General features: G+C 69.9%; 52 protein-coding genes and 13 pseudogenes (2 of these 65 cut by a window edge). 34 read left to right on the top strand and 31 right to left on the bottom strand.

The features are described from left to right. The 4 genes and pseudogenes from F7Q99_RS28875 to F7Q99_RS28865 all read left to right on the top strand — a co-directional run. A protein-coding gene (locus tag F7Q99_RS28875; protein WP_153466877.1) for an SDR family oxidoreductase crosses the window boundary here: on the top strand, window positions 1-421 show its 3' portion. Its footprint begins 449 nt before the window's first position; 421 of the gene's 870 nt are visible here — the last part of the coding sequence; the start codon falls outside the window, past its left edge; its stop codon occupies window positions 419-421. A gap of 43 nt (window positions 422-464) precedes the next feature. Continuing rightward, window positions 465-842: pseudogene (locus F7Q99_RS43360) on the top strand (alpha/beta fold hydrolase); the annotation flags it as partial. Between the two features lie 214 nt (window positions 843-1,056). Next, a complete protein-coding gene (locus tag F7Q99_RS41715) occupies window positions 1,057-1,434 on the top strand; it encodes an alpha/beta fold hydrolase (RefSeq protein WP_230211097.1) in 378 nt (125 codons plus the stop codon). Between the two features lie 180 nt (window positions 1,435-1,614). Further along, complete coding sequence (locus tag F7Q99_RS28865) at window positions 1,615-1,881, top strand: helix-turn-helix domain-containing protein (RefSeq protein ID WP_153466876.1); 267 nt, start codon at window positions 1,615-1,617, stop codon at window positions 1,879-1,881. 1 nt (window position 1,882) lies between these two features. On the opposite strand, the gene F7Q99_RS28860 is transcribed toward F7Q99_RS28865, so the two are convergent. From F7Q99_RS28860 to F7Q99_RS28850, 3 genes are all read right to left on the bottom strand, one after another. Further along, a complete protein-coding gene (locus F7Q99_RS28860; protein ID WP_153466875.1) occupies window positions 1,883-2,866 on the bottom strand; it encodes an alpha/beta hydrolase in 984 nt (327 codons plus the stop codon). Between the two features lie 181 nt (window positions 2,867-3,047). Further along, entirely contained in the window at window positions 3,048-3,644 is a 597-nt protein-coding gene (locus F7Q99_RS28855) for an NADPH-dependent F420 reductase (RefSeq protein ID WP_153466874.1), read from the bottom strand. 40 nt (window positions 3,645-3,684) lie between these two features. Then, window positions 3,685-4,503, bottom strand: coding sequence for an inositol monophosphatase family protein (locus F7Q99_RS28850; protein WP_326847300.1), 819 nt, complete (start codon window positions 4,501-4,503; stop codon window positions 3,685-3,687). 137 nt (window positions 4,504-4,640) lie between these two features. Between F7Q99_RS28850 and F7Q99_RS28845 the strand changes: the two are divergent. After that, a pseudogene (locus F7Q99_RS28845) lies at window positions 4,641-5,187 on the top strand (LysR family transcriptional regulator); the annotation flags it as partial. Between the two features lie 171 nt (window positions 5,188-5,358). Here the strand turns inward: F7Q99_RS28845 and F7Q99_RS28840 are convergent. After that, window positions 5,359-6,567: pseudogene (locus F7Q99_RS28840) on the bottom strand (IS110 family RNA-guided transposase). 273 nt (window positions 6,568-6,840) lie between these two features. Continuing rightward, window positions 6,841-7,431, bottom strand: a pseudogene (locus F7Q99_RS28835) (transposase); the annotation flags it as partial. 2 nt (window positions 7,432-7,433) lie between these two features. Here F7Q99_RS28835 and F7Q99_RS28830 point away from each other — a divergent pair. Further along, window positions 7,434-7,931: pseudogene (locus F7Q99_RS28830) on the top strand (short-chain dehydrogenase); the annotation flags it as partial. A gap of 10 nt (window positions 7,932-7,941) precedes the next feature. On the opposite strand, the pseudogene F7Q99_RS43765 reads toward F7Q99_RS28830, so the two are convergent. The 3 genes and pseudogenes from F7Q99_RS43765 to F7Q99_RS28820 all read right to left on the bottom strand — a co-directional run. Then, a pseudogene (locus F7Q99_RS43765) lies at window positions 7,942-8,145 on the bottom strand (hypothetical protein); the annotation flags it as partial. 386 nt (window positions 8,146-8,531) lie between these two features. Then, window positions 8,532-9,143 (bottom strand): hypothetical protein, encoded by a 612-nt coding sequence (locus F7Q99_RS28825; RefSeq protein ID WP_153466872.1) that lies wholly within the window; start codon window positions 9,141-9,143, stop codon window positions 8,532-8,534. A 128-nt stretch (window positions 9,144-9,271) separates the two neighbouring features. Beyond that, on the bottom strand, window positions 9,272-10,015 hold the full coding sequence (locus F7Q99_RS28820; RefSeq protein ID WP_153466871.1) for a hypothetical protein: 744 nt from the start codon (window positions 10,013-10,015) through the stop codon (window positions 9,272-9,274). A 262-nt stretch (window positions 10,016-10,277) separates the two neighbouring features. Between F7Q99_RS28820 and F7Q99_RS28815 the strand changes: the two genes are divergently transcribed. Continuing rightward, the gene (locus F7Q99_RS28815) at window positions 10,278-10,910 is read left to right on the top strand and encodes a hypothetical protein (protein WP_153466870.1); all 633 of its coding nucleotides are present in this window, start codon (window positions 10,278-10,280) and stop codon (window positions 10,908-10,910) included. 243 nt (window positions 10,911-11,153) lie between these two features. Here F7Q99_RS28815 and F7Q99_RS28810 read toward each other — a convergent pair whose 3' ends face one another. Both F7Q99_RS28810 and F7Q99_RS41710 read right to left on the bottom strand, forming a co-directional pair. Beyond that, window positions 11,154-12,251 carry a MerR family transcriptional regulator gene (locus F7Q99_RS28810; RefSeq protein ID WP_326847365.1) on the bottom strand — a complete coding sequence of 366 codons (1,098 nt, stop codon included), beginning with the start codon at window positions 12,249-12,251 and terminating at the stop codon, window positions 11,154-11,156. Between the two features lie 146 nt (window positions 12,252-12,397). Continuing rightward, window positions 12,398-12,753, bottom strand: a pseudogene (locus F7Q99_RS41710) (IS21 family transposase); the annotation flags it as partial. A 163-nt stretch (window positions 12,754-12,916) separates the two neighbouring features. On the opposite strand from F7Q99_RS41710, the gene F7Q99_RS41705 reads away from it, so the two are divergent. The 4 genes and pseudogenes from F7Q99_RS41705 to F7Q99_RS43880 all read left to right on the top strand — a co-directional run bounded on the left by F7Q99_RS41705 (window position 12,917) and on the right by F7Q99_RS43880 (window position 17,482). Next, window positions 12,917-13,792 carry an ISL3 family transposase gene (locus F7Q99_RS41705; RefSeq protein WP_230210979.1) on the top strand — a complete coding sequence of 292 codons (876 nt, stop codon included), beginning with the start codon at window positions 12,917-12,919 and terminating at the stop codon, window positions 13,790-13,792. Then, window positions 13,789-14,472, top strand: coding sequence for a transposase (locus F7Q99_RS41700; RefSeq protein ID WP_230210978.1), 684 nt, complete (start codon window positions 13,789-13,791; stop codon window positions 14,470-14,472). Before F7Q99_RS41705 ends, F7Q99_RS41700 begins: the two co-directional genes overlap by 4 nt. A gap of 37 nt (window positions 14,473-14,509) precedes the next feature. Then, window positions 14,510-15,196 carry a hypothetical protein gene (locus F7Q99_RS28800; RefSeq protein WP_153466868.1) on the top strand — a complete coding sequence of 229 codons (687 nt, stop codon included), beginning with the start codon at window positions 14,510-14,512 and terminating at the stop codon, window positions 15,194-15,196. A gap of 722 nt (window positions 15,197-15,918) precedes the next feature. Continuing rightward, window positions 15,919-17,482 (top strand): annotated as a pseudogene (locus tag F7Q99_RS43880) (ISL3 family transposase). Window positions 17,483-18,064: 582 nt separating this feature from the next. Here F7Q99_RS43880 and F7Q99_RS28785 read toward each other — a convergent pair. From F7Q99_RS28785 to F7Q99_RS28775, 3 genes are all read right to left on the bottom strand, one after another. Further along, window positions 18,065-18,439, bottom strand: a complete 375-nt coding sequence (locus tag F7Q99_RS28785) for a hypothetical protein (protein ID WP_153466865.1) — start codon at window positions 18,437-18,439, stop codon at window positions 18,065-18,067. Between the two features lie 679 nt (window positions 18,440-19,118). Further along, window positions 19,119-19,790, bottom strand: coding sequence for a response regulator transcription factor (locus tag F7Q99_RS28780; RefSeq protein WP_326847299.1), 672 nt, complete (start codon window positions 19,788-19,790; stop codon window positions 19,119-19,121). Between the two features lie 17 nt (window positions 19,791-19,807). Next, entirely contained in the window at window positions 19,808-20,974 is a 1,167-nt protein-coding gene (locus F7Q99_RS28775; RefSeq protein WP_153466864.1) for a sensor histidine kinase, read from the bottom strand. Between the two features lie 173 nt (window positions 20,975-21,147). On the opposite strand from F7Q99_RS28775, the gene F7Q99_RS28770 reads away from it, so the two are divergent. The 3 genes from F7Q99_RS28770 to F7Q99_RS28760 all read left to right on the top strand — a co-directional run bounded on the left by F7Q99_RS28770 (window position 21,148) and on the right by F7Q99_RS28760 (window position 23,107). After that, a complete protein-coding gene (locus F7Q99_RS28770) occupies window positions 21,148-21,519 on the top strand; it encodes an MmpS family transport accessory protein (protein WP_153466863.1) in 372 nt (123 codons plus the stop codon). 75 nt (window positions 21,520-21,594) lie between these two features. Continuing rightward, complete coding sequence (locus F7Q99_RS28765) at window positions 21,595-21,978, top strand: ATP-binding cassette domain-containing protein (RefSeq protein ID WP_153466862.1); 384 nt, start codon at window positions 21,595-21,597, stop codon at window positions 21,976-21,978. A 274-nt stretch (window positions 21,979-22,252) separates the two neighbouring features. After that, a complete protein-coding gene (locus F7Q99_RS28760; RefSeq protein ID WP_230210977.1) occupies window positions 22,253-23,107 on the top strand; it encodes a hypothetical protein in 855 nt (284 codons plus the stop codon). Window positions 23,108-23,404: 297 nt separating this feature from the next. Here F7Q99_RS28760 and F7Q99_RS28755 read toward each other — a convergent pair whose 3' ends face one another. Continuing rightward, entirely contained in the window at window positions 23,405-23,812 is a 408-nt protein-coding gene (locus tag F7Q99_RS28755) for a hypothetical protein (protein WP_153466861.1), read from the bottom strand. 197 nt (window positions 23,813-24,009) lie between these two features. Then, window positions 24,010-24,576: pseudogene (locus F7Q99_RS28750) on the bottom strand (IS5/IS1182 family transposase); the annotation flags it as partial. A gap of 381 nt (window positions 24,577-24,957) precedes the next feature. On the opposite strand from F7Q99_RS28750, the gene F7Q99_RS28745 reads away from it, so the two are divergent. After that, window positions 24,958-25,308, top strand: a complete 351-nt coding sequence (locus F7Q99_RS28745; protein ID WP_153466860.1) for a hypothetical protein — start codon at window positions 24,958-24,960, stop codon at window positions 25,306-25,308. A 1,036-nt stretch (window positions 25,309-26,344) separates the two neighbouring features. Here F7Q99_RS28745 and F7Q99_RS28740 read toward each other — a convergent pair. The 3 genes from F7Q99_RS28740 to F7Q99_RS28730 form a co-directional block, all read right to left on the bottom strand. Further along, window positions 26,345-26,599, bottom strand: coding sequence for a hypothetical protein (locus F7Q99_RS28740; RefSeq protein ID WP_195911292.1), 255 nt, complete (start codon window positions 26,597-26,599; stop codon window positions 26,345-26,347). A 717-nt stretch (window positions 26,600-27,316) separates the two neighbouring features. Next, complete coding sequence (locus tag F7Q99_RS28735) at window positions 27,317-27,943, bottom strand: DUF6000 family protein (RefSeq protein ID WP_153466859.1); 627 nt, start codon at window positions 27,941-27,943, stop codon at window positions 27,317-27,319. 57 nt (window positions 27,944-28,000) lie between these two features. Then, window positions 28,001-28,384: a hypothetical protein gene (locus F7Q99_RS28730; protein ID WP_153466858.1), complete on the bottom strand. Its 384-nt coding sequence runs from the start codon at window positions 28,382-28,384 to the stop codon at window positions 28,001-28,003. A 265-nt stretch (window positions 28,385-28,649) separates the two neighbouring features. Here F7Q99_RS28730 and F7Q99_RS28725 point away from each other — a divergent pair, with 265 nt between their 5' ends. Beyond that, window positions 28,650-29,153 carry a hypothetical protein gene (locus F7Q99_RS28725; protein WP_153463723.1) on the top strand — a complete coding sequence of 168 codons (504 nt, stop codon included), beginning with the start codon at window positions 28,650-28,652 and terminating at the stop codon, window positions 29,151-29,153. A 71-nt stretch (window positions 29,154-29,224) separates the two neighbouring features. Next, entirely contained in the window at window positions 29,225-30,061 is an 837-nt protein-coding gene (locus F7Q99_RS28720; RefSeq protein ID WP_326846942.1) for a transposase family protein, read from the top strand. Between the two features lie 102 nt (window positions 30,062-30,163). On the opposite strand, the gene F7Q99_RS43355 is transcribed toward F7Q99_RS28720, so the two are convergent. Beyond that, the gene (locus F7Q99_RS43355) at window positions 30,164-30,523 is read right to left on the bottom strand and encodes a competence protein CoiA family protein (RefSeq protein ID WP_326847298.1); all 360 of its coding nucleotides are present in this window, start codon (window positions 30,521-30,523) and stop codon (window positions 30,164-30,166) included. A gap of 419 nt (window positions 30,524-30,942) precedes the next feature. Continuing rightward, a complete protein-coding gene (locus tag F7Q99_RS43350; RefSeq protein WP_195911291.1) occupies window positions 30,943-32,283 on the bottom strand; it encodes a tetratricopeptide repeat protein in 1,341 nt (446 codons plus the stop codon). Window positions 32,284-33,097: 814 nt separating this feature from the next. Between F7Q99_RS43350 and F7Q99_RS28705 the strand changes: the two genes are divergently transcribed. The 5 genes from F7Q99_RS28705 (at window position 33,098) to F7Q99_RS28685 (ending at window position 35,967) form a co-directional block, all read left to right on the top strand. Further along, window positions 33,098-33,325 carry a hypothetical protein gene (locus tag F7Q99_RS28705; protein WP_230210975.1) on the top strand — a complete coding sequence of 76 codons (228 nt, stop codon included), beginning with the start codon at window positions 33,098-33,100 and terminating at the stop codon, window positions 33,323-33,325. Continuing rightward, window positions 33,315-33,575 carry a type II toxin-antitoxin system RelE/ParE family toxin gene (locus tag F7Q99_RS28700; RefSeq protein ID WP_326847297.1) on the top strand — a complete coding sequence of 87 codons (261 nt, stop codon included), beginning with the start codon at window positions 33,315-33,317 and terminating at the stop codon, window positions 33,573-33,575. The genes F7Q99_RS28705 and F7Q99_RS28700 overlap by 11 nt, the downstream gene beginning before the upstream one ends. Before the next feature lie 170 nt (window positions 33,576-33,745). Further along, the gene (locus F7Q99_RS28695) at window positions 33,746-34,306 is read left to right on the top strand and encodes a hypothetical protein (RefSeq protein WP_326847296.1); all 561 of its coding nucleotides are present in this window, start codon (window positions 33,746-33,748) and stop codon (window positions 34,304-34,306) included. Window positions 34,307-34,487: 181 nt separating this feature from the next. After that, window positions 34,488-34,763, top strand: coding sequence for a hypothetical protein (locus F7Q99_RS28690; protein ID WP_153466855.1), 276 nt, complete (start codon window positions 34,488-34,490; stop codon window positions 34,761-34,763). Window positions 34,764-35,595: 832 nt separating this feature from the next. Further along, a complete protein-coding gene (locus F7Q99_RS28685) occupies window positions 35,596-35,967 on the top strand; it encodes a hypothetical protein (protein ID WP_153466854.1) in 372 nt (123 codons plus the stop codon). A gap of 131 nt (window positions 35,968-36,098) precedes the next feature. On the opposite strand, the gene F7Q99_RS28680 is transcribed toward F7Q99_RS28685, so the two are convergent. The 3 genes from F7Q99_RS28680 to F7Q99_RS28670 all read right to left on the bottom strand — a co-directional run bounded on the left by F7Q99_RS28680 (window position 36,099) and on the right by F7Q99_RS28670 (window position 37,591). Next, on the bottom strand, window positions 36,099-36,497 hold the full coding sequence (locus F7Q99_RS28680) for a hypothetical protein (protein WP_326847295.1): 399 nt from the start codon (window positions 36,495-36,497) through the stop codon (window positions 36,099-36,101). Further along, window positions 36,494-37,348, bottom strand: coding sequence for an IS5 family transposase (locus F7Q99_RS28675; protein WP_153466769.1), 855 nt, complete (start codon window positions 37,346-37,348; stop codon window positions 36,494-36,496). Before F7Q99_RS28675 ends, F7Q99_RS28680 begins: the two co-directional genes overlap by 4 nt. A gap of 102 nt (window positions 37,349-37,450) precedes the next feature. After that, window positions 37,451-37,591 (bottom strand): hypothetical protein, encoded by a 141-nt coding sequence (locus F7Q99_RS28670; RefSeq protein WP_153466853.1) that lies wholly within the window; start codon window positions 37,589-37,591, stop codon window positions 37,451-37,453. A 5-nt stretch (window positions 37,592-37,596) separates the two neighbouring features. Between F7Q99_RS28670 and F7Q99_RS28665 the strand changes: the two genes are divergently transcribed. Next, the gene (locus F7Q99_RS28665) at window positions 37,597-37,815 is read left to right on the top strand and encodes a hypothetical protein (protein WP_195911290.1); all 219 of its coding nucleotides are present in this window, start codon (window positions 37,597-37,599) and stop codon (window positions 37,813-37,815) included. 120 nt (window positions 37,816-37,935) lie between these two features. On the opposite strand, the gene F7Q99_RS28660 is transcribed toward F7Q99_RS28665, so the two are convergent. Next, window positions 37,936-38,358 carry a peptidoglycan-binding domain-containing protein gene (locus tag F7Q99_RS28660; RefSeq protein WP_230210974.1) on the bottom strand — a complete coding sequence of 141 codons (423 nt, stop codon included), beginning with the start codon at window positions 38,356-38,358 and terminating at the stop codon, window positions 37,936-37,938. Window positions 38,359-38,598: 240 nt separating this feature from the next. Between F7Q99_RS28660 and F7Q99_RS28655 the strand changes: the two genes are divergently transcribed. After that, entirely contained in the window at window positions 38,599-41,424 is a 2,826-nt protein-coding gene (locus F7Q99_RS28655) for an AfsR/SARP family transcriptional regulator (protein WP_153466851.1), read from the top strand. 447 nt (window positions 41,425-41,871) lie between these two features. Here F7Q99_RS28655 and F7Q99_RS28650 read toward each other — a convergent pair. Beyond that, window positions 41,872-42,338: pseudogene (locus F7Q99_RS28650) on the bottom strand (pyridoxal-phosphate dependent enzyme); the annotation flags it as partial. A 106-nt stretch (window positions 42,339-42,444) separates the two neighbouring features. Continuing rightward, the gene (locus tag F7Q99_RS28645) at window positions 42,445-43,170 is read right to left on the bottom strand and encodes a VC0807 family protein (RefSeq protein ID WP_230210973.1); all 726 of its coding nucleotides are present in this window, start codon (window positions 43,168-43,170) and stop codon (window positions 42,445-42,447) included. 162 nt (window positions 43,171-43,332) lie between these two features. Between F7Q99_RS28645 and F7Q99_RS28640 the strand changes: the two genes are divergently transcribed. Continuing rightward, window positions 43,333-43,578 carry a hypothetical protein gene (locus F7Q99_RS28640; protein ID WP_153466850.1) on the top strand — a complete coding sequence of 82 codons (246 nt, stop codon included), beginning with the start codon at window positions 43,333-43,335 and terminating at the stop codon, window positions 43,576-43,578. A 358-nt stretch (window positions 43,579-43,936) separates the two neighbouring features. Here the strand turns inward: F7Q99_RS28640 and F7Q99_RS28635 are convergent, their stop codons facing one another. Further along, complete coding sequence (locus tag F7Q99_RS28635) at window positions 43,937-44,500, bottom strand: TetR/AcrR family transcriptional regulator (RefSeq protein ID WP_153466849.1); 564 nt, start codon at window positions 44,498-44,500, stop codon at window positions 43,937-43,939. A 150-nt stretch (window positions 44,501-44,650) separates the two neighbouring features. Here F7Q99_RS28635 and F7Q99_RS28630 point away from each other — a divergent pair, with 150 nt between their 5' ends. The 8 genes and pseudogenes from F7Q99_RS28630 (at window position 44,651) to F7Q99_RS28595 (ending at window position 50,750) form a co-directional block, all read left to right on the top strand. Next, the gene (locus tag F7Q99_RS28630; protein ID WP_153466848.1) at window positions 44,651-46,123 is read left to right on the top strand and encodes an MFS transporter; all 1,473 of its coding nucleotides are present in this window, start codon (window positions 44,651-44,653) and stop codon (window positions 46,121-46,123) included. Window positions 46,124-46,195: 72 nt separating this feature from the next. After that, window positions 46,196-46,888, top strand: a complete 693-nt coding sequence (locus F7Q99_RS28625) for a CatB-related O-acetyltransferase (protein ID WP_153466847.1) — start codon at window positions 46,196-46,198, stop codon at window positions 46,886-46,888. An 86-nt stretch (window positions 46,889-46,974) separates the two neighbouring features. Beyond that, entirely contained in the window at window positions 46,975-48,276 is a 1,302-nt protein-coding gene (locus F7Q99_RS28620; protein WP_153466846.1) for an erythromycin esterase family protein, read from the top strand. A 156-nt stretch (window positions 48,277-48,432) separates the two neighbouring features. Further along, window positions 48,433-48,726: pseudogene (locus F7Q99_RS43760) on the top strand (transposase); the annotation flags it as partial. 50 nt (window positions 48,727-48,776) lie between these two features. Continuing rightward, window positions 48,777-49,118, top strand: a pseudogene (locus F7Q99_RS41690) (helix-turn-helix domain-containing protein); the annotation flags it as partial. A gap of 51 nt (window positions 49,119-49,169) precedes the next feature. Next, entirely contained in the window at window positions 49,170-49,487 is a 318-nt protein-coding gene (locus F7Q99_RS41685; protein WP_230210971.1) for a transposase, read from the top strand. After that, complete coding sequence (locus F7Q99_RS28600; RefSeq protein WP_326847294.1) at window positions 49,484-50,398, top strand: IS3 family transposase; 915 nt, start codon at window positions 49,484-49,486, stop codon at window positions 50,396-50,398. Before F7Q99_RS41685 ends, F7Q99_RS28600 begins: the two co-directional genes overlap by 4 nt. Before the next feature lie 25 nt (window positions 50,399-50,423). Further along, window positions 50,424-50,750, top strand: a complete 327-nt coding sequence (locus F7Q99_RS28595; RefSeq protein ID WP_268267658.1) for an IS3 family transposase — start codon at window positions 50,424-50,426, stop codon at window positions 50,748-50,750. Window positions 50,751-50,811: 61 nt separating this feature from the next. Here the strand turns inward: F7Q99_RS28595 and F7Q99_RS28590 are convergent, their stop codons facing one another. Further along, a complete protein-coding gene (locus F7Q99_RS28590) occupies window positions 50,812-51,573 on the bottom strand; it encodes a helix-turn-helix domain-containing protein (RefSeq protein WP_230210970.1) in 762 nt (253 codons plus the stop codon). A gap of 212 nt (window positions 51,574-51,785) precedes the next feature. Between F7Q99_RS28590 and F7Q99_RS28585 the strand changes: the two genes are divergently transcribed. Further along, window positions 51,786-52,787, top strand: coding sequence for an alpha/beta fold hydrolase (locus F7Q99_RS28585; RefSeq protein WP_153466841.1), 1,002 nt, complete (start codon window positions 51,786-51,788; stop codon window positions 52,785-52,787). 443 nt (window positions 52,788-53,230) lie between these two features. On the opposite strand, the pseudogene F7Q99_RS43345 reads toward F7Q99_RS28585, so the two are convergent. From F7Q99_RS43345 to F7Q99_RS28570, 3 genes and pseudogenes are all read right to left on the bottom strand, one after another. Next, window positions 53,231-53,346 (bottom strand): annotated as a pseudogene (locus F7Q99_RS43345) (IS5/IS1182 family transposase); the annotation flags it as partial. A gap of 232 nt (window positions 53,347-53,578) precedes the next feature. Continuing rightward, complete coding sequence (locus tag F7Q99_RS28575; RefSeq protein ID WP_326847293.1) at window positions 53,579-53,935, bottom strand: DoxX family protein; 357 nt, start codon at window positions 53,933-53,935, stop codon at window positions 53,579-53,581. 325 nt (window positions 53,936-54,260) lie between these two features. Further along, window positions 54,261-54,986, bottom strand: partial view of a helix-turn-helix domain-containing protein gene (locus F7Q99_RS28570; RefSeq protein ID WP_326847292.1) — the 3' portion only. It continues 33 nt past the right edge of the window; only the last 726 of its 759 coding nucleotides appear in the window; the start codon falls outside the window, past its right edge; the stop codon is at window positions 54,261-54,263.

The raw sequence follows: 54,986 nt of genomic DNA, 5'->3' as shown, positions 1-54,986 counted from the left end.
CCCGACCGTCCACGACGCGAGTACCTGCGGCATGGTGCAGCAACTGATCGGTATCGCCCGTGAGAAGGCCGTCTCCGGCTACCTCGGCGACGGGGCCAACCGCTGGCCCTCGGCGCACCGGCTCGACGCCGCGCGCCTGTTCCGCCTTGCCCTGGAGCAGGCACCGGCGGGATCGGTCCTGCACGGCGTCGCCGAGGAGGGCGTACCGCTGCGAGCGATCGCCGAGGCCATCGGCCGCCACCTGGACGTCCCGGTGAAGGCCGTCGCGGCCGAGGACGCCGCTGCCCACTTCGGCTTCCTGGCCCGCATCCTCGGCAACGACATGACGGCTTCGTGCGCTCTGACCCGCGAGCTGCTGGGCTGGCAGCCCGTCCACCCGGGGCTTCTGGACGACCTGGACCAGGGCCGCTGGTTCGGCTGAGAACCGACCCGACTCCGGCAGGACCACCAGAAGGGAAAGACCGATGCCGCATCACGGACCCGACAACCCTGACGCCACGTACGTTCCCCACGCCTACCCCGAGGCGACCTTCGACACCGGCGAGGTCGCGCTGAACCACGCCACGACCGGCTCCGCCGCCAACCCGGCCCTCGTGCTCATCCCGCCGCAGGCAACGTCCTGGTGGAGCTACGAGCGGGCGATGGAGCTGCTGGCCGACGACTTCGAGGTCTTCGCCGTGGACCCGCGCGGCCAGGGGCGCTCGACCTGGACCCCGGGCCGCTACACGGTCGACAACATGGGCAACGACCTGGTCCGGTTCATCTCCGGACGCGTCCGGCGCCCGGTCGTCGTCGCCGGCAACTCCTCCGGTGGCCTGATCGCGGCGTGGCTCGCCGCCTACGCGCCGCCCGGGATGATCCGCGGGGCCTACCTGGAGGACGCGCCGCTGTTCTCGGCGGAGATCCGTCCGGCCTTCGGCCAGGGCACCAGCCAGGTCGTCGGGCCGATGCACCGGCTCATCAGCACGTACCTGGGCGACCAGTGGTCGGTCGGCGACTGGCAGGGCTTCGTGCAGGGCACTGCCCCGCGAACTGCCGGTCGCGCTGCTTCGCGGCATGGCGGCGATGTCCGGCCGCTCCGGCGGCTACTTCGGCGGCGACGAGCCGCCACAGAGCATGAAGGAGTACGACCCCGAGTGGGCGCGCGCCTTCTGGACAGGCTCGGCCACCGCGTCCAACGACCACGCCCGCATGCTCGCCGCGGTGAAGGCTCCCGTGCTGTTCGCCCACCACTACCGCGCCGTCGACGAGGAGACCGGAACCTTGTTGGGAGCCGTCTCCGACCTCCAGGCCCGCCAGGCGCGCAGGCTCATCACCCAGGCCGGGCAGCGCTGCGACTACCGGTCGTTCCCGGACGCGGCCCACGCCATGCACGCCGGCGATCCGCAGCGGTATGTCGAGACACTGCGCGGCTGGACGTCGTCCCTCGACTGACCGTGCGTCACAGCAAGGTGCTCGCTGACGAACGGCAGGTCGGGGAGAGGTGAGTGGCGCCGGCGTCGGTCGAGCCGAACGCCAGGCCTCGCCGCTCAGGATCTCGTTGATCTTGGTGGGGCGCTCCTTGTCGACCACTTCATCGGCGTCGTCCACCAGGTCGCCGCCGGCGGCACGGTGATGGCCCCGGACGTGGTGAGCGCGCTGCTCGACCAGCGTTCCGCCGACCCGCCGCTCCAGGCGCTGAGCCCGCGCGAGCGCGAGGTGCTCGCCCTGATGCCGGAGGGACGTACCAACGCCGCGATCGCCGCCCGGATGTTCATCTCAGAGAAGGCCGTCAGCAAGCACAGCTACAACATCTTCACCAGGCTCGGCCGGGAGCAGTCCGAGGAGGACAACCGGGGGGTCGCCGTCCTGGCCTCGCCCCGCAAAGGGACGTCGTCGTAGCTCACTCAGCCGCTGCCTGATGATCGTCATAACGGTGGGCGGGTCGGTCGTTGAGCGTCGTGGCCACGGCATCTCCGAGCTGATTCAGGACGTCCCGTGAGAGTTGCACCGACCCGGTGAACGAGAAGAAGGCGTGGGTGGCACCCTTGATCGGGAGGTGCGTGACCGGTACGTCGGCGTTGGCGAGCTTCTGCGCGTAGCGGTCACCCTGGTCCCGCAGCGGATCGTGTTCGGCGGTGACGATGACGGCGGGAGGCAGCCCGGCCAGCTCGTCGGAGCGCGCCGGCGAGACGCGGGGGTCGGCACCTTCGTCGGGCGTGTTGAGGTAGAGGCCCCAGAACCATTCGAGCCAGCTGCGGCTCAGCAGCGGTCCGGCCATGTTCTCGTACATGGAGGGGCTGTCGTCGAACCTGTCGACCGCCGGGTATGCCAGTACCTGCAGGGTGATGGGAGGTCCGCCGCGCCGCTGCGCTTCCTGCGCGAGGGCCGCGGCGAGGTTGCCGCCGGCGCTCTCGCCGAACACTGCGATGCTCTGCCCGTCGCCGCCGAAACTTCCGGCGTTGGCCGCGACCCATGTCAGAGCGGCGTAGGCGTCTTCGATCCCTGCCGGGAAGCGGTGTTCGGGCGCGAGCCGGTAGTCGACGGAGACCACGATCGTGCCGGAGCGGTTGGTCATGATGCGGGCGATGTGGTCCTGGCTGTCCAGGTCTCCGAGGACCCATCCGCCGCCGTGGAAGAAGACCGTCACGGGCCGCGGCCCGGAGCGCGGGAGGGTGGCGGGGGTGTAGATACGGATGGGGACCTCGAGGCCTTCGGCGGCGGCCACTGCATCGTGCACGCTGCCGACGGGCTCGATGTCGCCCGCGAGGGTGGAGAAGCTGCTCACGAGGTCGCGGTTCTCCGCGACCGTTCGACTCTCCGGTGCCGGGTTGCCTCCTTCGGCCAACTCCTTGAGCAGGGCATCGATCTGGGGGTCGAGGGGCATGTTGAGGACCTTCCTGGAGCTGGCGAAACGACACCGATTGGAATGAATGTTCCAATCCCTGCAAGGCGCAGGAGTGGAGCAGCGGCAACGTGATGCCGTCCGGCGCTGAGTCGCCGGCCCGGGCTGCGCTGTCGTATCCGTTCTGGATGTGGGCCTGCCGGGGGCGGTGCGCTGCGTACGGTCAGCGGGCGATCGAGATCGCGAAGGGTGTGAATCCGGTGGATCGGATGACGTGCGGGACGAAGAGGATCGCGGCCTCTGTGGCGCGGGCGGTCTGGATTCCGCCGAGGTCGGTGATCCACTCCTTGTGCCAGCCGAGGTCGGTGAGCAGCTCGTGGACGGTCTGCTTGGCCTGCGGGTCCTCGCCGGATAGGAACGCGGTCGGTGTCTGGGTGAGCGTGGCCGGGGCGGTCATCACCGGGAAGAGCATGGTGTTGAGGGTCTTGACGACGTGGGTTTCGGGGAGCGCTTCCTGGAGCTGCTCGGCGAGGCTCGAGCCGGGGTAGATCAGATCGGCGGGCAGTCCGTCCGGTCCGTCGGTGGTGGCGTTGGAGACGTCGACGAGGATCTTGCCGCGCAGTTCCTCGCGCAGGGCGACGAGCCGGTCCAGCGAGCCGTTGCCCGGGGTGGCGTTGATGACGATCCGGGCGCGTCGGGCGGCGTCGGCGGCGGCGCCCGGCGTGCGGTCCGCCACGGTCACCTCATGCCCTGCCCGGGTGAGGGCTGTGGCCAGGTTGCCGCCGACGCGGCCGTTTCCGAGAACGGCGATCGTGGTCATGGTGATGGTGTTCCTTCCATGGGTGCGGGTTGTGGTGCGGTCAGCGGGAGAGGGTGGCGACGGCTTCGGCGTGGATACCGGGCGCGGCGGCCAGGAAGCTTCCGCTCTGGGGGGTCCAGGGGCGGCCCTGGGCGTCGGAGATCCGTCCGCCGGCTTCGCTGACGAGCAGTGCTCCGGGGAGCAGGTCCGCGCGGGCGCCGGCGAACTGCCAGAAGGCGTCGATCCGGCCGGCGGCCACGTTCACCAGGTGCAGGGTCGCGGGCACGGCGGTGCGGACGACGAGCGCGTCGAAGAGCATCGCGGTGATCGAGGAGCCGACGCGTCGCACGACCTTCTCGTCCTCGTCCGGCCGGGCCTGGCTGGTGGCCACGATGCTCAGGCCGAGGTCCGCAGTGGGGGAGACGTTGAGCGGCCGGCCGTCGACGTGGGCGCCCGCGCCGGTGAGCGCGGTGTAGGTCTCGCCGGTCAACGGCAGGTGGACCACGGTGAGCACCGGCTGGTTGTCGCGCACGAGGGTGGCGGTCACCGCCCACTCCGGCAGAGCGTGCAGATGGTTGACGTTGCCTTCGGCCGGATCCACCACCCACCACTCGCCGGGCGGCAGCGCCCCGCCGTCCAGCTCGTCCTCCACCCACCCGGCGTCCGGGCGCAGGCCCGTGAGGCGGGGGCGCAGGATGCCGAGGGCCGTGTCGTCGTTGACGGCGAGCGCGCGCATCAGCTCTTCGCGGCTCTGGTAGCGGACCGCCTCGCCGAAGCGCTCGCGCAGCGCGGACCCGGCTGCGCGCACGGCGGCCGCGGTCTGGTGGAGCAGGTCGGCGTCGGAGGCGGCGACGTCAGTGGTCTGAAGCATGTCGGACACGGTGAATTCCCTCGTGAATAGGGGGTGATGGGGCCGTTTCGGCCGACGTGTGCGCTCTGTTCAGCGCTCTGGTCTCGAAGGTATCCAGCCCCTTGATTAACTTCAAATGCATGTAAAGCACGGCTAGGATTACTCACATGCAATTGGATCTGAACCTGCTGGCCGCGCTCGACGCGCTGCTGGAGGAGGGGAGCGTGGCCGGGGCGGCCGCGCGCCTGCATGTCACCGCCCCCGCGATGAGCCGGAGCCTGGGCCGGATCCGGCGTACGACCGGGGATCAGATCCTGGTGCGCACCGGCCGCACGATGACCCCGACGCCGTACGCGATGGCCGTCTGGGAACGGGTGCACGAGCTGCTGCACGAGGTCCAAGGGGGGGCTTGCGCCGAGCCGTGAACTCGATCTGGCCACGCTGGAGCGCACGTTCACACTTCGCTGGCATGATTCCCTGGTCGCGTTGAGCGGCCCCGCACTGCTCTCGGCTGTGAGGGAAGAGGCGCCGGGCGTGAGGTTGCGCTTCGTCGCGGAATCGAGCACCGCCACCCCGGAGTTGAGGCGCGGCGGGGTGGACCTGGAGGCGAACGCCAACCGCCCGAGCGCACCGGACATCCGCGCCGAGAACATGGGCGAGACCCGCCTCGTCATCGTCGTGAGGCAGGGACACCCCTCACCCGTGTCAGGACGATCAGAAGCGATTCCCAAACCGAAGGTAGGGTCACGTTTTCCCAGGTGAGGCGTGTGGCCGGCGCTCGGCAGGCATGCTCGGGCCGTCGTGGCAGTGCGGGGCGTGCTTGGAGGTGGCGGATGCCGTCGGTGCTGGGGGGTGCCTCTATGCCCTTCGTCAAGGCTGCGCGGGTCATGCGGGCACGGTTTCGGGGGTGCGGGTCTCGTAGAGGGTGCCGTCTCGGAGCATGGCGAACAGGACGCTGATGCGTTGGCGGGCGAGGCGCAGGAGGGCCTGGGTGTGGGTCTTGCCGCGGTCGCGCTGCCGGTCGTAGTAGGCCCGGGAGTCGGGGTCGTGGAGGGCGGCGAACGCGGAGAGGAACATGGCTCGTTTCAGGAGCCGGTTGCCGGTTCTGGGGGCGTGTTCGCCGTGGATGGAGGATCCGGAGGACTTGGTCGCCGGGGCGAGGCCGGCGTAGGAGGCCAGGTGCGCGGCCGTGGGGAAGCTGGTGCCGTCGCCGACGGTGACGAGCAGGGTGGCGGCGGTCCTGACGCCGACTCCGGGCATCGAGGTCAGGACCGCGGAAAGAGGGTGGGCCTCCAGCAGTTCGCTGATCTGGGCTTCGACGGCTCACCGCTGTTCGTGGACGGCGGCGAGCGACCGGGCCAGGGAGGGCACCACCACGTCCAGGGTGGTGGTGCCGGGGACGACGACGGTCTGCTCGTCGAGTGCGTCGAAGATCTCGTCGATGAGGCGTTCGGCCATACGCGGGGCCTTGGGCCGTATGAGGGTCACGAGTCTTCGTCGGCCGGCCTTGCGCAGGGCGGCCGGGGATCCGTGCTGTTCGAGCAGGTGGGTGACGGCGGGGTGGGCCAGACGTGGGCCGAGGACACGTTCGAGGGAGGGGTGGAACTGGGTGAGCAGACCGCGCAGGCGGTTGCTGGTGCGGGTGGCCTCGGCGGCGAGGTCCTGGTCGAAGCCGGTCAGGACGGTGAGCTGGGCGGCGGTTTCGTCGGCGAGTTCGAGGGCGCGCAGGGTGTGGGGCATTGTGCGGGCGGCGTCCGCGATCACGCGGGCGTCGCGGGCGTCGGTCTTGGCCTCGCCTGGGTAGAGGTCGGCGATGCGGCGCATGGCCAGGCCGGGCAGGTAGGCGACCTCGCAGCCGGCGTCACGGGCCACTGCCAGGGGCAGGGCGCCGATCGAGGCCGGCTGGTCGACGATGACCAGGACGCGGCCGAACTTGGCGGTGAGCTTGTCGAAGACGGCCCGCAGTTTCGGTTCGCTGTTGGGCAGCCGCTTGTCGAACACGGTCTTGCCGGCTGTGGTCAGGCCGTGGCCGTGGTGGTCGCCCTTGCCGACGTCCAGGCCGAGGAAGACCGCGATGTCACTCGTGTCGAACACCGAACCCCCCGAGGGTCGTTCATCGTCCCGGCCTCGCCCGTCGGCACCGTTCGCGCGCATCCACGTTACGCAGACCCGGCACCCGTCAGCGGCCGGGCGTTGCGCTCGGCCGGATGCCGGTCAGGCCTCTCATCAGCGGTCACACGGTGCTCCGGGCCCGGTGACACCACCCCCCAGGTCATGCGATCGACAGGGGGCAACAGTCATGCCGGACCCGGAGGCCAGGAGCCCCGTTTCAGGGCCACGAAGAAGACATCCGATGGGGTTAGGAGGTCAAGCCGCGATGGCCAGTTCGAGCTTGGGCGGGACCGGGAAGGCAGTGGTCTCGCTGTAGAGCGTGCCGGTAGCGAGGCAGTGGTGGAGGCAGCCGAGGAGCCGGTTGTAGAGGTTGCGCTGGGCGGAGCTGTGGCGGTCACCGGCCTTGCGCCGGCGATCGTAGTGGGCCCTGGCGCCGGTCGACGCGGTGAGCGAGGCGAAGGCCCAGACGTAGCCGACCGCGGCCAGGCGCTGGTTCTTGACCCGGCGGACCATCACCGCGTGGCTCTTGCCGGAGGCGCGGGTGACCGGCGCTGATCCGGCGTAGGCCTTGAGCGCCCTGGCGTCGGCAAAGCGGGTGCGGTCGTCGCCGATCTCGGCGAGTACCCGGGCGCCGCTGAGCGCGCCGAGGCCGGGGAAGCTGGTGATGATCGCGGCGTCGGGGTGCTGCTCGAACAGCTCGACCGAGGCCTCGGCGAGATCGTCTGCGGCGGTGCAGGCGGCCTCGAACTTGCCCAGCAGGGCCAGGGCCTGGCGGCCCATCGCCTGCTCGACGAGCGGGAGTTGGCGCATCTGCGCAAGGCGGAGGGCGGCGTGCAGGCGCTCGATGCATCCGGGCCGCGATCCACTTCGACGACCTGCAATGGGAGCGGTCGTACAGCCGGGCCGGCGCCTACGGTCAGTCCAAGCTGGCCAACCTGATGTTCACCTACGAGCTGCAGCGCCGGCTCGCCTCGCACGGCACCACCGTCGCGGTGGCCGCACATCCCGGCCTGTCCAGCACCGAGCTGGTCCGTAACAGCCCTGCGGCCATCCGGCTTCCGCTCACTTGGCTCGCGCCGCTGGTCACCCAAACCCCGGCGATGGGCGCGCTGCCGACCCTACGCGCCGCCGCCGACCCCGCCGTGCTGGGCGGCCAGTACTACGGTCCCGGCGGACGCCTTGAGATCAAGGGTCACCCTCAGCTGGCCACCTCCAGCGCGCAGTCGTACGAGACAGCCGTCCAGCAACGGCTGTGGGCCGTCTCCGAAGACCTCACCGGCGTGATGTTCCCCGTCGCCCAATCCCAGCAGAACCAGATCCAGTCCGGACCGGCCATCACCAGTTAGCCCGCGCGCCCTACTCCTCGTCGTCCTCATCCAGCCCGAGCCCGGCCGCGTCTGGGTCACGCAGCGGGCGCAGGGCGCCAGCGGCCGGGGTGGAGGCAGTGAAGCTGTAGCGGCCGAGCACGTTGAGGTTGCGGTGCTTGAGCGGGGAGAGGCGGGCGCTGTCCTCGTCCCGGATCTCGTGGCCCTTGGCGCGGAGCTGGGCGACGGTGGCGTCGCGGTCTCCTCGGTGCCGGTCCCGGGGCGGTGGCGTTCGACGAACGCCCGCAGCCGGTGCCGGTTGTCGCCGGTGCCAGCGGTGTAAGCGAGCTCGGCGGCGGGCCGGTACACACCGCCGCCTTCGACCGGCAGCTCGGGGGCGGGGAAGAGGTCTGACAGGGTGATCATGGAAGTCTTCGAGGCGCTCGACGCCACCGGATCCGGGCCTGGCTGGGCGCGGCGTGCTCCGCCCCCGCACCCGTGGCCAGCGCCAAGGGCTGCGCTGGACCAGCCCCTGCCGCCTGCCCTGCGCCGCCGCATCCGCCGTCAGGGCCGTGGCCGGCCCCGCCGTCGGCCCGTCACCGCACCGGCCCGGGCACTGGGCAGTTGCCAGGCGAGCCACCGTTACTTGGTGAGCCACATCCTGATAACCGCGGCCGGCGGGGGCACCCGCTCGTAGTAGGGGGCGATGGCCTCGGCGATGGCGGCGGCGAGCTCATCGACCGTTCGCAGGACGTACCGGGGTGGGGTGATCCAGATCCGGGGTTCGGCCTCGCGGTCGTCGCTGTTGTGGATGATCTGGGCGTACAGGTGTCCCAGACCCGCTTCCCAGCCCCAGGTGCTGTACTTGTCCCAGCCCGGCATGGAGAAGACCTCCAGCGAGGCTGCGGGTGCGCCGGGTTCGGCGACGCGCCGGACCGGACGCGGCGGCGCCGGATTCGTGTAGGACGGGCCGTAGACGATCTCCCACACCCCTTCGGCCTGGTGCTCCAGGACGTCCATCGGGATGGTCGCCCTGAGGAGGCGCAGCTGTCGGCGGAACTCCGCCGGGGTGATGTCGAGCCGGGCCGCGTGGGTGGGGATGTCGCGGTCGCGGAGCTCCAGTCCCAGCACGAGCGGCGGGTCCTCGTCCCACGAGGTCTGCTTCGTGTGCTCGGCGAGCAGCAGGAACACCTGCCGGGTGGTCTCGTCGCCGATGTGAAGCCCCTGGACATAGGCGAGGGCCTGCCCGCTCATCCGAACTCCCCTTCCTGTAAACCCGTGGTGGCCACGGTCGCTGCCTGCTCGGTCACGCTACCGCCCGCAGGCGCAGCCGTTCGTGGAACAACGGAAAGCCCGTGCGGGCTGGCTGGCCGCCGGCCGGGTCACCTGTCGTCGTGCCGTCCGCACTGGCCGCCGGCGGGAGCCAGTTGCGTTGAGCAGCGGGCGCAGATGACGCCGCGTTCGGGGTCGGGGTGCATGGAGCAGGGGTCGGTGGCTTCCATGCTGTGGGCGGTGGCGAGCAGGCCGGGACAGGCCTCGTGGTGGCACTCGGCGACGCCGTCGTGGTGGACGACCAGCGGGCCGGGGCAGGAGGTGCGCCGGTACAGGTCGGCGATGGTGTTGATGACGTTGACAGTGCGGATCTCGGCGTCGCTGACACCCGTGGGGACGGAGACGCCCTGGGCGGCGAGCACGGCGCGCTGCAGGCCGTCGAAGGGGCTGTCGCAGCCGCACGGTGCTTCGCGGGGCGTGATGGCGGAGCCGTCCTCGCGCAGGTCGAAGCCGCAGCCGTGCAGGATCGTGCGGGCCGCCTCGAGGAGATCGTCGGCGCCGGGCCGGGGCGCGGGCAACGCGGTCGGGTCGATGAACTCGGGTCGGCAGCCGCCGCACTCCAGGCGCAGTTCGCCGTCCGGGCCGGGAACCTCGAAGGGAAAGGTGGCCGGGTCGTCTTCCTTGCGGTCGCGGCGGAAGTCGACCTTCCCGCACGCGCCACAGGCCAGGCCGGCCTGCCGGGCGCGGCCGCGGCTCCAGTGCGCGGCCTCGGCCGGCAGCTCCCGGGAGCACAGCGCCATGTTCTCGAACGGCCAGGCGCCAACGGGAACGGGACGGAAGTAGGCGAGCTTCATCGAGGCATCCCTGGTTGGGTGTTCGTTCCGCTGATGCGTGCGGGCTATTGCGCGGCTTGTTCTGCTTGATCCTGCCCATGCCGCGAAGAACGAGCGGCGGGCCGGATCGGCGCTCGGCCGTCCGGGCGACAGGGCTGTAGACACGTGTGTCATGGACTGTGTTCCGGCCCTTGCGGTGGAGGCTCTGTGGGTGGTGCTCTTCGCAGAGGCGCTCTGAGGGCGGCCGGATGCGGGCGGTCGCGGGCGGGGTTAGCCTGCGGGCGTGACGGACTGGGCGACCATCTCCTCGCTGGCCACCGCCGGCGGCACGCTCGTCCTGGCGGTGGCGACCTTCGCCTCCGTCCGCTCCGCCAACCGCTCCGCCCGCACGGCCGAGCGCACGCTGCTGGCCGGGCAGCAGCCGCTGCTGGTGACCTCGCGGGAGCAGGACCCGGAGCTGAACGCCCGCTTCGTGGAGGGCCGGATCGTCACCGTCCCCGGTGGCGGGGCCGTGGTCGAGGTCCACCAGGACATCGTGCTGCTGGCCATCTCGCTGCGGAATGTCGGCACCGGTCTGGCCGTGCTGCAGAGCTGGCACGTGACCCCCGAGGTGCGGACCGAGCGGGCCCACCCGCCGCTGGCGGAGTTCAGCGCCCACGTCCGGGACATCTTCCTGGCGCCCGGCGACCACGGCTGCTGGCAGGGCGCGTTCCGCGACCCGTCGGCTGCGGAGTTCCGGGGGCTGACCGCCGCGATCGACGCCGGGGAACTGCTCACGGTCGACGTGCTGTACAGCGACTACGAGGGCGGCCAGCGGATGATCAGCCAGTTCGCGCTGCGGCACGACCCGGCCGAGCGGGGCTGGAAGCCGTCGGTGATCCGCCATTTCGCGCTGGACCGCCCGGAGCCCCGTTAGTGTCCTGCGCCGGGAATTCGATCAAGATATGCGGCGCCGGAGGGCTCAAGGTCAGCTTGGCTGCGGCGAACGCGAAACTCGCCCAGCTCGACAACCTCATCGCCCGCCGCACCTCCGCGGTGCACCTCGGTATGCCTGCCTTCCCCGACGTTGCAGGACGCCATGTCACTACCGACCCCAAGCTCCGGCTGTCGGAACCGAATGGCAGAGTGCGGCCGTGAAAGCCACCGACTTCTGGGCGGTTCAAGCTATGAGCAGGCGGAGGCCGAGATCTTTCGCGTCGAGGCCGGCGAGGTCGCTGTTGCGCTCGGCCCACCGGCCGGAGTCGAGGTCGTCGCTGAGGCTTCGCACCGCCCGCTGCTCGGCCTCCGGCCCGACCCTCGTCCAGACCGACATCGCACGGCGCACGTGATCCTCCAGATACGCCCCCGGTCGGCGCCAGTACGCCTCGAACAGGCCATCAGCGCAGTCCCACGGGATGGGCACCGGCTCAGCGCGGGCGCCGATCGCGTCGGCCATCCCAGCAAGCGAGGGAAAATCTGCGAGGACGGCGGCGAATTCGGGCAGGTAGTCGCGGGTGAGCCAGAACCGGTCCTGCCATCCGGGCTCGTCGGTGTCGAACGTGAGCACTACCACGCGGCGGGCCACGCGCCGCATCTCGCGCAGCCCCGCTATCGGGTCCCCCCAGTGGTGAACGGTGGAGACGGCCATCGCGACGTCGAAGGACTGGTCCTCGAACGGCAGGCTCTCCGCGGCGGCGGCCACGCACGGCGCCGAGCCGGCAGGCCGCTGCCCCCGCATGACCGCCGATGGCTCCACCGCGGTCACGTTGCGATCAGCAGGCTCGTAGGAGCCGGTGCCGGCTCCTACGTTCAGTACCGTCTGCGCGTCCCCGAGCGCGTCCCAGATCTGCGTGGCGATCCGCGGCTCGGTACGCCGTGTCGCGGTGTAAGCGCTGCCGATCGCGTCATACAGCCGTGCGCCGAGCATCTCCAGTTGCTCCTCCGGTGTCACTTTCAGTCCCTTCGCCCGTGCCTCAAGTTCCCTGTCGATGGCCGCCACCATGGCGTCAGCGTGATCGCGCTGTTCCAGCAGCAGGCCGCGCAATCGGTGCAGGTGCGCGACCGCGTCGGTGGAAGGGTCGCCGACCAGGTCCGCGACCTCCTGCAGCCCGAAGCCCAACCGCCGGTAGGCCAGCACCTCCCGCAGTCGCTCCACGTCGCCCGCCGAATAGGCCCGGTACCCGGCTGCAGTTCGCGTCAACGGCCGTACGAGCCCGATCTCGTCATAGTGATGCAGCGTGCGGACGCTCACGCCAGCCAGCTCGGCCACGCGTCCCACGGTCCAGTGATCCTCCACGGCGCCGACTATGCAGCCTGACGCCACGTGAGGGTCAAGAGCCTCACTCACGGGAGCAAGGGTCGAACGCCAAGCAGCGGTCCAAGGCGACTCCTGCAAGCCAGAGAGATGGTCTGGTTCAGAGAAGGGATCCAGGGTCTGAACACCCTGCGGTTCCCGGCCCGGTAGGACTCCTTCGCCGCCGCGACGGCCCGGCGGGTCGTGCGGTCGGTGCCGGTGAAGCCCATCGCGACGATCTTCTTGTGAACAGCGTCGGCTCCGACCTTGCCGCGGGACCGTTCGACCAGTTCCTCGACTTCGGCAGGAAGTCGTCGATCAGCTTCGACCGCACCGCCCGTTCGGTCGGGTCGACGCCCTGGCCTCGGAGCTAGACATAGCGCCGGACCGTGTGGTGGTCGTAGCCGGCCAGCTCGGCCGCCTTCCGGTAACTCCCCGTGAGGTCGTACGCCTCAAGAATCTCCATGATCTCCTCATCGCTCTTCACCATGCCCACTGTGCGTTACGGGCGTGGTGGGTCGGCGGGGAGATCAGCTGTCCGCTACTGGGGAGGTTCCGTGGCTCTGATCAACATTTCGGGATCGCCCAGCGTGACTGCACGTCAGATCGATCTTTGAACGGGTGTGCTCTGTGATCAGACGTTGAAGCTGTTGCTGCCGCACCTGGCCGCCCTGGTGGTCGAGGATGTCCGCGAGGTGGGATCGGGGGTGAAGATCACCGCCCTGGTATCCTCTGACCAGGCATGTTGCCCAGACTGCGGTGCCGGTTCAGTGCGGGTCCACGATCGCTATCGGCGGCGGATCGCCGACCTGGCCATAGGTGGCCGCGCCGTGACGATCGTCCTGTCGGTGCGCCGGTTCCGCTGCGAGACCGCCGGCTGTCCACGCCGAACCTTCGCCGAACAGGTCGAGGGCCTGACCTTCCGATACGGCCGCCGCAGCCTGCTGCAGCGCGGGCTGCTGGAGGCGGTCGCTCTCGCACTCGCTGGTCGTGCTGGGAGTCGGCTCGCCGCGCACCTGCGCTGCCGCGCCAGCGCGAACACCCTGCTCAACCTCATACGCACGCTGCCCGACCCGCCGCTCAGGCAGGCCCCACGGGTGCTCGGCGTCGACGACTTCGCGCTGAAGCGGGGCCACGTCTACGCCACGGTCCTGATCGACATCGAGGCCGGCCGCCCGATCGACGTGCTGCCAGACCGGACCGCCACGACCCTGGAAGACTGGCTGCGTGAGCACCCCGGAGCGGAGATCGTCTGCCGCGACCGGGCAAGTGCCTACGCCGAGGCCCTCAGCAAGGCCGCACCGGACGCCATCCAGGTGGCAGACAGGTTTCATCTATGGAAGAACCTCGCCGAGACCATCGAGAAGTGCGCGGTCACCCACCGCACCTGCCTTCAGGAACCGGACGACCAGGGCCAGGAACCGCCGTTCCCGCCGAGCCGCAGCCGCAACTGCCCGAGGGTAAGCGGGCCAGTGCCATCCGCGAACGCTACGCCGCTGTCCAGGAGTTGTACGGCAAGGGCATGACCATCGGCCGGATCGCCGAGCTGCTCGACCTCGACCGCAAGACGGTCCGCAAGTACGCCCACACCGCTGTGGTGGAGGATCTCCTGGCCCCGCCCCGGCAGAGCCGCCGTGCACTCTCCCCATGGATCGGCTATCTCAACCAGCGGTGGAACGAGGGCTGCACCGACAGTGGACGCCTGTTCCGTGAGATCCAGACCCTGGGCTACCGCGGCAGCAGCCGCAGCGTCCGGCGCTGGCTGGAGCCGCTGCGGTCCTCACCCGCACCGGCGCCCAAGCTGCCGACCGCGCCGACCGTCCGGCAGGTCACCGGCTGGCTCACCCGCCACCCCGACGCCCTGAACAGCGACGAGACCCTCCAGCTCAAGCACCTGCTGGCCCGCTGTCCCGAGCTGACCGCCGCCAGCGAGAGCGTGCGCGACTTCGCGCGCATGATGAAGAACCTCGACGGCGAGCGACTACTGAAGTGGATCGAGCGGACCGAGGTCACCGACCTGCCGCCGCTACGCAACTTTGCCCGCCACCTGCGCCAGGACCTCGACGCCGTGACCGCCGGACTCACCCTGCGCTGGAACAGCGGCCCCGTCGAGGGCCACGTCAACCGGATCAAGTACCTCAAGAGGCAGGGTTACGGCCGTGCGAGCTTCTCCTTGCTACGTCGCCGAATCCTCCTCACACCCTGAGCCCGGCCCGCCGACGACGGTGCGAAAGACTGGCGGCATGCCTGCCACCACCCCTCTCGCCTCCTCGGAAGAGATTCGCACCCACCTCGTCACCCGGCTAAACGATGCCCTCCGCCGACCGGGGATGTGGGGTGGAGAACTCTGCATCCGGCTGATCCTGGACCACCTTCTGTTCGTTGAACGCCGACAGGAGGCGTGGAGTGACGAGCAGCGCGCCCTGGAGCAGCGCAAGGCGTGGACCCCGACGGGCGTGAAGGGGGCGTTCGAGGACTTCCTGCCAGCCGACCACGGCTACAGCGTGGCCTCTGTCTACGCGGAGTTCGCGCACCGGCAGGGCTGGCTCATGGCCGACCGGGTACTGGACGCGGCCGAGTACACCTCGATGCGTGACACGATCGACTCATGGGCCGCCCACGACCGGGTATGGCCCGACGTCACCTCGGCCTTCGGCCCGCCGTCGGTGCTGATCGGCGGCACCAACCCGTACTACGGGAAGACGCTCGGCTACCTCACCGAGGACGTATCCGCCCCCATGGTGTTTTTCCACCTCTGGAACGGCACCGACCCGGGCACCGAACCATCCTGGCCCCCGGCCCATGAACAACCACTGCTGCTGGCCATCCGCCGTGGTGATGGCCTGTTCGCCGCGAGCTTCACGTTCACTCCGGAGGGACATCGCCGTCGACCGAGACAAGAAGAGATCCCGGAGCGCCCCGGCTCGTAACTCGGTCACGCTGGGCGATCCCGAAATGTCGATCAGAGCCGACCAAAAAAACTGACCGCCGTCGGGGAGTCTGCCGGCTCTGACCGCAGTTTGGTGAATGATCTTGGAGTGCCTTGGCCTGGCAGCGGGGGCAAGCAGAAATCGCTGCCGCCACGTCTGCGTGCGACTACTGTGCTGCTGGTCGCTTGTCCCGACCGACGAGGGGAGCTGAGTCGTGCTGACCACTACGCACCCGCCGTAGGTACCTTTGGAGAGCCCAGAGGGCCTTACGGAGGCTCTTGATGTCCCGAACCGTCCGCACGACTCCCAGGCACCTCTGCGTCCAAGACGGCGTATCGGTGTCCATGCGCCTGTATGACCTGCGTTACGCAAACATTGCACTGGCCCAGGCCCGCCGCCAAGGCCGTCGCCCTGCCCCGACCAAGACGCTGCACCGGATCACCTCCTGGCAGTGGATGGTGCTCTACTGCAGGAAGGGCTCGTTTTCCACCGAGATCGCTACGGCTGAAGGCCGCGCCCGGCTCCAGGGTCGACTCGGCGCCCAGCGTATCCGCGGACTGCACCGCGCCGGCCACGACCTTGGCGACGCAGACATCCCTCCAATTCGCCATCGTCATGGTGCGCTCTGGAATGCTTGGTAGAGACCTGACGTCCAAGACTGACCGCACTTGCGAGTTCCATGAAAGCCGCCCGCGGATGGTGACGGTTGGCGATCACGTCGTGTGTCTGTTGCTGATCTTCTGGCCGTCCTGTTCCCCCAGTTCTCCTTGCTTCACGTGGAGTTGGTCAGATCGGTAGGCCGGTCGATCCGTGTTCACGCCCGAAGCCGGACACCGGGGGAAGCCTGCCCGGGCTGCGGGACTTGGTCGGAGCGTGCGCACAGCCGCTACGAGCGGCGGATCAGCGACACTTCGGTCTCCGGGCAGGAGCTGGTGCTGCACCTGCGCGTCCGCCGGTTCTTCTGCGACAACACGAAGTGCGGGAAGCGGACCTTCGCCGAGCAGATCCCGGGGCTGACGTTCCGGTACGGGCGGTGCACGGTGCCGTTGCGGAAGGTCCGCGAGGCAGTCGCTCTGGCGCTGGGCGGCCGGGCAGGCGCCCGACTCGTCGAGCACCTGGCGGTCGGGGTCGGCCGGGATGCCCTGATACGCCTGATCCGCGCGTTGCCGGACCCGCCCGGCGGGCAGGTCCGTGTGCTCGGCGTCGACGACTTCGCCCTGCGCAAGGGCCACAACTACGGCACGGTTCTGGTCGACATCGAGGGCCGCCGTCCCGTCGAGGTCCTGCCCGAGCGGTCCGCCGACGCCCTGGCCGCCTGGCTCACCGAGCACCCCGGCGTTGAGGTGATCTGCCGCGACCGCGCCCGCTACTATGCCGAGGGCGCGGATCGCGGCGCCGGCACCGCCACGCAGGTCGCGGACAGGTATCACCTCTGGGCGAACCTCGGAGACGCGGCCGAACGACTGGTCGCCCGCCTGCGTCCCCAGTGGGTCCCGCCCGCGCCGGACAAGGAGAAGGTGGAACTGCCCGAGGGACCGCAGGGCCGGCGCACCCGCGAGCGCCAAGCTGCCGTCCCACGCGCTGATGGACAGGGGCCTGGGACATAGCCAGATCGTCGCCGAACTGCATCTGGACCCGAAGACGGTGCGGAAGTTCATGAGGGCCGCTACTGCGGACGAGCTGATCGGCGCGGGGCCCTCGGGCGGCCGGCAAACCAGCCTTCAGGGCCACGCCGCCTACCTGATCGCCCGGTTCAACGAGGGCTGCCACAGCGCGCTGCGGCTTCACCGTGAACTCTTCGAGCGCGGCCTGACCGTCAGCGAGCGAACCGTCCGCCGGTTCGTGCACCGGCTACGCGAGAACGCCAAGCCGACCGCCCGCCCGCCGGTTCCCAAGGTCCGGGAGGTGACCGGGCTGATCCTCACCCACCCCGACCACCGATCCGAAAGCCAACAAGTCCTCCTGAAGGAACTGCGCATCCGTTGCGGAGAGTTGGCCGACGCGTGCGACCTCGTCTCGCGGTTCGCCTCAATGATCGTGAACCGGCGTGGCCAGGAGGAACTCGAACAGTGGACCGCGGACGCTGAGGCGAGCGCGCTACCCGGGCTGCGAGGTTTCGCCACCGGCTTGCGCAAGGACTGGGACGCGGTCATGGCTGGCCTCACGCTCCGCTGGAACTCCGGCCCGGTCGAGGGCCACGTCAACCGGATCAAGATGCTCAAGAGGCAGATGTTCGGCCGCGCCAAGCTCGACCTCCTCCGCAAGCGAGTACTCCTCGCGACCTGAAGGTCAACTGAACTCACGCTGGAGGCGAGCGAGATGGCCGTTGACGCGTTACGCGCCACGACCCCACCGTGAGAAGCCCTGTTCGATCGCAGCTAGGTACTGGGCCAGGTCAAATCGAACTTCCTCTATGACCCGGTCGTCAGCACCTGGGTACATCAGACCGCCCCAGAGCACGGTCTGGCCTCGGAGCCGGATCCGTATACAGACCGCCGAGGTCGGAGAGCCCTGCTCGCAGGCCGCAACATCCACGCTCCGGGCTTGATCAGTTGGATAGAGCGGGCCTCCCGGCCTGAGCAGCTGACTCGGATGATCGCCGGCTGCACCGCTGTAACTGCGCGTGATCAAATCGAGGCCATCGACAAAGAGGTACGTGTGTAGAGCGCCGCAGATGGGTGGCCCAGGACAGGCAGTGATCAGCAGCGTGTTGATCGAGTTGTGCACCTGGCGATCACTGACACTGGCGCGCACCAGGCGCGGGGACTTACGCGGCATCCGACCTTCGCGACATCACGAAGCTGATGGTAGCTGCCCAGCAGACCGTCTGCGACCCTTTACTGTGTCCGGGCCCGGGAGTGTGTGCGGCTATGTCTTCTCCGGTGTGTTGTCGGGGAGCCTGTGGCCTTGGGCGTGGAGCCAGCGCCGGATTGACTCCGTGTGGCGGACGGCTGTGGCGTGCAGGGCTGGACCGGTCTTCGCGGCGGCGGTCTCGCGGCCGATTCGGGCAGCGTCCTGTTCGGCAGCCTCGACGACGGCGCTCGCGACCCAGTCGTCGAGGACTCCGTCGTTCTTCCACCGGGTGAGCCGGTCGCGCGCGGCCCGGTGGGCGGCCTGGGCTTCGGCTGCCTTCGTCTGTTGAGCGGCCCGCTCCCAGTACCGCGTGCGGTTGGTGAGGTATGCGTCGATGGCGCTGCGGGCCATGGCCTCGTCCCGTTCGGGATCGTGCTGAGGGCTCGTCATGCGGGAAGGATAAGAGAGCGTCGATAGGTCGGCTCGCTGCCCGCTTCGACGGGCACGGCCGGCGAGGGGCAAGCGCGCAGCGGGGGATCTACCTCGTCGAGCCGGACCAGGACGCCGCCTCCATGGGCATGCCGATTGGCGCGGGCACTGCGCCCGGGAAGCGAACGCCGCGCTGCGCCCCTGCTGGACCTGCAAGGGCATGCTGGGCGGGGTTTTGAGGGCTCGAAGCGGGAACTGCGCAGCGCGGCCGCGCCGGAGGCCGCCGAGTGGCCGGACTGCGCTCAGACCCGGGAGGTCGAGGGCCTCGGGCCGCTGGGCCCCCTGCCGACCGACACGGAGCGCAAGTAGCACCGACGTGGCAGGCTCACCGACCCGCGGGGGGTCTGCACGCGAAGCTCTACCCGGTGAGGGGGCCGTCGGGTGTGACCTGTTGGTGTTGTGGGGCGTGGAATGGCCCGGCACGCCTGGTTGTCTGGACCTTTGGTTGTGCCTGTTGGAGGCGGTCGGTGGGTGGTGGGTGGTGGCTGTTTTGGTGACTGTGTGTGTTGGTTGGTGGGGTCGGGGGGTTGGGTCGGCCCGCTCGGGGGGTGGGCTCGGTGTTGTGGGCTGGGTGCCGGCATCGCGGAGGCGGGTGGCGGCTGCGGGTGGGAGCGCTGCCTCGCGCGCCACCACCACGCTCTCAGCCGACGACGCCGTGTTCCCAGGCCCAGGCTGCGATCTCCACGCGGTTGCGGGCCGGTAGTTTGTCCTGGACCCGGCTGAGGTGACTCTTGATGGTGCTGACCGAGAGAGTCAGCCGTTCGGCGATCTCCTTGTTCGTGTGTCCGCGGGCGACCAGGCTCACGACCTTGAGTTCCTGGGGGGTGAGCCGCCGTGCGGCGGCGGCTCCGGTCTCGGCGCGCGATGGTGTGCTCAGGTGTTTCAGGAGCCGGACGGTGACGGACGGCGAGATGAGAGCGTCACCGCTGACAGCGGCATGCACTGCTTCGATCAGCAGTCGGGGGCCGGAGTTCTTGACCACGAAGCCGCTGGCGCCGGCGCGGATCGCTCCGTGGACGTACTCGTCCATGTCGAACGTCGTCAGGATGACGATCTTTGTGGCGTCCGTTGTGCCGTCCGTCGCAGTTCTCTGTGCTTGGCGCAGTCGCCTGGTCGCCTCCAGACCGTCCAGCCTCGGCATGCGGATGTCCATCAGGCAGACGTCCGGTCGCAGCCGGTGAACTGCCTCGACCGCCTCGACACCGTCGGATGCCTCCCCGACCACGGAGATGTCGTCCTGCCCCTCCAGGATGAGGCGGAAGCCCATCCGCACCATCTCCTGATCGTCGGCGATCACCACAGAGATGCTCACTACGGCTTCCCACTTCCTCACTTCACAGGTATAGACGCAGCCAGCTCCCAGCCGCCCTCGGGCATGCGGCCGCTGCTGAGCTCACCACCCAGTTCGGCCACCCGCTCCGACAGACCGACCATGCCGAAGCCGCTGGGGCGGAACCACACCCGCCCGCGCTGCTGACCGACCGCGTTGTCACGTACGCGGACGACGAGTCGGTCCTCGTCGGTTTCCATCCTGACATGCACGGTGGTCGCTGTGCGGGCGTGCTTGCGGATGTTGGTCAGGCCCTCCTGGACCAGTCGTTCCACCGTCTTGGCGAGTTGCGGCGACCAGAGGGCATCGTCCACATCGTCGGCTACGTCCAGCCAGGCGGGTTGCCCGGTGCCGCTGAACTGGCGGACGAGCGCATCGATCCTCGTCATCACGGGGGTGACGGGTGCCTGCGTCGTGGCTCCGTCCGCTTCACGCAGAAGTCGGACCATGCGGCTCATCGCCGCCAGTCCTTCCTGGCCGGTCTGCTCGATGTTGGTGAACAGCTCGCGTGCCGTGACCGGGTCACGTTCCGCGGTGTGTTCACCGGCCTGAGCCTGGACGACGATCGCCGTGACGTAGTGGGCCACGTGATCGTGCAGGTCGCGGGCGAGGTCGAGGCGCTCTGCCCGGCGTACGTTCTGCGCCGCGGTCTGGCGTCTGCCGTCCTCGGTTCGCAGATAGCCGCCCAGCAATGCGAAGGCCGCCGGAAGCAGGGTGAACAGGCCGTTGATGTCCTTGAGCAGCGGCAGATCCGCCAGTTCTGGAGCGCGGCCCTCGATTCGTACCACCGCCACGAAGAGCGGGATCGTCGACAACACGAGCGGCACGGTCCGCCCGTACCGGCAGGAAAGACACAACAGCACCAGCAACCCGACAAGTTCTGCCCACCCAGGGGTGCGCTGCAGCACGGTGCCCTCTACCAGGGACGTGGTCAGCAGCGAGAGCGTCGCCACGACGACGGACAGCGCGCACGCCGTCCATTGCCGGCCGAACCGGTACAACCGCAACTGCGCGCCGGCGCCGCCCAGAGCCGCGACCCCGCTCGCGACGACCGCCAGGCCGACGTGGGTGACGCTCACCACAGACGCGTCGAGGAGGACGAGCAGAACACAGAGGCCCAGCGCGGCTACCGTCGCAGGGCAGGTGAGCCGAAGAGAGCGGGGCATGGTGGGGAGTCTAGACCGCCGTTCGCCGACCCTTGGAGGGTGAGGAATGATACGTACTTTCGGCTGATGCCGCCGGAGCGAATACGGACTTTCGGCGGCATCGCGACCCGTCGCCCGCTCCGCAGAATGATGCGTGTGCAAGGCGCGACTTCCTCCTATCACCAGGAGCTGCCATGACGTTCCCCGCGTTCCGAACGTATGTCACATCCCTGCTGACGGCCGGCTCCCTGACAGCGGCCGCCGTGTCACTCACCGGCTGCGGACTGTTGGGCCCCAGCTATGACGTGAAGCTGGAGGTGGCCGGCCCCGGCAGCGCCGACATCGTCTACAGCTTCTCCGGCGACAACAGCGGGAAGACCGCAGTCGGTCAGAAGCTGCCCTGGACCAAGGCCCAGAACGTCGGGTTCGGCTTCAACGAAGTGAGCGTCAACCACCCCGAACCCGGCACTACCTGCCGCATCTACGTCGACGACAAGCTCAAGGACGAGCAGACGAAGCCCGACGCCAAGGGATACCTGTCGTGCTACGCCTCCCTGAAGCGCTGATCCGATGACCTTGACGAGCGCGTCCGCCTGCACGGCGGTCCGCGCCAGGGCCGCCACCAAGGCGTCGTCACCAAGATGCACCGGGCGGACAAGCCCGGCACCACGGCGGCGGTATGCGTGCAGGCGCTGCGCAGAGTCGACCTTGAGACCGACAAAGGAGCTTCCTGGCTGTCATGGGACCTTCCGGATCCTTGGAAGTCCACCCTGCTGCACCGCGTTGCCGGCCTGGACCGGCCGTCCTCCAGCACGATCACCCTGGAAGACAACGAGATCACTGCGCTGTTTGAGCGGCAGCGCACGGACCTGCGTCGCAATCTCATCGGTTTCGTCTTCCAGCAGTACCACCTGCTACCAGAGTTGAACGGCTCCGAAGACGTTCTACTGCCGCTGGAGATAGCCGGCCGCCGCCCCGACCAGGGCCGGCTGGACACGCTCGTGAGCGCCCCTGCAGATCGGTGACCAACGGCAGGACCGGGTGGACAGGTGCGGACATGGGAAGTGGACACCGTCTGTTGTGAGTCTGTGTGCCATGAGCGTCGCACGCAAGCAGACGGAGTGGGCAGCGGGCCGAGCCAGTCGACCGGGAGCGGCCCTGCTGGCCACCCGCGCCGCCGAAGCCCGGTGCCCAGCCGGGTCCGGAACCGCCGTCGGCAGGGCCGCCCTGACCCCCTGACCACCAGCCCCGAACTTCCAACCGCACCGCACACCCGCACCCTCACCCCGAAGGATCACCATGACGCCCCGCCCGCCACGCGCCATGGGCATGCTGATTGCCGCCGGTCTGTTGACCACTGGCTGCTCCGTGGGCGTGGCGGACAAGGCCCCGACGCCGCCTGCCATCGAGGTTTCCCCGACGCCGCCAGCCACCGGGTACGACGGGCTGCTGGGGCTCCCGCTGTCCGCCTACGGCACCTCGGACAAGGACGACGACCAGCTGTTCGCGGCACGAAAGGCGCTGGTCGTGAACTGCATGAAGAGCCGTGGACACCCGAGCTACTTGGGCCAGAACATGGTCTGGGTCTCCGGAGGGGACAACGAGGCACGCCGCCCGGCCGGCGCCTGGGGCTATATCGGCCTCACGGCAGCGAAGCGCCAGGGGTTCCATCCAGGGCAGAGCCTTCCGAACGTGGCGGGCCTGACCGGTGCCGAGGACCAGGACTTCCAGGCCTGCCAGGGCGCGGCAGACAAGGAACTGCCGCGCCTGGCAGGCACCAGCGGCTGGACACTGACCCAGCGTCTGTTCGCCCAGTCACTGCAGCAGACGAAAGCGGACCGGCGGGTGAGCGCCGCGCGCGAACGCTGGAGCGCCTGCATGACAGCGGCCGGCCGCCCAGCCCAGGACCCCGAGATACTGGCGGCCGGCCCCTGGGAGACGGCGAAGCCGACCGTTGATGAGATCGCCGCGTCCACCGCAGCGGAGTCTTGCACAACGTCGTCGGAGTTGGCCGCAGTCTATTTCGCCGTCCTGACTGGGTATCAACGGCAGCTGGTGTCCGCCAACGCCACTGTCCTGGTCGCCTATCGGAAGCAGGTCCAGGCACAGGCCGACCAGGTCTCGGACCTGATGGCAAAGCTTCCCGCGCCGTGAGCCGAGCGCTCACCACGATTTCCGGATGACACCCTGCCCGACCAAATGGTCCGCGCCATCCGGCCGACAAAAGCACAACGACAAGAAAGGAAACCCCCCATGCACCCCATGTTTAAGCGAGCAGCCTTGGCCGTAGCGGCGGCCGGCACCTTGGCCCTCAGCATGCCCGCAACCCAGGCGTCCGCGATCAACTATGTCCCCTGCAACCAAGCCGATTTCTTGCAGATCACGCACTATAGCGGCGGCGTCGTTCGGGTCAGGGTTTGCTTGGCGAACGCGGGCGACATGCGGGATGGGCTAGACGGTGTCACGGACATCAGCTCGGGAAACAATGCGGGGTATGTCGCGGGCCGTGGTAGTACTGCCTTGGTCGGATTCCAGAAATTCACAACGTGGCACACCACCTTGCCGGGGGACGTTACCTACATACACATCGATTAGTCGCTCCAGCACGACAGGAGCGTAACCACCACGGCCGCCCGCCCGGATCGCACAGAAATCCCGGAGGGCGGCCTCCTCGGCGTACTTCATCGCCGCCACGTGCAGGCGGTGCAACTCCGTGTAAACGGGCGCCAGGCGGTCAAGCTCGGCGACCGCGTCGCAGCCCTCCTCCGGACGCTCCCGCGTCTTGTCGTGAAGCATGAGGAACCGCACCCCGGCGGCGAGGGCCTCGCTGTAGGCATCGAGTGCATCCTGACTGGCCATGCAGGTCCTCCGCTCGGGGTCGACGCTGGCCGAGATCTTCCCAGCGGCATCTCCGGGGGACAAGAGATCGAGCACTCACGTGCGAACCGACCAACTATCCGGCGGTCCCCGTTCGAAGTGCGTCGGCCTGGGCCGCGAATTTGCGACTACCGCCGATAGATGACACATACCGACGATGACTTCACCATGATCGCTTGGGAGTTCGTGCGCTCCACCACCCAACGGCCTGCGGTCTGGATCGGAGTTTTCGCGCCGTGTGGGGCGATGCGGGCCTCGATCCCGCGGGCGGCCAGGTCGTCGTGGAGCATGCGGTAGTCGTATCCGTATCCGGCGTCTAGGGCCAGGCTCGGGTGCTCCGGCAGCGGTCCAAGGGCCGACTCCAGTGCGTCGTATCGGTCGAGGGCGGCGGGTAGCAGGGTGTGGTCGCGAGTGTTGGCCGGCGCGGGTTCGGTGATCAGCGGTATGCCTGCCCCGTCGGTCAATTGCGAGCGTTTCAAGCCGAGTTTGGCCCGATCAACCGGGCTCCTGCCTGCGCACTCGCCACCGGCAGGCGCCTTGGAGATGCAGCCGTCGGCGCTCAGGCGGTCGAGTTCGAGTCCGATCATGCGGTCATAGGCGGCGAGTGCGAGCAGTCGCAGGCCCTCCATCACGCTGGGCGCGATCCACTCGTCGCGGCGCCGGCGCAAGGTGGTGGCCGAGCAGTGCTTGTGCGAGGCTCGTTCGTACCCGCAGGCGAAGACCAGGACTTGCACGAAGACGACGGCACGGTGATCACCGTACGAGGCGTCGAGGGCGCATCCTCCGGATGGATGGCCGAACAGGGCGACACGGCGGCCGCGCGTATCGCCACGCGCGGCCGCCGCTGTGCATCCGACCAGGAGCAGCTCTCCGTGGAAGCGCTGCCGGGCCGCGGGCTCTCGAAGAAGTCCAGCTTCCGCCGGCGAACTTGTCCGGCCTCGCCAGACGGCTTGCTTGCCCGCAGGTCGGGCGGCGCATGCTCGTTGGTTCAGCGGCCGGGCCTCACTGTGGGTTGTTAGGGTGGGGCCGGTCAGGGACGGCTAAGGGGTGGGGGATCCATGGGTTCGCAAGACGGTAGTGACCGTGCGGGTTTCGGGTGCGTGGCGTGCTGCGCCGAGGACGCTGCGGTGGCGCAGGCGCACCACTTCAGCCGCGACGGGGTTCGGCTCGAGAGGATGATTCGGGACGACTCGCATTTCATCGTCTCTGTTCAGCGGTGCGGCCTGTGCTCGCAGGCCTTCGTGAGCGTGTTCACCGAGTACATCGACTGGGTCGCCTCGCAGGACGCGCAGTACCGCACCGTGCTGCCGATCACGGACGCCGAGGCGGACGACCTGGTGGCGGGGCGGTTGAGCCCGCACCGGGTAGGGGCCCTGGGAGACGGTCGACGTCATCTGCAGAGCGACTGGCCGAGCGGTGCCGAGGAGCCGTCCGTGTACTGGGGCAGCGGTGTCTTCGGGGTCCGCGTGGGGTACTGACCCGGACGGCGCGCGGCGGGCCTGTCGATTGTGCATGTCGTTGTCGCCCCGCCGACGGGCGGGGGAGTGGGGGCCGGAGAGAGGGGCTCGACTCTCGCGTGCACCGGTGCCGGGGGAGTCCGAGTCCGGGGCGCCAGCGGGTTCGCTGACCATCCGGGGGTCCGGTGGCGCCGGAGTCGACGCCGGGCCCGTGGGCGGCCGCCGTGGCGCTGCGGGAGATCATGCCGGAAGCACGGCCACGTTCGTGCGGACACGGCGGAACGGGTGCCCAGAGCGCGCCCTCCCTGGCCGTGTGGAACGGGGCCGTCCGCCTCGCGGTACGTGGCTTGAGGTGCATGTTCCCGACAATCAGGCGACACCCGCGCAGGGGTGTCCGCACCGTCCTGTACGAATGTGCCAACTAGATTCAGCTGATCATGCGTTTGGCGCCGCTCGGGACTGGCAAAACAGCAGCTCAGGGTGCTGACGGAATGCCATCTACCGGCAGTGGTCGCAGAATTCACCGCGGGTGACTGGGCTGAGGAGTCCTGCGGGCCCGTCCGGCTGCGCCGGACGGGCCCGCAGACACGAGCGACTCAAGCGACTGAGAGGCCGGACCCTCCTCGGCGGAGTGCCGACGGGCGACTGACCCCTGTTCTGAAGGACCCTGACGTGGACCGCGCCGTCCGGCTGCTTCGCCGCCCAGCACGGACACCCCCACGGCGCCGGGCCCTACCACCCGCCCGGCCTCGGTCCGGCGGATCGGCCCCGGTGCGGCCTCGTTCGGCGAGCAGCGGGGCGATCTCGCGCCACACTGACCGGGCCAGCTCCGCATCCATCCTCATGCCGCCTCTCGGCGAGGATCAGAAGCGCACCGTGCCGGTGCGGGTCAAGTCGACAAGGAGGGGGTGGGTGCACCGCACCATCACCGCGACCCGCACGGACGCAGACCTCGCGCTGTTCGCCTACATCGACGGACCCGCCTCCCCCGCCTCTCGGGGGAACCTCAGGGGGCTGGTGGAACCTTGGTGACGCTGGCTGGCGCCTTGGCAGGACGTTATGGCTGGTCCCGGTGGTTGAGACGGTATATGAGGTAGGTGATTCCCAGGATGATGTCGACTGCCGCCCAAAGCCCGATGACCAAGCCGACGCCGATGGTCGTGCCCACGTGTCCTGCGTTGATGCAGGTGGTGTAGTCCTGGCCGGTCAGGCCGTCGCAGCTTTTGCCGGCCGACTTGGTGCTGCTCACGGTTCCGGCGATGATCCAGATCACGAACAGCGCCTGAACCGTGAGGAAGATCCACAGGAACACCCTGCGGTGCCTCGTGCGGGGCGGAGGCGGCGAGGGCCTGGCTCCCTCATTCCAGTGGGTCCACCCGCCATCGCCGCCTGCACCACCAGGCGGCGGCGTCCCGGGTCGAGGATCTTCAGAAGGACGCTGCTCGGACATGGCTGCCTCCAGTCGGAGACGAGTGGCCCTTGCTTTCAGGAGGCCACTCGGCCGGGCCCGGGTCAACCACCCACCGGCCGAGGACGTAGTCCTGGGCTGCAAGCAGCTACTGGACATCGGCATGTGTGACTGGCGACGGGACAATCGGAACAAGCAGGCAGCCGGGCCGGGTGAGGGCGGTGTCGGCGAGGATCCGCTCGACCGTCCCGTCCCAACTGCTGTGCTGGCCAATGACGTGTTCGAGGCGACCGGGCAGGAGGCCGTGGGGCTGGTGCCAGCCGGCTATCCCCTCGGGGAAGATTTCGGTGGCCAGCGGGGACGCGTGCCGCCGGACGGTCTCCACACCCCAGCCCCATCGCGTGTCCGAAGCCGTGGAATCCAACCCCATTGGGGAACCCGACGCGGAAAGGCCGCCACCCGCAGGTGACGGCTTTCCAGTGCCTTCTCGGGGCCGCAGCAGCGTAGCGCCGACCATGGACACCAGCTCCGCGGGGGCGGGTCTGCCAGGCTGATCTGGACAACTTCGAGTTGTGCGGTGGCGCGTTCCTTCGATCAGGTGTCACCTTTCCGGGGACGACGTCAACGCTCCTTTGCCGTGCAGTGCTCGGAACTCTCATCAGCAAAGTCACAGAACTGGCTGATGATCTTGCGGCTGCTTTCCGGTGTGCCGTGGTACTCCTTGCGGGGTGGTCCGTCGATCCATTGGTGCCAGAGACCGTCGGGGGCCAGGAACCGGGCTGCTCGATCGGCGCCGAGCTTGGTGTCGAGGTTCAGGAGTGCGCCCATGGCGGCTGTCTGGTCGTAGTAGAGGTCCGGGCGTCGCAGGTAGCGATCGAGGTAAGCGGTCAACAGACCCGCGTCGGCAGGGGTGCCGAAGGTGGCGAGAGCGACGCAGTAGGCGATGCCCGCGTAGCAGACCTCGCTGTCAAGCAGCAGTTCGCCGAGGTGTTCACGGAATTCGGTTCTGCGGGCGACGGCGATGAGCCAGGCTGCGGGCTTGCGCTCACGCCACCCGCCTTCGAGCAGGATGGTCAGTTCACGGGGCGTGATTTTGCCAGCGGCCTCGCCGAGCTCCCGTGCGACCTTGGTGCGTTCGCTGCCGGTCACGCGCAGAAGGCTGCCGCCGAGCCTGAGGTAGCGCCGATCGGGAGTGACATAGCGGCGGATCAGATCGGCCAGCTCGGCGTCCTCGTGGGCGTAACGCATGGCCACATCCTGTCCTGGTCGCAGCCGTCTGACCAGTGCGTTTCTCAGCCGTGCTGTTCAGTCGGCAGGCTCATCGTGGGATTCGCCGAGGTCATCGAGGAGGCTGGTGATGCGGTCGGCGATGTGCTGGTGGCGCTCGATCTCCCGCTCCCAGCCGCAGTCCGTTGCGTCGGTGATCAGCTGCCGCTCGGTGCAGAGGCGTTCGCGCAGGCGGGGCGCGGGCGGCCGGGGAGTCCACCGGGTATCCCGGCGGGCAGACGGCCGCGGGCGGGCGGCGGCCTCCCGGCGCCGGCGCTGCTTCTCCTCGTAGAGGCGCCGGTCCTCCTCGGCGTCCCGCCGGGCGTTCTCGTACTCGGCGGCCAGCCGCTCGAGGAGTTCCGGCGGCAGCACGATCCCCTGCGGGCCGAGCCCGAGGTCCTCCAACCGCAGGCGCTCGCGCACCAACTCGTCCCCGGGCAGGGGGATGGTGCACGCCGTAGTGCCTCATCCCCCCTGTCCACCACTGAGGAAGTTCCATCGTGATTCGTGCAGGTCACCGGCCCTGGTGTGACAAGTGGTTGGGGTGCTCGCGCAGCTCATCACGGTGATCGTCGCGCGGAGATCATCCGTCAGCCTTTCTGGCTGTCTTCCCGGGATCTCCTGCACGCTGTGTGCCGGTCCCCTACTGTGCGAGCAGGGGCTGTGGTGGGCCCGCGCGGGAGGGGATATGGCTCAGAACCTGATGGTGTGGCTGCTGGAGCGCCGCGTGGTGCTGGAAGAACGCGTTGAGCGGCTGCGCAAGCAGCTGGCAGACACCGAGGCCGAAGTGGCTCGGTTGGAGGCCGCTGAGGTCGTCTACCGGCAGTACCAGGAGGACGCTGACGCCGGGCATCCCGACGCCGAGGCCTGGCAGCAGGCCCTGGAGGAGGCCACCGGCGGAGAACCCGCCGCGCCCGCGCCCGGCGCCGGTGTGACGCCGGGCGCCGCAGGCCAGCTGCTGATCCCGCACTGCGGCCAGGACAGCGGCCCGCAGGACCTGCCGGCCGACTATCAGGCGATCATGGGGATCGTCGCGGACGGCGACGGCCCGCTGCAGGCCAAGGACGTGGCCCGTGAGCTGGGGCTGGATCCGGTGCCGGCGAAGGTGGAGCCGGTGCGCGGGAAGCTGCGCAAGCTGGCCGAACGCGGCTGGATCACCCGAACCGCGGCCGGACGCTACCTGCCCCGGTAGGGCGCGCGGTCCCGGAATAACGGCCGATTCCCGCCGCAACACGGCTTACCCCGGCGGGAGTTGGGAAGCTCGTGAAAACCAGGACCAGCCCCACCGGGGACACCGTCAGCCTTGTCTACTCCGTCCGCCTGCCGCTGTCCAGCCGGACCGTCAACTACGTGGCCGGCCTGATCCGCGCCCACCGCAAGACGATCCGCTCCCGCTGGCGCAAGCTGGACGCCGGGCGGATCGCCGTGATCGCACTGGCCCACCTGCGCAACGACGAGCGGCTGGCCGACCTGGCCGGCGGCAACGCGGTCTCGGCCTCCACGGTGCGCCGGTGGGTACTGGAGGTGATCGACCTGCTGGCCGCACGCTCTCCCCGCCTGGACCGAGCGCTGGCGAAGGTGGCCAAGGACAGCGGGTGCGTGGTGCTTCTGGACGGCACGCTGATCCGTACCCGGCGGCGGACCGGCCGGGCGAACCGGAAGAACTACTCGGGCAAGCACAAGGCGCATGGCCTGCTGTTCCTCGCCCTGACCGACGCGAAGGGGCGGCTGTTGTGGATCTCCTCGGCCCGCCGGGGCGCCTGCAGCGAGATCACGGCCGCCCGCTACGAGAAGCTGTGCGCGCGGCTGCGGGAACTTCGACTGGGTGCGGTGGCCGACCTGGGGTTCGTCGGCCTGGACGACGGGGACCAGGAGCAGCCGGCGGTCATCACGGGGTTCAAGGCGAGCGGCGGAAAGCGCCTCTCGTCCCCGAAGAAGGTCGTGAACCGGCTGGTCAGCAGCCTGCGAGCGCCGGTCGAGCACGGCTTCGCGAACCTGAAGACCTTCCGGATCCTGACCAAGGTGCGCATGCATCCGCGGCACGCGACCGCACTCGTGCGGGCCCTGCTGGTGCTGACGCACCACCAGGTGGCACGGTGACGGATGATCTCCGCGCGGTGATCACCGTGATGAGCTGCGCGAGCACCCCAATTATTCGTCACACCAGGACCGGTGACCTGCACGAATCACGATGAAACTTCCTCACTCGTTCCCGCGCGCATGGGGCCACCCCAGTCGGGCCTCCACCTCACCGGCGCGGTGGTACAGCGTCCACGCCGGGATCCCCTCGGCGAACAGCACGTGCGGCACCCGGCTCTCCGGGCGCATGAACCACACGTCCCGCACCCCCGCCACCGCATAGTCGCGGTGCCGTGCCCGCCACACCTCGTCCGTGATCACCTCCCGCTGCGCCTCCAGGGCAAGCCGGGTCCCGCAGTCCAGCTCGACGTGGACATCCGCACGGCGGTCGCGCTGTGGCGTCCACTGCTCGAGCCGCACCCGCACCGTGTTGGGCAAGGAGGCCCAGCGGGCGAGGCGGTGCTTGGCGTTGATGTGCCACACCGTCCCCGCCGGCGTGGCCGGGGGCGGGGGCCGGGGGCGGTGCCCGGTGGATGCGCGAAGTGCGGGCGCACCAGGCCGCCGATCCTGCCGCGGGCCAGCAGCGGCACCCGGGTGCCGGCAGGCGCGTCGATGCCCTGCCAGCAGTAGAAGCACACGACCCTCTCGCGCCGCCCCTAGCCCAGCGCCCGCCACTGCTCCAGAGGGCGCTCGCCGATATGGACCTCGCGCCGCGTCTCGAGGTCGAACCCGACCACCAGCAGATCGTCCTTCACTCTCCGCCCCCTCGCGCCCGGCACTCTCCCCGCGCCCGGGCACTGCGCCGGGCACGGACACCGGGACATGACTACCCGTCATCTGTGGCGCGCCATCCGCGCGGCAGGAAGCCTTCACCGGGCGGGGAAGCGGGACTCGTTCGCCCGTCACGGGTCCTTCCACAGCCTGATCAGGACGTCCAGCCCGGGCAGCGGTGGCTGCGTGAACTGCTCGTACAAGCGGGGATCGAACCGGTCCGATCCGTCCCGCGCGGCCAGGGCCTGCTCCAAGCACTGCCGGGCCCGGTCGCCCTCGCCGAGTGCGGCGAAGGCGAGAGCTTGGATTTCGCCTGTTCCACACGGGTGGGAGTAGATGTCCGGCGACGGCAGGCGGTCGGCCACCGCGGTGGCGGCCAGGAAGTACCGCCGCGCAAGCGGCGGATTCTCGGCCCGCTCCAGCGCTCCGATCAGAAGCAGTGGCCTGGCGGCGGTCCGTGTCGTTCCCAGCAGCCGCACGGCCCGGCGCAGTTCCTCGCGTGCCTGCTCACCTCGTCCTGACGCGAGGTGGATCCAGCCCAGCAGCCCGAGGGCCTGGCCGTCGTCGCGGTCGTGGTGCAGGAGGACCGTGAGGTTGGCTTCGGCCTCCCGCATGCGGCCGACCCGGGCGAGCAGCCAGGCCAGATTCCACCGGCAGATACGCACTGCGGGATCCAGGGCGACGGCCCGGCGCAGCACCTGCTCGGCGGCGTGGAGATGCCCGCGCCCGATGAGCGCCCAGCCGAGGGCGTTGAGCGTCCACGGCGTCGCCTTCCTCGCGGCGGCTTGCTCGGCCGCCCTTACTGCCTCTCTCCAGCGCTGTAGCTCTCCCAGAGCCCAGCAGAGCAGCTGCGCGGCACGGTCCGACCCGGGATCCAGCTCGTGTGCGCGGGAGGCGGCCTGGTGCGCGCCGCCGTAGTCGCCGGTGTCCAGCAGTGCCTGCGCGAGCACCGCGTGGCCCCAGGCCGAGTCCGGCCACGCGTCCACCGCCACCCGGGCATGCGTGGCGACGTCGCCAGCACGCGTGCGTGCCGTCTGCAGGACCTCGGCCAGGCACAGGTGCCCGAGGGCGGAACCCGGGTCGTGGACCAGGGCCTTGTGGGAGGCGATCCCGGCTTCCTCCAGACGCTGCTGGCACAGCAGCACATAGCCCAACTCGGCGTAGGTGCACGCGAGCCCGGGACTCAGCGCCACCGCCTTCGTCAGCTGCTCCTCGGCATCCGCCCACCGCTCGAGGGCCGAGAGCGCACAGCCCAGGTCCAGCCGGACATCCGCGTCCCGGGGCGCGAGCTCCACGGCGGGCGACAGCACCTCAACGGCCACCTCCCAGCACTCGGCCCCGGTCAGTTCGAAACCCAGCTCCCGCCGCACCGCGAGGTCGTCGGGCCGGGCATGCAGCAGGCCCAGGAGGTTCGCGATCAGGACCTCGCCCTCGTCGCTGTCCTCCCCGCGTCCGGCAGCGGATCGGGCCACAGCTCGTTTGGGCCGGGGAACACATCCGCCGACAACGTCGCCTCCGCGCAGGTGAGGGAAACCGGCGCCTTCGGGCCGGCGCCGTACCCCGGCGTCCCACGACGGCGCCCGCAGCGACAAGGCCGGGGCCGCAGTGATCCCGCCCGGCGGGAACCACCACCCGGTGTCCGGGACAACAGTCCGCACAGCGGATTCGCCGCCGGACCCGGTTGGCGCCGGTGACCACCCGCCAGGAGGCGACGACAACGCCCACGCCCCGTTCCCGCCCACCGCTCCATCCACCCGCACGCCCGCCGCTCCGGGTGCCGAGGCGGTGCCAGACCGGCCCGGACGGGCCCGCGCTGCACCAGGTCCTCGATCCTGGCGGCGCCGGCCGGGACGGCGGCCAGCATCTCTGCGACGGTCGGGTTCTCCTCGGCGGCCAGCCGCAGGTCCGCCACCGCGCTGCGCATCCTGGCGGCCGTCTGCCGACCAGGACGAGACGGTCCGGGAGGCGGCGCTCGACAGCCGACCGGTTGGAAATCGAAAGTGTAATCGTCCGCACCGCGCACCGCTGCGCCGCGCCCGGCGTCCGTCGAAGGCATCCAGGTCCAGCGGCAGGCCAAGGCGCAGCCCCGGCCGACGCGGGGCTCCTGAACGACACGGCTCCTGGACCCGTACCGCCCAGGCACTGTGGCGAACGTCCGGATGAGTGCCGTGCGAGAAGGCCGAATCCGTGGACTTGGCCCGACTACGGTTCCCAATCCCGAATTGATGGATACCGTGGCTTGTACTACCCCCGGGCCCAGTCCACCGGGGACGGATGGAGAGCGTGATGACGTCGAACCACAGCGGGCGCGTGCCGCTCGACAGCAAGTCCGCCGACTCGCTGCGCGCCATGGCCCAGGAGGAACTGGGCAAGGCGGAACAGCTGGCCGCGTTCCTGGAGGACGTCGCCGAGCACGGCCTGCCCTCGCTTGAGGAGTGCGTGCCGTGGGAGGAGTTGCGCGAACGCCGCCTGTCGGAGCTGGCGAACGGGCACACTGAGCAGCGTGTCGCCTGAATCCCCGCCCCCGCGCCGTGCCGAGGTCGCCTTCTCCGACCTGGCCGCCCGCCAGCTCGAGAAGCTGACCGCCGCCCAGATCCACCGCCTCGACCGCGCCCTGGTCACCATCTCGGTGCGCCCCGACCTCGGCCAGCCGATGCCGGACGGCCGGCTACGCGACTACCGCGACGACATCGAAGGCGTACGCGTGATCTACCACGTCACCGTGCTGCGCACGATCGTGGTCGTCGGCTACGTCGAGGTGTAGGCAGCCCCGTTCGGGCGTAGATGCCCGGCCAAGCCGCTGCAACAACACCACGGTCCAAGGCCGCGGCGGGTTGGACCGAGCTGCCGAGCCGAGCCCCTGCGCTGCGCAGCCCGGTGGCCCGGGTTTGTCGGCCGCCGAGCCGGTACCCGCTGGGCACTACGCTGAGCGGCGTGCGGAAGACGAAGGCGTTCAAGGACGCGGTGGCGCAGACGCTCACCGAGCTGGCCCACAGGGGAGTGACGGTGCGACCGGGATCGGTCGCCGATGTCATCGAACGGAACATCACCACAGTCGCGCAGCGCCTGGGCATTCAGGAGCGCTCGGCCTGGCGGTACTTCGACGCGGCCGCCCTCGCGGATTCCATCGCCGGCCAGCACCAGGAGTTCAAGGACTCCAGCGACGCAGGTGGGGTCGGCCAGACGCCGATGCCGCCCGTCGGCAACCCCGAGCTCGCGCTGATCCTCGCCGGCGTACCCGACGCCCTCGCCGAGACCGGCGGCGACCTGTACCAGGTGATCGTCAACGTCGCCGTCAACGCCTGGATGGCAGGCCACATCCACGGCGAGGACGGCTGCGCCGGATGCGAGGGCAGCCGCGGCCCGGCCGGACACGACTGGGAAGCCCGCATGAAGGCGATCACCGCGCAGATCCCGGACATCGACAAGTGGTTCGACCGGCGGGTGTGGACCGAGGCCATGAACGACAGCGGCTTCGCCGTCACCCGCCACTGAGGACCGAGCTGGCTGCTCCTGGAGCATGGCGGGCGCGCTGGGGGCTCAGTGCCAGCGCGGTTGGGCTTCTCCCCCTTCGTAGCCGCAGGTGATCGGTCGCCCGTGCGCGTCGGTGGTCGAGCGGCCGACATCGCTCTTACGGCAGAACTCGCCCGCGCTGTAGCACTTTCCGGAGTTTGTTGTGATGCTGCACGTCCCGCCGGCATTGCTGGTGGCGGGCGCGTGGCTGCTCGAAGCGGTGCTTGCTGAAGGAGCAGTCGGCGGCGCGCTGCTGGGAATCGCTGTGGGAGAGGCGCTGGAAGGCAACGCCGTGGGGGACTCGCTGGTCGGCGAAGCCGTCGCCGTGGCAACGGTGGGCTCGCTGCTCGACACCGGCGCAGGCGTACCGTTGCCCGAGCTGCAGCCGGCCATCGAGAGCACAGCGACGATGGCAACGGCGACACCAGAAGGTCCGTAGGTCCCCACACCGAAACAGTAGGCAACCAGCTCCCACCCGCTTCCCCGTTGAGCTGTTCGTGGGCATGTTTCCGCAGACTGGTGACCGACGCTGACCGGTCAAACTCGTGTGGCAATCAGGCAAGATCTCCTATCAGGGGTCAGGCGTCCTCGATGGCCGTGAGCAGGCGGGTGTGGACTGCGCCGGCGGTCTCGCAGGTGGCGGGGTGCGGATCTTCCAGCTGTGGGGCGCAGCCCGCTTATGCGGCGCGCGGAGCCGCTTCCGGGCGCCGCAGTCCTTCGCGGGGCCCTGGAGGAAGTTTTGGTGGCCGGCCTCGGACGTGCGCCTCGGAGAGGTCGACCGGGAGGCCGCTGAGGCTGGCGGTCTCGAGTTTGACGTCCGCCGACCGGTATTTTCTGCATGGGGCTGGCACTGTCCCGGTACGAACGCGCAGGGAACCTGCTCTCTGCGGACGACCCGCGCCCCGCCACGGCCTTATGGCGACACGAGCTGCTGCGCCAGGCGTCCGGCGACCTCGTCTTGACGGTCTGGCCGGCCCTGACGGCAACACCGCTGCCCGGCACAAGACGTGGCGGCTCGAAGGCGCGGATGGTCGACGGAGACGGAGTCCATGGCGAGGCTGATCTCCGAGCGGTCCCGCCATGACGCCGACAGACGCCCGGCCCGCCGTCGCGCCGCCGCCCGCGGCGCGACCGCCGCTGCCCGGCCGAGGGCCGACGTGTGCGCGGCGACGCGCCGAGCGAGCCTGCTGGCCGGGGCGGGTTTGTCGGTGGGGGAGGGGAGTTGGCCTGTTTCCGACCTGCCGCACGGTGTGGTGGGGCATGATCACAGCGTGAGCATATGGTGGGCCGGGCGCAGGGACGCCCTCCTGACGGAACTGGCAGACGCGCTGGTGTTCTTCGGCGCCGACCCGGTCGAGGACCCAGGCATCGACGAACTCGCGCACACCACCCAGACCCTCGCCCAGGAATACCGCACCAGCGACCGGGGCCCCCACCTCCACCAGGCCGGCAACCTGCTCGCCCAAGCCGCCACCGAACTGCGCACCGCCGACCGCTTCCGCGGCACCCTCCTGCCCATCGTCACCCACCACCTACGCTGCGCCGCGGTTGTTCTGGCGCACGCCCGGGCCCGCCTTCAGATACCGGTCGGGCCGACCGCCGAGACGCACCCCGGCGCGGGGTTGAGATCTGCTGCGCGCTGAGCGCGGCGCACGGGGCCGACTGCCAGGGCAAGGTGGTTGGCGATCTGGGCCGGGAACAGCTGGTGACGTTCAGCCGGCAGCGGCTGGGGGCATCGGCCGGTCGCGGTGGGGCGGGTGCGACTCAGTGGACGTTAAGTCCGTTTCTGGTAGCGGCCTCGTCCGGGTTGGGTGAGGAAGCCTTGGCGGGTGAGGCGTCCGAGGCGGCTGCGGGTGATGTTGACGGACGCCTCGTCGGTGGGTATGCCGAGGAGTTCGTGCAGCTCGCGTGCCCGGAATGCCTGGTCGGGGTGCTGGTTGAAGGTATTCACGATGGCCTGGTAGGTGGTGTTCGTCTCGGGTGGTTCGGATTCGGCTCCTGCCGGCGTGACCTCCGCGATGATCTTTCGGGTGGTGGCCAGGTCCGTGAGCCGCGCTTCGGTCTCGGTCAGGTCGGCGGCGAGCTCTTCGATCCGGACTCGTAGTTCTGCGGCCCGGGCGGTGGCCTCGTCCTGCCGGGTCTGGAGGTCTGCCAGGAGTTCGGCGACGTTCACGCGGCCAGTCCAAGGGTGTCGCGCCAGGCCGGGGCTGGTGTGGTGAGGCGGCGGGTCATGTTCGCGGTGGAGGCCCAGTAGACGCGTGAGGCGGAGGTGTCGGGCCGGTGGTCGTACTCGTGGGCGAGGCGCCGATGCAGCATCAAGGTGCCGTTCGTCTGCTCCACCACCCACCGTTTCGGCTGCGGGACGAAGCCCTTGCCCTGGTCGGCCGGGTTGCGGCGGACGACTTCGACGTCGATGTCCAGCAGTGCACCGTGGATGACGACCTCGTCCTTGAAGCCCTGGTCCACCAGGGCCTTCTCCAGACGCATCCCGCACCGTTCGGCGGCCTGGTCGAGCAGGGCGGTGCCGGCGGCGTTGTCGTGGGCGGAGGCGGCCAGGACGACGACACCGATGATCAGCCCCATGACGTCGACGGCCAGTCCCCGCTTGCGGCCCGACACCTTCTTGTTCGCGTCCAGTCCCGTGGTGCTCTTCGGAACACCGGCGGCCGCGCGGACGGACTGGGTGTCGATGATCACGAGGGACGGGTCCTCTAATCGGCGGGCCCTCTCCCGGATTTGGCAACGCAGGAGTTCCTGGATCCGCTGGTCGAGCCCATCCTGGCGCCACAGGCCGAAGTAGTAGAACACCGCCGACCAGGACGGCAGGTCATGGGGCAGGTAGCGCCACTGACAGCCCGTCCGGTTCTGGTAGAAGACCGCGTTCACGATCTCCCGCAGATCACAGGACCCCGGATCCCCGGTCGCCGATCGCGCCACCCGGTCCTGCTTCCAGGCCGTGATCATCGGCTCGATCAACGCCCATTGCTCGTCCGATAAGTCGCTCGGATACGCCCGTCTGTCCATGCGCCGCAGAACATCACCCGAACCACGACTGGCACGCCAGTACGGCCAACGTTCACACGAACGAGCGATCACGAGCCGAGAGAAAAGGGACTTAACGTCCACTCAGGACGCCCAGGTGCGGCCGCGTGTGCGGTAGGCCGTCAATGCGGCGGCGGTGAGGGCGGCCAGGGCGAGAGTCAGACCGGCTACCAGAACCGGGTTGACCCAGGACGGGACCAGTTCGCCGTCGGGGCCGCAGCACATGCTCAGTGGGAACGGCGAGCCGGACCTGCTGGGTGATGACCGGCTCGCCCGCGCGCTGGACGCGAATCGCGCCGCACCTGGACGTCGGCGATGGCCTGCGCGCCGACGTGTCCCGGATCCACTGGGACATGACCTCGATGTCCCTCTTCGGCGCCTACGAGGACCAGGACGAGCGGTTCCCGCAGGTCAAGTACGGTCACCCGAGGACCGCCGGGTCGATCTGAAGCAGATCCAGACCGGTCTGAGCTGCGTGCGCGCGGGTCGATTTCTCGGGCATCAGGTCGGCTGTCCGCCGCCCCGCGTGTGGAGGGCGGGGGCGGCGGTGTCAGTGCCGTGCCGGGTGGTTACCAGGTGGTGGGCAGGTACGTGTAGCAGTAGGAGGTGCTGGTGCCGCCGCCCGCGCGGTAGGGCATGTCCGAGCCGGTGTAGGCTGGGTCGCCGTGGGCCATGAGGGCGTTGCCGGTCTGGGGGCCGAGGACGCCGTCCTGCGGGAGACCCATCTCCTCCTGGAAGTTCTTGATGGCCTGCTTGGTCTCGGGACCGAAGCTGCCGTCCTCGGCGGGCTGGTGGTGGTCGGAGCCAGAGGTGTGGAACCAGTAGGAGATGTTGTGCTGGGCGCACCAGACGCCGTGGGGGTTGTTGGTGTAGCCGGCGCCGATGTATCCGGCGCTCGGGCTGGCGTTGGCGGCGGTCGTGAAGCCCATGAGGGCGGTGCCTGCCATGGCGACGACCATGCCGCCCTTGACGATCCTGGACTTGAAGCTCATGTGGCTTTCCCCGTCTGTGTGTTGGTGTTGTGGTCCGGCTGAGGGCCCGGTTACCAGGTGGTGGCGGCCACGTGGAGCGGCAGGAGGTGCTCGGACGTGGCCGCAGGCGGAGGCTTCTGCACAGTTCCCCTCGCTCCGCGCTGTGGACAACCATCGCGGGGGCGCCTATCACGGCCCTATCATCTGGCGAAGATCATTTACGGCCGGGGTTGTCAGCCACGGCCGACCGGGGGGAAACAGATGCTCTTTCGCGTACTCGGCGAGCTGGACGTCGAAGACGGCACTGGGAAACGTGCCGTTCGGGGTGTCCGGCTCCGCTCGCTCCTGGCCGTCCTGCTGCTGAACGCCAATCAGCGGGTCACCACGGACCGGCTCCAGGACGCCCTGTGGGGCGAGGAGCCACCGGCCTCCGGTGCGGCGGCGGTGCACAACCTGGCGGCGCGGCTGCGCCGCACTGTGTTCGGCGACGAGCCGGACCGGCTGACGGCCACGCCGCTCGGCTATCTGCTCCGGGTCGACGACGGCGAGCTCGACAGCGCGCTCTTCGAGCAGCACCTCGCCACGGCCCGCGCCGCCGTCCTTGCCGCCGAATGGGAGTCCGTCCACCGGGAGGCGTCTGGCGCCCTGGCACTGTGGCGCGGGGTCCCGCTCGCCGAGCTGCCCGAGCTCGCCGATGCCGGGCCCGCGCGCGAACGGTGGCAGGAGGCGCGGCTGCAGGCGCTCGAATGGCGCCTCGACGCGGAGCTGCGGCTCGGCCGGTCCACCGGCCTCGTCCCCGAACTCGCCCGGCTCGTCGACGAGCACCCGCTGCGCGAGACCTTCCACCAGCAGCTGATGCTCGCTCTCCACCGGGCCGGCCGTCGCGCCCAGGCCCTCGCCGCCTACCGGCGCCTGCACCGGACCCTGCGCGACGAACTCGGCGTCGAACCGGGCCGGGAGGCGCAGCGGATCCACCAGGACATCCTGCTTGCGCCAGAGCCCGAGCCGGCGGCCCCGCCCGCCCGGCCGGCGGCCCCCGGCCGACCGGCACAACTCCCCGCTGACACCGCCGACTTCACCGGCCGCGAGGAGGAACTGGGGCGGCTCCGCGACCACCTCGCGAAGGCCGCCTCCGGCTGCGGCCCGTCCGTGCTGGTCGTCTCCGGCATGGGAGGCGTCGGCAAGACCGCGCTGGCTGTCCGGGCGGCCCACCAGGCCAAGGAGCTCTTCCCGGACGGGCAGTTGTACGTCGACCTGCACGGCTTCGGCAACGGCGAGCGGCGCGAGGCCCACGAGATCCTGGCACGCTTCCTGGCCGACCTCAGCCCCGACCCGTGCGCCAGCCCGCTGCCCGAGCACACCGACGACCGGGCCGCCCGGCTGCGCGACGTCCTCGCCACCCGGCGGCTCCTGCTGCTGCTCGACAACGCGCGCGACGCGCAGCACCTGCTACCGCTGATGCCCGGCGACGGCCGCAGCGCCGTGCTCGCCACCAGCCGCAACACGCTCACCGACCTGCCGGGCGCCGTCCAGGTCCGGTTGGAGCCGCTGGACATCGAGGAGCAGCGGCGACTGCTGTCGGCGGTGTGCGGACCCGACCGGGCGTGCGCCGATCTGGACAACGCCCTGCGGCTGCTCGCGGCCTGCGGCGGGCTCCCGCTGGCGCTGCGCGTTGTGGCCGCCCGCCTCGCCGCACGGCCGGCCTGGTCGCTGGAGACGATGGCGCAGCACCTGAGCGACGACGGCCGGCGCCTGCGGTCGCTGTCGGCGGGGCAACTCAGTGTCCGGGACACGTTCGCCACCAGTTACCTGGTTCTGCGCGAGAGCGACGAGATGGTGGAGCGGGAGGCGGCCCGGCTGTTCCGGCTGCTGGGGCTGTGGCCGGGCCTGGTGCTCGGCGTCGAGCAGGCCGCCGCCCTGGGGCAACGCCCTGTGGCGGACACGGCCGACCTGCTGGAGCTGCTGACCGACTACCACCTGCTCCAGAGCCCCGAGCCGTGGCGGTATCGCTTCCACGACCTGCTGGGCGAGTACGCGGCCGAACGCGCCGAGTACGAGGAGACGCCCGAGAGCCGCGACGCGGCCCGGGTGCGGCTCATGGTCTGGTACGCCGCCGCGCTGGAGAACACGCGGGCCGCGATCTACGCCGGCGTGTCGATCACGCCCGTCCTGGAGGAGGCGCCGACCGCGCCGCCCCCGGTCTTCGCCGAGGGGGAGGACGCGACCCGGTGGTGCAACCGGGAACTGGCCAACATCAGGGAAGTGGTCAGGCAGGCAACCTGCTCCTCCCGGCCGGACTTCGCCTGGCGGCTCGTCGTCGGCCTGTCCGGGTACGACGCCACGTGGTTCTGGACCGGCGAGACCGACGACCTGCGGGCCATGGCCCTGCGCTCCGCCAGAGAGCAGGGCGACCTGGTCGGCCAGGCCCGGGTGCTCGAGCGCATCGGCATCGTGCACGGCATGGCCTACCGCAACGAGCAGGCGATCGACGCCCTTCAGGCCGCTCTCGACGCGGCCGAACAGGCCCGACGCGAGGACCTGGCCATCGCAGTCCTGCAGAACCTCGCCGTGGCCCACAACCACAAGCGCGACGGTGCAGCGAGCCTCGCCTACGCCCGACAGGCTCTCACCCGCGACGACTCGGAGGAGTCGAGCGGCTTCATGCTGAACACGATGGCCGTCTCCCACCTGCTCCTGGAGGACTTCGCGGCGGCCGAAGCCGGGCTCCGGCAGGCGCTGGAGATCTGGCGCTGCCACGGCAACGTCAACAACACCGCGATCACCCTGGCCAACCTCGGTGACGCGTTGCGCGGCCTGGGGCGGCGCGATGAAGCCCTCGCCGCGCTGGATGAGGCCCGCCGGCACCACCAGCGTCTGGGAAACAACGAAGGCGTCGCCGACTGCCTGGTGGTCGCCGGCCGCACCCACCTCCACTTCGGCGGCTGGGACGACGCCCGGACGTGCTTCCAGCAGGCCATGGACATCGCCCGCGAACACGACCTGCAGGCGCTGACCGCGCGGGCCACCGAAGGCCTCGACGAACTCGACCGGCTGCGGGGCTGCCCCGAGGAGATGCGCCGACCCTGACCACGGTCCGGGCCTCGTGGCGGGCGCTGCGCTCGCCGAGCAGGAAGAGCGCGGGGACGCTCAGTCGGCCGAGTTCCGGTGACTCATTCCGCGTGTCCGTTCGCGCGCCATCAGAAAGCCAGGCCGCGTGCAGTGAAACGAAGCGGCCGGCCCTGGGAGCCCCGGACGGCCCGTCAGAACCGACTGCGGCGTGCCATGGGCCGGAACGGCGGGACCTGCTCGCCGCGCAGAACGAGCGCCGCGGTACGGGGTGCACTCCAGCCAGCCCATGGGCCGGCGCAGCGTGACGGGGTCGAGGTGGCGGATAAGGTCGCGGACGGCCTGATGGTCTGCGTCGGTGGGGTGGTGGAGGCCGGCGCGGTCGAGGGCGGTGCGCCGCAGCTCGGTGCCGAAGCGGCAGCCGGGCGGGTGTGCGCTCGGCTGCCCCCTTCGGGCCGCTGGTCAGCGTTCGGCGGGATCGGTGTTCGCGCCGCAGAGCACCACGCAGACCTCTCCCCGTTGCCGGGCCGGTAGCTGCGGCTCGCGGTGGCGGGTCGGGTCGGTAGGTCTCGGGCGGGGATGTGCTGGTCCGGGGAGGTGAGCGCGGCCAGGGCGGTCGCGGCGCGGTGTTCGACCGCGACACGGCGGTGGTCCCACAGCGCCTGGCGGGCCCGGGCGATCTCGGTGTCCTGTACCAGCACGGAGTGGACGCCTTCGTGCTGGGCGGCGTTCAGGGCCATGGAGCTGGTGCGGCGGGCGCCGAGGGAGTCGGCGGCGATCGAGTCGACGGGGACGTCGACCAGGTGGCCGGCCTCGATGGCGGCGTTGAGCGTGCGGCAGTTCTCTGGTTCGACGGCGATGGTGCGGATGCCGTGGTGCTGGGCAGCGGTGGCGACGCCGGCGAACAGTCCGCCGCCGACCGCGACGACCACGGTAACCGGGATGCCGGGCCGGCGCGTCATCGGTGGACCCGCAGGAAGACGGCGGGCCGGGTCTGTCGGCGCCGGGCCGCCGCCGGTGCTTCCCGGCTCGACGCTGACCTCACGCCACGGTGATCGCGGGGTCCCCGGGCGCGGGATCTTCCGTGTTGATGGGGGTTGCCACGCCGGACAGGGCGGTCTCGGTCTCGACCAGCTTCTCGATCCGGTTGTGGAACGGCGCACCGGCGATGAAGGCCACGACGAACGCTCCGAGCAGGAAGACCGTTGACAGCCAGACCATCGTCGACACCGGCAGCGTGTAGGCACCCACGACCCGGGCCGCGCACTCACCGACCAGCGACAGGCCCCAGGCGAGCGTGAACCCCCTCTCGGCCCGCCGGAACCGGGCCGACCCCACGCTCAGCCGGTCCCAGGCGGCGATCCTGACAGGCTCACCCTTGGTGAGAACGGGCTTGAGCCCCGCGCTCACCATGGGCTGCCCGGCGAAGGCCGACCAGACCATCGCCATGCCCACCACGCTGCTCAGCGCGCCGTCCTTGGCCACCGCCAGCCGGGCGTCCCCGGACACCAGCGACAGCCCGATCCCGGCCGTGTTGACCAGCAGCATCAGACCGGCCAGCCCGTTGACCGACCGCCTGGAGACAAGACTCGCCACCGTCCGCACCACCGGCAGCACGCTGCTCAACACGAGCGCGAGGATCTGGCTCAGCCCGAGCACCGAGTGCAGCAGATAGGAGAGCGCCAGCGGAATGCCGACATCCATCACCAGCGGACGGAGGACCAGCATCACGGGGCTGGTCGGCGGCGCGGCGGGCTTCTTGTCCATGGCCTTGTCTGCTCCTCTGCCGGGTGCTCGGCGACTGTTCGCGTGCGTCCAGCCTGCCGTGCGGAGCCGACTTCCCGTCAGTGACTCCTGTGCCCGGATCCGTATGACAGCTGTCACCATGAATTGCTGACGGACCGAAGACCCCGCAGGTCAGCAACCGTCTTGGGGTGCGAGTGTGCCTGTGGCCGGCTGAGGCAGACCCTGGATGGAGCCGGCACCCGCTTCGTCTTCCTCGGCAAGCAGTACGGCATCCGCCCCAACGGCCGGCAGACCCTCACCGACGCGCTCGACAACCCGGACGGCGACGAGTTGCTGGCCGTCGAGCGGGCGGAGGCGGATCGTGCCCGCCCCTCATTCCGTGCGCGGGCCGGATCGAGGGGTGAGGCGCATCGTCAGTCCAGGCGGTAGGTGCCGGTGGGGTCGACGGCCTGGTTGACGCGGTGGCCGATGGTGCGCCGGGTGCGCTGCTGGGCCTGGTGAGGGGGTCGAGGACGAGGCGGCGGACCTCCTCGACGTGGCCCGGGGCGGTGGCGACGACTTTTTCCCAGCCCGTTTCGGTGAGGACGGCGAGGGTGTAGCGGCCGTTGTCCGGATCGGGGGTGCGGCGTACCCGGCCCTGCTTCTTCAGGAGAGCGGGCCGTTGGTGAGGATCGCCAGGTCGCGTGAGCCAGCCAAGGGCCGGATGCCTGAGCCGGCCGGGCGGGTGTCGGCGAGCACGGAGCCTTGGCACCGCGCCCGAGGGCTGATCGTGGGGACTGGGGTGAGGTCACAGCATTCGGTCGACCAGCCCGTCGACGTAGTCCGGGGTGAGCCCCATGCCGAACAAGACGCGGATATACATCGGGGCCAGGATGTGGTCCAGCACGTCGAACGCGTCGGGTGCGCGCTCGCCACGGTCGCGGGCCCGATCGAGCATGGACTGCAGTTGCCGGGTGCGTTCGGCGCGGATGTCGGCACCGGCCTGCAGGCCCCGCTGACCGCTGCTCGACAGGGCGACGGCCAGGTGCAGCACCGCCGGACCGTCGGGTCCGGTGATTTCGCGGGCCACTTGCGCCGCGTATGTGCGCAGGTCGCCGGACAGGCTCCCGGTGTCGGGCATCGGCGACTGCGCATTGAGGTGGGTGAGCGCCACCTCGCTGAGCAGGGTCTCCAGGCTGCCCCACCGGCGGTAGATGCTGCTGTCGGCCACGCCCGCGCGGGCCGCCACCTCGCCGACGGTGAAGTTGCCGTAGCCGCGCTCGCTGATCAGTTCGGTGACGGCCTGGTGCACCTGCGCGCCGACGCGGGCGCTGCGCCCGCCGGGCCGCCGGGCCTGCTCCTTCTCGTTCATACCCCCACCTTAACGCAGCCGCTACTTGCGTTTATGGGTGGTGCCTCATACAGTCGCCTAACGCAGTCACTGGCTGCTTTAAAGCGCTCAGCTGCACCATCGGCCCCATCGGCCATGGCCAGGCGCGACCAACGATCGAGAGGAATCCCCATGGCGGCTTCGCCTGCGGCCGTAGGCAGTCGTTCACACCGGGCCGCGCTGCTCACGGTGACCTGCCTGGGCCAGTTCATGGTCCTGCTGGACAACACGATCGTCGGGGCGGCGCTGCCCGACATGCAGCACCGGCTGCACACTCAACTGACCGGTCTGCAATGGATCGTCGACGCGTACGTACTGCTGGTCGCCATGCTGCTGCTGTCCGGCGGTGTCTTCGCCGACCGGTTCGGCCGCAAGCAGGTGTACCTGACCGGCGTGGCGGTGTTCACCGCCGCGTCGGCGCTGTGCAGCCTCGCGCCCTCGCTCGGCTGGCTGATCACCGGCCGGGTGTTGCAGGGCATCGGGGCCGCCGCGCTGAGCCCGGCCTCGCTCGCGCTACTCGCCGCCGCCTATCCCGTGCCGCAGGAACGCGTCAAGGCGATCGGGCTGTGGGCCGGACTCAGCGGAATCGGCCTGGCCGCGGGACCCGTGGCCGGCGGTGCGCTGACGGACGCTTTCGGCTGGCCCGCCATCTTCCTGGTCAATCTGCCCATCGGCGTGGTCCTCCTGCTGGCCGGCCTGCGCAGCCTCGAAGAGACCCGCAATCCCAGCGCCCCCGCGATCGACGTCCCGGGGACGGTGCTGTCCGTTCTGGGTGTGGGGGCGATGACCTACGGGCTGATCGAGGGTGGTGCCCGCGGCTGGACCTCCCCGCTGATCCTGGGCAGCTTCACCGCCGCGGTGATCCTCCTCGCCGCCTTCGCCGCCGTCGAAGCGCGCCGCTCCGCGCCGATGCTGCCGCTGCGGCTGTTCCGGCAGCGCCTGTTCACCGTGTCCAACACCGCCATGGTCGTGGTCGGGTTCGCGCTCATGGGCTCGTCGTTCTTCTTCTCCCAGTTCTTCGTGTACGTCCAGGGCAGCTCGGTCCTGCGCGCCGGCCTGCAGACCCTGCCGGTGTCCCTCGCCATGGTGATCGTCAGCCCGTACGCGGGCCGGCTCGCCGCCCGGTACGGCTACCGCATCGTGGTCACCACCGGCCTGGCCCTGGCCGGCCTGGGACTGCTGGCGCTCGGCACGGTGCACGCCGACACCGGCTACGGGAACGTGTGGTGGCGGCTGGCAATCGTCGGCACCGGCTTCGCCCTGACCATGTCCCCACTGACGGGAGCCGCCATCCAGGCAGTCAGCCCGCAGGAAGGAGGCCTCGCCTCAGGCATCAGCAGCACCACCCGCCAGATCGGCGCGGTGCTCGGCGTGGCGGTACTCGGAGCCATCGTCCGCACCCGGCAAGCCGACGGCGCCTCCTTCGAGACCGGCCTCAACAACGCCTTCCTTGCAGCCGGCGCCGTCACCCTGGCCACCGCCGTGTTCACCGGCCTGTGGCTCGCGAGGTCCAAGGTTGCGGAAGGCTCCACGGCCCCGCAACGGGCCACCGATCCAGGTGCGGTCACCGCCTTGAACGAGGCATCCGCGAACAGCCCGCACTAGACCAAGATCATCCCATGGCCCGTTTCTGCCGTATCCGGGACACACCCCCACTGGAGAGGAATCGCCTCCACGATGCCGCCCATTCCCGCTGACCCCACCGTGCTCCACCCGATGCCCGAGCACCCGCGCGTGATTCTGCTCAAGCAGCTGGTGAAGTCGCCGCTGATCGAGGTCGGTGACTTCACCTACTACGACGATCCGGACGACCCGACCGCGTTCGAGACGCGCAACGTCCTGTACCACTACGGGCCCGAGCGGCTCGTCATCGGCAAGTACTGCGCGCTGGGGACGGGCACCCGGTTCATCATGAACGGCGCCAACCACCGCATGGACGGCCCTTCGACCTTCCCGTTCCCCACCATGGGGGGCTCCTGGACGGAGCACTTCGACCTGATCACCGACCTGCCCGGCCGGGGCGACACCATCGTCGGCAACGACGTGTGGTTCGGCCGCGGCGCCACGGTCATGCCGGGCGTACGCATCGGGCACGGCGCGATCATCGCCGCCGGCGCCGTGGTCACCGGCGACGTCCCCGACTACGGCATCGTCGGCGGCAACCCCGCCCGGCTCATCCGCACCCGCTACGACGCTGCGGACATCGCCCGGCTCCTCGCCGTGGCGTGGTGGGACTGGCCGCTCCAGCACATCACCGAACACATCCGCACGATCATGTCCGGCACCATCGACGACCTGGAGAACGCGGCGCCCGGGCACATGGACACGGAACGTCTGGACCCAACAACCCCCAGTGCCACGGACCGTTGAACGAACCCGGCCCAGGACGACCTGCGCGGTGCCCCGCTCCCCTATCCGCGATCCACCATTCCAGCACCGAGAATCGAGCTGCCCGTATGCCTGCTTCGCCCCACCACAACCCGTTCACCGACTGGCTTCGCACCCACGCCGTCCCCCTCGACCACCTCGACCCCGAGGCACCACTCGACGACCTGGAGCCGCTGCGCGCCGTCATCGGCGACGCACGTGTCGTCGCGATCGGCGAAAGTTCCCACTTCATCAACGAGTTCGCATCCATGCGCGAGCGCATCCTGCGGTTCCTGACCGAGCGCTGCGGATTCACCGTCCTGGCCTTCGAGTACGGCTTCAGCGAAGGCTTCCCCCTTGACGCATGGGCCCAGGGTGAGGGGACGAACGACGACCTGGCGGCGCACCTCACCGGGACGATCCCCGTGGGAGTCGACGAGCCGCTGCGCTGGATACGCCGGCACAACCAAACCGCCTCAACACCGGTGCGCTTCATGGGCATCGACATCCCGGCGGCCGGTGGTTCCTTGCTTCCCGCCCTGGCTCCCGTCGCCGACTACCTTCGCCGGATCGATCCCGAAACCCTGCCGCTCGTCCAGGAGGCGATGCGGATCGCCGAATCGTTCGCCGGTGGCTCCGCGGCCGTCGCCGCGCCCGCGTGGGCACGCCTGGCCACCGCCGAACAGGACGCCCTCAGCGCGACCCTGACACGCCTGCTCATCCGGTTCCGCTCCGTCGAACCGCTGTATGTCTCCCGCGCCGACCAGCACAGCTACGACACCGCCGTGCGCCGACTCGAAGGCGCCTGCCACGCCGACTACACCTTCCGCGCCATGGCCGACCTCTTCGCCGGCAAAGGGCTGACCGCCGACACCTCAGCCCGCGACGTCTACATGGCCGAGTCGGTCCTGTGGCACCTGGACCGCTTCCCACCCGGCACCCGCGTCGTGCTGGCGGCTCACAACGCCCACATCCAGAAGACACCGGTGTCCTTCAACGGGCACCTCACGGGGCTCCCCATGGGACAGCACCTGCACCGCGCGCTCGGCGACGATTACTTCGCCCTCGGCCTGGCGAGCACCACCGGACATACCGCAGACATGCCCCGCGACGAGAACACACCCTTCGGCTTCACCATCGACGCCACCGCCCTGGAGCCGGCCGAGCCGGGAAGCATCGAAGCCGCCTTCGCCGACGCCGAACTCGGGCTCAGCATCGCCGATCTCCACCAGGCACGCCTGCAGGAAGCCCATGGAAACGCCGACCTTGCCCCGGGCCCCGACCGCATCCGGATCCAAAGTGCATACCTTCACACCCCCGTCCTTGAGGCGTTCGACGCCATCCTCCACACCCCGACCTCCACCGTTGTCGACAACCTCGACAACATGTGAGACGGGCCAATGACCCGGGCGGTGAGGCCAACATCTTCGGCTGATCTGGCCGCACGGCCTGCCAGGCCTCGATGGCCTGCCCGAGCAGCGGGTCGACGGGCTTGTGTGCGAAGGTGAGGTTCCCCCGACGTGCGGAAGGTTGCCGGAGATGGCCTGATGGGCCATGAGAAGGGAGCCTCTGCCATGGCCGCACCGATGAAGTACCCGCCCGAGTTGCGGCAGCGAGCCGTTGCCGCGTACCGGGCCGCCGACCCGAAGCCCGTGATCCGCAAGCTGGCCCGCGACCTCGGGGTGCACCACGAGGCACTGCGGAACTGGATCCGCCAGGACGAGGCGGACCGGGGCGAGCGCGACGACCGGCTGACCACCGCCGAGAAGGAGGAGCTGGCCGCTTTGCGCAAGGAGAACGCCGAACTTCGCCGGTCCTGCGAGATCCTCAAGGCCGCCTCGGTGCAGTCAACCCGTCAGCGCAACATCCCAGATGACGGAGGATGTGACGCATGGCGAGGTTGGGGCGTCCGGGCATGTCGGACACACAGAAGCGAGAGTTGTGGGACCGCTGGAAGGCCGGAGAGTCGATCAGCGAGATCTCGCGGGCATTGGGCAGGCCACCAGGCTCGATCTTCACGATCATCAAGTCCAACGGCGGATACGTGCCACCGGTCCGGCAGCGGAGATCGGGCCAACTGACGCTTCCCGAGCGGGAGTCGATCTCGCGCGGTCTTGCTCGGGGCGACTCGATCCGCTCGATGGCCCGTGCCCTGGGTCGGGCCGCCTCGACCGTCAGCCGGGAGATCGCTCGCAACAAGGGGCCCGCCCGCTACCGGGCCGTTGATGCCGAGTGACATTCCCCTCGTAGCGTGGAGTCGTGACCAGAGGGGAAGTTGAGGGTCATGGCGGGGAAGAGGCGCTCGTACGACGCGGAGTTCCGCGCGGGGGCGGTACGCATCGTGATGGAGACCGGGAAGTCAGCCGCGGAGGTCGCGCGGGACCTGGGCGTGCAGACGAGCACATTGCAGAACTGGGTGCACCGCGCCCGGGCCCGGGCGGATGCCGAGGCGGCCGGAGGCCTGAGCGAGTCCGAGCGCGACGAACTGAGGCGGCTGCGGGAGGAGAACGCCCGGCAGCGCAAGGAGATCGCCGAGCTCGGGATGGAGCGCGATGTCCTCAAGCGATCGGTGGTCCTGTGGGTGAAGGAGGCGATGAAGTGACGGTTGCGGGCTTCATCGCCGAACAGAGGACCGAGCACGGCGTCCCGCACACGACCGCCTGCCGGGCACTTGGGGTGTCCGAGTCCTGGTTCTACAAGTGGCGCCGCCGCCCGGCCGAGCCGACCAGCCGCGAGGTGCGAAGGGCTGAACTCGCCGAGCGGATACGGCATTTCTTCGCCGCGTCCGGCAACACGTACGGGTCGCCGAGGATCACTCTCGACCTGTGGGCGGAGGGCTGGCAGGTCTCGGAGAACACCGTCGCCAAGATCATGGCCGACCTCGGGCTCCAGGGCCGAAAGCCCCCGCGTCGACGCCGGTCGCTGACCAGGCAGGGCAAGCGGAAGGCGGCCCGCGACCTGGTGCATCGCCACTTCGACGCCGTGGCGCCGAACGTGCTCTGGGTCGGTGACATGACCGAGATCGACACCGGCGAGGGCAAGCTCTACCTGGCCACGGTGATCGACCTGTTCTCCCGCCGCCTGCTCGGCTACGCGATGGGTGCTCACCATAACGCCGCCCTGGTCAGCGCCTCGCTCAAGATGGCCGCGGCCACCCGGGGCGGCCAGGTGGACGGGGTGATCTTCCACTCGGACCGCGGCAGCGAGTACAGCAGCGCGGCCTACAACGAGCTGTGTGACCGCCTCGGCGTCGTCCAGTCCATGGGGCGCGTCGGGTCGGCCCTGGACAACGCCGCCGCTGAGAGCTTCCACTCGACGATCAAGGTCGAGTACATCCACCGGCACCGCTTCGCGACCCGGACAGAGGCCCGGTTGAAGATCGCGACCTGGATCACGGACTTCTACAACACCCGGCGCAGACACAGCGCGGCCGGCGGGCTGCCACCGGTCGAGTTCGAACGGATCATCAGCAAGGCACGAGCCGAGGCCCATCAGGAGGCCCAGGCCGCATAGCGGAGGACTCCACGGTTACAGGGGATTGACATCCATCAAGCTCACAACTCGCCTGCTGAAGGCGGGAATCGAGCCGAGCATGGGAAGCGTGGGCGACTCGTTCGACAACGCCCTCGCGGAGAACTTCTGGAGCGTCCTGAAGACCGAGTGTGTGCGCCGCACGACCTTCGCGACCCGCACAGACGCCGACCTCGCACTGTTCGCCTATATCGACGGCTGGTACAACACCCGCCGCATCCAAAAGCGCCTCGGCTGGCTCAGCCCCGACGAGTACGAGGCGAAGTACTACGCCGACCAGGCGACGGCCGAACCAGTGGCCGTCGAACGACCCACACCCGCCCTGACCAGGTAATCAGCACCTCCCGCGCAGCGGGGGAAGCTCAGATCGGCAGACCGGTCACTTGTGGTGCCGGTCAGGCCGCGCCGCCGTGTGCCGGCCAGGCCCTGTCGTCGGCGGCCAGCCATGGCTCGTTCGCAGCGGCGGTGGGGGGTTTCCCGGTGAACGCGCGGACGTCGTGGTTGAGGTGGGACTGGTCCGAATAGCCGCAGTCCGCTGCGACCCGTGCGGGGGTGTGCCCGCATGCCAGGCGATGGATGGCGTGATCGAAGCGGACCAGCATGGCGGCGCGTTTGGGTGTCAGGCCGATCTGCGAGCCGAAGCGTGACCACATGCGCTGGCGGCTCCACCCGGTGCGGGCCGCGAGGTCGCTCACGCGGGCTTGGCCGTGGCTGGCGGCGATCTGGCGCCAGGCCCAGGCCACCTCGGGATCGACCGGCTTGCCTGCACGGAGCCGGGTCATCAGTTCGATGTCGATCAGCGCGAAGCGCTCCGGCCAGGTCCGCGCCCGGTGAAGCCGCTCCCGCAGACGCGGCGTGTCGCGGCCCCACAGGTCGTCAAGTGTGACGACGCTCCCGCGCAACTCCGCGAGCGGGAGCCCGAGCACGGGGGGCGCAATGAGCGGAGACAGGCGTATCTGCACGCACTCGATGCCGTCGGCGCGCACCTGGAACGCGCTGAAGGCGAGCCCGGCGGCCAGGCTCGCCGACCGCATTCCGCCGCCGGCGCCGTGGATGTCGAACGGGCGGTCACCGAACTCGACGGCCACGGTGACGGCTGGGTGGGGGATGGCTCGTAGTTCGATCGGGCTCTCGCCGCGAATGCGGAATCCGGCCATGTCGACACCGGGCAGCGCGGTGGCCCGCGGCGGTCGCGCGATCTCCCAGGCCGCAGTGGGGTCTGCCTTCCGGCGAACTGGTAGCACATCTCGACTGTACGAGCGGCTCGGCGGCGGGATCAACCATGCGTGAGGCGCGGACATTTCTCCAAGACGCGTTGCGCCGGCCGTCGGCAGGGTGGTGGTGCCACGGACCGAGCGACGGAGGAGTCATGGACGAGACGACCACCCCGCAAGACCCACGCACCCGCAGCCGCGCAGATGCTGCGCCGCGCACCCCGCGCGGACGGCGGGCGTGGAGTCGGCGGTGGCGGATCACGCTGCTGGCCGTCGGCGTGCTGGCCGCCCTCCTCACGGCGAACACGGTGTCCGTGCGCACGGCGACAGCCGAAGCTTCCGGCGGGCAGATCGTCCGCCTTCCCGGCGGGGACATCCACGTCGTGCAGGATGGGCCGCCCGGCGCGCCCACGGTGGTGCTCCTGCACGGCCTGGGCGGCTCGACGGCATGGTGGGATCCAGTGCTGCCGGCCTTGCGGGACCTGCACGTGGTGCGGGTGGACCTGCTCGGGCACGGCGGATCGGCCAAACCGGCCGATGGCTACGGCATGGCGGAGCAGGCACGCCGGGTCGGGGCCGTGCTCGATCGGCTCGGGGTGCGCCGCGCGACCGTCGTCGGGCATTCGACCGGCGGCGACGTCGCCACGGCGCTGGCCGAACAGCGCCGCGACCTGGTGGCGGCGATCGCGCTGATCGACACTGGCCCGCGGTTGGACGCGTACATCGGCGACAGCTTCACCGGCCAGCTCGTGGCCACGCCGGTGGTGGGGGAACTGCTCTGGCGGCTGCGCACCGACGGTACCATCCGTGACGCGCTGAGCACCGCGTTCACCCGTCAGGTGCGGATCCCCGACCAGATCATCACCGACATCCGGGGCATGACCTACCGCAGCCTCACCGCGACCGACGATGCGTCCACCGCGTACACGAAGGAACGGCCCATCCCCGACCGACTCGCCGGCCTCGACCTGCCCACTCTGGTGATCTTCGGCTCCCAGGACCGGCGATGGCAGCCGTCCTCCGCCCAGGACTACCACCGAATCCCCCACGCCCGAATCGAGATCCTCGACGGTGTCGGCCACACACCCATGTTCGAGGACCCCGACACCACCGGAGCCCTCCTGCACGGCTTCGCCGTCCAAAACGCGCCACACTGACCCGGCATCACCACTCATCTACCGCAGCCGCCGCGCCTGTCGCAGCCCGACACCAACGGGCAACGCCCTCTCGTGCCACATAGTGCGCGTTTGCCAACAGCCTCACATGGATCACCACCGCGGCCGGCGCGGCGGTGATCCTGTCGTGCTCACTCAACGAGCTGTGCCTTGTCAAGCCGACCAGCAGCCGGTGGGCATGGTGCCCAGTTGTCAGAGGGCGGTACGTGAACTGGCGCCCGTTTGTCCTTTCGGCCGGGGCAAGCGGCCTGGGTGCGGGCTCGCTGGGCGGCTATGGTCGCGGCCACGCGAACAGCCCCCGCTCGGTCTCGACCAGGATTCCCCGCTCGGCGAGCCGCTTGAGCTTGAGGCGGACGTTGTTGATGTCGCTGGGAGCGATCTCCATGTCCATCGCTTCACACACCGTCCGCGCCCGCATGTCGTAGTTGCCCTGGTGGCCGCTGACGGAGGGGTGCTGGGCCTTCCACGAGGTGATCACGGGCTCGATCAGAGCCCAGCGCTCGTCGGACAAGTCGCTCTTGTAGGACTGGCGGTCGCTCACGGGTGACACTCCAGCACTGCCGGGCCTCACGGGCAGCGGAGATACGGCGATGCCACACGTTCCAGTGACGCCATATACGACAACACGCCACATACCGCCCTCTGACAAGCTCGCCGTCCGCTACGCAGCAGCCGTGCTCGTCGCGGCCATCAACGAATGGCTGTGACCCAGCACCCCCACCCACAGGCTGGGAGAACTCCTCCTGAGGGGCGGGGCTGATCACGCCACCAGTTCACCACGCGCCGTGGTACACCAAGCTCACGGCCAGGGCGGCCACCGGCAGACAGAAAAATACGGACCAGGGGCCCAACTGGTAGTCACGGACCCGCAGGTGGGCACACAACGCACCCAGGAAGTACAGCACGAGACAAGCGGCGGCGAGCGTGCCCAGCGCCGGCACAGCGAACCCGGCCAGCAGTCCCAGCGCCCCCGCCGCCAACAGTGCGCCCAGTGGGCGCATCCAGGACCGAGGCACGCGCAATTTGTCCGCCTGGCTCTTGGGGTACTCGTGGCCGATGAAGTTGGCCATGGCGGCCAAGCCGTTGACGGCCGAGGTGAGGATGATGACCACGAGGTAGGTGGCGAACACGAAAGTCTCCTTCTTCGCGAGAACGACAGCTGGGTATCCGTCTCTCGGACAAGGCAGCGCCCTAAAAAGTGACATGCCCCCGTACGTCAGTCGCCGCACACACTTTCGATACACGTCCTGGCTCAAGAGCACCCAGCGCCCAAAGCCGACCTGACCGCTCACCGGCTCCTCCGCACCCGAGTGCTCGGCGGCGTCATCAACGAGTACAGATACGCGGCCTGACCAGCAGCGACCAGTAACCGAACGGCACAGGATGGGCCCTCCCCGGCGAGCCGACCAGAGCCTGGTCAGCTGTCAGGAAGGGCTTCTGGACCGGGGACCTGTTTCAGCGCGCCTGACGGGTCGGGGACCGCCCGATCGAGGCGGGCGTGCGCCCGAGGAGACTGCGGGCGGTGCGGGCCAGGTGGGCCTGGTCGGCGAAGCCGGACGACGCGGCGGCCGCGGCCACCGAGCCGTCGTGGAGGGCGGCGACGGCGGTACGCAGTCGCGTCCACGTCCTCAGCTGTACGAGCGGGACTCCCACCGATGCGCGGACCAGGGCGCGCAGCCGGGGCGGGGACAGCCCGACGTCGGCGGCGACGGAGCCGATGGCGGCGGGTGGGTCGGCGCGGGTGCTTTCCGCGATCGCGTGGGCGACGCGGGGATCGAGGCGGTGTGCCGCGCCGGTCAGGGCGGTGAGCTCCGCTGCGGCGGCGGCGAGGTCGGCGCCCGGGCCGGGTGCCGCGCCGCGGTCGAGCGCGGCGAGGATGCGGCGCACGGCGGCCCGGTCGAGGCAGGTCAGGCCCAGTTCCGGACGCAGCCGCCACGGGTCGAGGAACAGGGCGGTGTAGGAGGAGGAGGCGGCAGCGGTGTGGCGGAGTTGAGGCGGCACTATCACGCCGGCCGAGGCGACCGGGCGCCTTCCGGCCGGCCGGGTCTCGACGAGTCCGTCGGGCGACAGGACGACCTTCCAGACCGGGTGGCGGTGCGCGGTGACGTCGAACGCGCCGGTCTCGGCGAACATCGCCCCGTCGGGGCCCGAGGCGAACACCAGACGGCGATCGTTTCGTTC

Origin of the sequence: Streptomyces kaniharaensis (assembly GCF_009569385.1) — a bacterium.
GTDB lineage: Bacteria > Actinomycetota > Actinomycetes > Streptomycetales > Streptomycetaceae > Kitasatospora > Kitasatospora kaniharaensis.
Note: the sequence above shows the minus strand (reverse complement) of the source record. Positions and strands in the feature narration are given on the sequence as shown.

Excerpts from the sequence above, each read along its gene's own strand:
- F7Q99_RS28660 (WP_230210974.1), bottom strand. The coding sequence starts at position 38,358 with ATGAGCTTCAAGTCCAGGATCGTCAAGGGCGGCATGGTCGTCGCCATG.
- F7Q99_RS28825 (WP_153466872.1), bottom strand. The coding sequence starts at position 9,143 with ATGAGCGGGCAGGCCCTCGCCTATGTCCAGGGGCTTCACATCGGCGAC.
- F7Q99_RS28590 (WP_230210970.1), bottom strand. The coding sequence starts at position 51,573 with ATGGCCGGATTCCGCATTCGCGGCGAGAGCCCGATCGAACTACGAGCC.
- F7Q99_RS28800 (WP_153466868.1), top strand. The coding sequence starts at position 14,510 with ATGCCTGCCACCACCCCTCTCGCCTCCTCGGAAGAGATTCGCACCCAC.
- F7Q99_RS28820 (WP_153466871.1), bottom strand. The coding sequence starts at position 10,015 with ATGAAGCTCGCCTACTTCCGTCCCGTTCCCGTTGGCGCCTGGCCGTTC.
- F7Q99_RS28860 (WP_153466875.1), bottom strand. The coding sequence starts at position 2,866 with ATGCCCCTCGACCCCCAGATCGATGCCCTGCTCAAGGAGTTGGCCGAA.
- F7Q99_RS28760 (WP_230210977.1), top strand. The coding sequence starts at position 22,253 with ATGACGCCCCGCCCGCCACGCGCCATGGGCATGCTGATTGCCGCCGGT.
- F7Q99_RS28675 (WP_153466769.1), bottom strand. The coding sequence starts at position 37,348 with ATGGACAGACGGGCGTATCCGAGCGACTTATCGGACGAGCAATGGGCG.
- F7Q99_RS28770 (WP_153466863.1), top strand. The coding sequence starts at position 21,148 with ATGACGTTCCCCGCGTTCCGAACGTATGTCACATCCCTGCTGACGGCC.
- F7Q99_RS28775 (WP_153466864.1), bottom strand. The coding sequence starts at position 20,974 with ATGCCCCGCTCTCTTCGGCTCACCTGCCCTGCGACGGTAGCCGCGCTG.
- F7Q99_RS28855 (WP_153466874.1), bottom strand. The coding sequence starts at position 3,644 with ATGACCACGATCGCCGTTCTCGGAAACGGCCGCGTCGGCGGCAACCTG.
- F7Q99_RS28625 (WP_153466847.1), top strand. The coding sequence starts at position 46,196 with ATGCCGCCCATTCCCGCTGACCCCACCGTGCTCCACCCGATGCCCGAG.
- F7Q99_RS28755 (WP_153466861.1), bottom strand. The coding sequence starts at position 23,812 with ATGGCCAGTCAGGATGCACTCGATGCCTACAGCGAGGCCCTCGCCGCC.
- F7Q99_RS28630 (WP_153466848.1), top strand. The coding sequence starts at position 44,651 with ATGGCGGCTTCGCCTGCGGCCGTAGGCAGTCGTTCACACCGGGCCGCG.
- F7Q99_RS28670 (WP_153466853.1), bottom strand. The coding sequence starts at position 37,591 with ATGTGCTGCGGCCCCGACGGCGAACTGGTCCCGTCCTGGGTCAACCCG.
- F7Q99_RS28645 (WP_230210973.1), bottom strand. The coding sequence starts at position 43,170 with ATGGACAAGAAGCCCGCCGCGCCGCCGACCAGCCCCGTGATGCTGGTC.
- F7Q99_RS28655 (WP_153466851.1), top strand. The coding sequence starts at position 38,599 with ATGCTCTTTCGCGTACTCGGCGAGCTGGACGTCGAAGACGGCACTGGG.
- F7Q99_RS41715 (WP_230211097.1), top strand. The coding sequence starts at position 1,057 with ATGGCGGCGATGTCCGGCCGCTCCGGCGGCTACTTCGGCGGCGACGAG.
- F7Q99_RS41700 (WP_230210978.1), top strand. The coding sequence starts at position 13,789 with ATGACCATCGGCCGGATCGCCGAGCTGCTCGACCTCGACCGCAAGACG.
- F7Q99_RS28865 (WP_153466876.1), top strand. The coding sequence starts at position 1,615 with ATGGCCCCGGACGTGGTGAGCGCGCTGCTCGACCAGCGTTCCGCCGAC.
- F7Q99_RS28735 (WP_153466859.1), bottom strand. The coding sequence starts at position 27,943 with ATGCGTTACGCCCACGAGGACGCCGAGCTGGCCGATCTGATCCGCCGC.
- F7Q99_RS28620 (WP_153466846.1), top strand. The coding sequence starts at position 46,975 with ATGCCTGCTTCGCCCCACCACAACCCGTTCACCGACTGGCTTCGCACC.
- F7Q99_RS28585 (WP_153466841.1), top strand. The coding sequence starts at position 51,786 with ATGGACGAGACGACCACCCCGCAAGACCCACGCACCCGCAGCCGCGCA.
- F7Q99_RS28725 (WP_153463723.1), top strand. The coding sequence starts at position 28,650 with ATGGCTCAGAACCTGATGGTGTGGCTGCTGGAGCGCCGCGTGGTGCTG.
- F7Q99_RS41685 (WP_230210971.1), top strand. The coding sequence starts at position 49,170 with ATGGCGGGGAAGAGGCGCTCGTACGACGCGGAGTTCCGCGCGGGGGCG.
- F7Q99_RS28635 (WP_153466849.1), bottom strand. The coding sequence starts at position 44,500 with ATGAACGAGAAGGAGCAGGCCCGGCGGCCCGGCGGGCGCAGCGCCCGC.
- F7Q99_RS28785 (WP_153466865.1), bottom strand. The coding sequence starts at position 18,439 with ATGACGAGCCCTCAGCACGATCCCGAACGGGACGAGGCCATGGCCCGC.
- F7Q99_RS28705 (WP_230210975.1), top strand. The coding sequence starts at position 33,098 with ATGACGTCGAACCACAGCGGGCGCGTGCCGCTCGACAGCAAGTCCGCC.
- F7Q99_RS28765 (WP_153466862.1), top strand. The coding sequence starts at position 21,595 with ATGCACCGGGCGGACAAGCCCGGCACCACGGCGGCGGTATGCGTGCAG.